This window comes from Pseudomonas kitaguniensis, assembly GCF_049199985.1.
Classification (GTDB): domain Bacteria; phylum Pseudomonadota; class Gammaproteobacteria; order Pseudomonadales; family Pseudomonadaceae; genus Aquipseudomonas; species Aquipseudomonas kitaguniensis.
On record NZ_JBLZPT010000001.1, the window covers coordinates 593,224 to 650,894 of the forward strand.

44 protein-coding genes and 1 pseudogene (1 of these 45 running past the window's edge) are annotated in these 57,671 nt (G+C 62.0%); 19 read left to right on the plus strand and 26 right to left on the minus strand.

Annotated elements, in window-relative coordinates; genetic code table 11:
• Positions 1-108: 108 nt before the first annotated feature.
• From ACOZK9_RS02865 to ACOZK9_RS02885, 5 genes are all read right to left on the minus strand, one after another.
• Positions 109-1,002 carry a GNAT family acetyltransferase gene (locus tag ACOZK9_RS02865; protein WP_152751740.1) on the minus strand — a complete coding sequence of 298 codons (894 nt, stop codon included), beginning with the start codon at positions 1,000-1,002 and terminating at the stop codon, positions 109-111.
• Positions 1,003-1,197: 195 nt separating this feature from the next.
• Positions 1,198-2,040, minus strand: coding sequence for a TIGR03915 family putative DNA repair protein (locus ACOZK9_RS02870; RefSeq protein ID WP_421555238.1), 843 nt, complete (start codon positions 2,038-2,040; stop codon positions 1,198-1,200).
• Complete coding sequence (locus tag ACOZK9_RS02875) at positions 2,037-3,257, minus strand: putative DNA modification/repair radical SAM protein (RefSeq protein WP_058412789.1); 1,221 nt, start codon at positions 3,255-3,257, stop codon at positions 2,037-2,039. Before ACOZK9_RS02875 ends, ACOZK9_RS02870 begins: the two co-directional genes overlap by 4 nt.
• 104 nt (positions 3,258-3,361) lie before the next feature.
• Entirely contained in the window at positions 3,362-4,699 is a 1,338-nt protein-coding gene (locus tag ACOZK9_RS02880) for a lysine N(6)-hydroxylase/L-ornithine N(5)-oxygenase family protein (RefSeq protein WP_122250315.1), read from the minus strand.
• A 119-nt stretch (positions 4,700-4,818) separates the two neighbouring features.
• The gene (locus tag ACOZK9_RS02885) at positions 4,819-5,301 is read right to left on the minus strand and encodes a sigma-70 family RNA polymerase sigma factor (RefSeq protein ID WP_421555239.1); all 483 of its coding nucleotides are present in this window, start codon (positions 5,299-5,301) and stop codon (positions 4,819-4,821) included.
• Between the two features lie 339 nt (positions 5,302-5,640).
• On the opposite strand from ACOZK9_RS02885, the gene ACOZK9_RS02890 reads away from it, so the two are divergent.
• From ACOZK9_RS02890 to ACOZK9_RS02910, 5 genes are all read left to right on the plus strand, one after another.
• Entirely contained in the window at positions 5,641-6,813 is a 1,173-nt protein-coding gene (locus tag ACOZK9_RS02890; RefSeq protein WP_421555240.1) for an efflux RND transporter periplasmic adaptor subunit, read from the plus strand.
• The gene (locus ACOZK9_RS02895) at positions 6,797-8,788 is read left to right on the plus strand and encodes a MacB family efflux pump subunit (protein WP_152751735.1); all 1,992 of its coding nucleotides are present in this window, start codon (positions 6,797-6,799) and stop codon (positions 8,786-8,788) included. The genes ACOZK9_RS02890 and ACOZK9_RS02895 overlap by 17 nt, the downstream gene beginning before the upstream one ends.
• Positions 8,781-10,196, plus strand: a complete 1,416-nt coding sequence (locus ACOZK9_RS02900; protein WP_421555241.1) for an efflux transporter outer membrane subunit — start codon at positions 8,781-8,783, stop codon at positions 10,194-10,196. The genes ACOZK9_RS02895 and ACOZK9_RS02900 overlap by 8 nt, the downstream gene beginning before the upstream one ends.
• 102 nt (positions 10,197-10,298) lie before the next feature.
• A complete protein-coding gene (locus ACOZK9_RS02905; RefSeq protein ID WP_421555242.1) occupies positions 10,299-11,060 on the plus strand; it encodes an alpha/beta hydrolase family protein in 762 nt (253 codons plus the stop codon).
• Between the two features lie 143 nt (positions 11,061-11,203).
• Complete coding sequence (locus tag ACOZK9_RS02910) at positions 11,204-12,067, plus strand: LysR family transcriptional regulator (protein WP_122250320.1); 864 nt, start codon at positions 11,204-11,206, stop codon at positions 12,065-12,067.
• A gap of 111 nt (positions 12,068-12,178) precedes the next feature.
• On the opposite strand, the gene ACOZK9_RS02915 is transcribed toward ACOZK9_RS02910, so the two are convergent.
• From ACOZK9_RS02915 to ACOZK9_RS02930, 4 genes are all read right to left on the minus strand, one after another.
• A complete protein-coding gene (locus ACOZK9_RS02915; RefSeq protein ID WP_152751733.1) occupies positions 12,179-13,621 on the minus strand; it encodes a hypothetical protein in 1,443 nt (480 codons plus the stop codon).
• Positions 13,622-13,745: 124 nt separating this feature from the next.
• Positions 13,746-14,810, minus strand: coding sequence for a lipocalin-like domain-containing protein (locus tag ACOZK9_RS02920; RefSeq protein ID WP_152751731.1), 1,065 nt, complete (start codon positions 14,808-14,810; stop codon positions 13,746-13,748).
• Positions 14,800-17,262 (minus strand): ABC transporter permease, encoded by a 2,463-nt coding sequence (locus ACOZK9_RS02925; protein WP_152751729.1) that lies wholly within the window; start codon positions 17,260-17,262, stop codon positions 14,800-14,802. The genes ACOZK9_RS02920 and ACOZK9_RS02925 overlap by 11 nt, the downstream gene beginning before the upstream one ends.
• A 1-nt stretch (position 17,263) precedes the next feature.
• Positions 17,264-17,932 (minus strand): ABC transporter ATP-binding protein, encoded by a 669-nt coding sequence (locus ACOZK9_RS02930; RefSeq protein WP_058412800.1) that lies wholly within the window; start codon positions 17,930-17,932, stop codon positions 17,264-17,266.
• Between the two features lie 273 nt (positions 17,933-18,205).
• Between ACOZK9_RS02930 and pmrG the strand changes: the two genes are divergently transcribed.
• The 3 genes from pmrG (at position 18,206) to ACOZK9_RS02945 (ending at position 22,269) form a co-directional block, all read left to right on the plus strand.
• Positions 18,206-18,880 carry a lipopolysaccharide core heptose(II)-phosphate phosphatase PmrG gene (gene pmrG / locus ACOZK9_RS02935; protein ID WP_152751727.1) on the plus strand — a complete coding sequence of 225 codons (675 nt, stop codon included), beginning with the start codon at positions 18,206-18,208 and terminating at the stop codon, positions 18,878-18,880.
• Positions 18,881-19,069: 189 nt separating this feature from the next.
• Complete coding sequence (gene arnT, locus ACOZK9_RS02940) at positions 19,070-20,725, plus strand: lipid IV(A) 4-amino-4-deoxy-L-arabinosyltransferase (protein WP_421555243.1); 1,656 nt, start codon at positions 19,070-19,072, stop codon at positions 20,723-20,725.
• A gap of 26 nt (positions 20,726-20,751) precedes the next feature.
• Positions 20,752-22,269 carry an ArnT family glycosyltransferase gene (locus ACOZK9_RS02945; protein ID WP_421555244.1) on the plus strand — a complete coding sequence of 506 codons (1,518 nt, stop codon included), beginning with the start codon at positions 20,752-20,754 and terminating at the stop codon, positions 22,267-22,269.
• 198 nt (positions 22,270-22,467) lie between these two features.
• On the opposite strand, the gene ACOZK9_RS02950 is transcribed toward ACOZK9_RS02945, so the two are convergent.
• Positions 22,468-28,737, minus strand: coding sequence for an amino acid adenylation domain-containing protein (locus ACOZK9_RS02950; protein WP_421555245.1), 6,270 nt, complete (start codon positions 28,735-28,737; stop codon positions 22,468-22,470).
• A gap of 485 nt (positions 28,738-29,222) precedes the next feature.
• Between ACOZK9_RS02950 and ACOZK9_RS02955 the strand changes: the two genes are divergently transcribed.
• A complete protein-coding gene (locus tag ACOZK9_RS02955) occupies positions 29,223-30,017 on the plus strand; it encodes a helix-turn-helix transcriptional regulator (protein WP_058412805.1) in 795 nt (264 codons plus the stop codon).
• 46 nt (positions 30,018-30,063) lie between these two features.
• Here ACOZK9_RS02955 and ACOZK9_RS02960 read toward each other — a convergent pair whose 3' ends face one another.
• Positions 30,064-30,855, minus strand: coding sequence for an ABC transporter permease (locus ACOZK9_RS02960; protein WP_058412806.1), 792 nt, complete (start codon positions 30,853-30,855; stop codon positions 30,064-30,066).
• Positions 30,852-31,529 (minus strand): ABC transporter ATP-binding protein, encoded by a 678-nt coding sequence (locus ACOZK9_RS02965; RefSeq protein ID WP_058412807.1) that lies wholly within the window; start codon positions 31,527-31,529, stop codon positions 30,852-30,854. Before ACOZK9_RS02965 ends, ACOZK9_RS02960 begins: the two co-directional genes overlap by 4 nt.
• Positions 31,530-31,661: 132 nt before the next feature.
• On the opposite strand from ACOZK9_RS02965, the gene ACOZK9_RS02970 reads away from it, so the two are divergent.
• Entirely contained in the window at positions 31,662-32,738 is a 1,077-nt protein-coding gene (locus ACOZK9_RS02970; protein ID WP_152747717.1) for an aldo/keto reductase, read from the plus strand.
• A 165-nt stretch (positions 32,739-32,903) separates the two neighbouring features.
• Here ACOZK9_RS02970 and ACOZK9_RS02975 read toward each other — a convergent pair whose 3' ends face one another.
• From ACOZK9_RS02975 to nac, 12 genes are all read right to left on the minus strand, one after another.
• Complete coding sequence (locus ACOZK9_RS02975) at positions 32,904-33,737, minus strand: ABC transporter substrate-binding protein (protein ID WP_421555246.1); 834 nt, start codon at positions 33,735-33,737, stop codon at positions 32,904-32,906.
• A 58-nt stretch (positions 33,738-33,795) separates the two neighbouring features.
• Positions 33,796-34,524 carry an amino acid ABC transporter ATP-binding protein gene (locus ACOZK9_RS02980; protein WP_183141085.1) on the minus strand — a complete coding sequence of 243 codons (729 nt, stop codon included), beginning with the start codon at positions 34,522-34,524 and terminating at the stop codon, positions 33,796-33,798.
• 23 nt (positions 34,525-34,547) lie between these two features.
• Positions 34,548-35,291 (minus strand): amino acid ABC transporter permease, encoded by a 744-nt coding sequence (locus tag ACOZK9_RS02985; RefSeq protein WP_421555247.1) that lies wholly within the window; start codon positions 35,289-35,291, stop codon positions 34,548-34,550.
• A gap of 6 nt (positions 35,292-35,297) precedes the next feature.
• Positions 35,298-35,999 (minus strand): amino acid ABC transporter permease, encoded by a 702-nt coding sequence (locus ACOZK9_RS02990; protein WP_058412812.1) that lies wholly within the window; start codon positions 35,997-35,999, stop codon positions 35,298-35,300.
• Between the two features lie 110 nt (positions 36,000-36,109).
• Positions 36,110-36,862 carry an SDR family oxidoreductase gene (locus ACOZK9_RS02995; RefSeq protein ID WP_058412813.1) on the minus strand — a complete coding sequence of 251 codons (753 nt, stop codon included), beginning with the start codon at positions 36,860-36,862 and terminating at the stop codon, positions 36,110-36,112.
• A gap of 93 nt (positions 36,863-36,955) precedes the next feature.
• Positions 36,956-37,729 (minus strand): LamB/YcsF family protein, encoded by a 774-nt coding sequence (locus ACOZK9_RS03000; protein WP_421555248.1) that lies wholly within the window; start codon positions 37,727-37,729, stop codon positions 36,956-36,958.
• A complete protein-coding gene (locus ACOZK9_RS03005) occupies positions 37,726-38,124 on the minus strand; it encodes a hypothetical protein (protein ID WP_421555249.1) in 399 nt (132 codons plus the stop codon). Before ACOZK9_RS03005 ends, ACOZK9_RS03000 begins: the two co-directional genes overlap by 4 nt.
• A complete protein-coding gene (locus tag ACOZK9_RS03010) occupies positions 38,121-39,095 on the minus strand; it encodes a 5-oxoprolinase subunit C family protein (RefSeq protein WP_421555250.1) in 975 nt (324 codons plus the stop codon). The genes ACOZK9_RS03005 and ACOZK9_RS03010 overlap by 4 nt, the downstream gene beginning before the upstream one ends.
• A complete protein-coding gene (gene pxpB / locus ACOZK9_RS03015) occupies positions 39,092-39,763 on the minus strand; it encodes a 5-oxoprolinase subunit PxpB (RefSeq protein WP_152747713.1) in 672 nt (223 codons plus the stop codon). Before pxpB ends, ACOZK9_RS03010 begins: the two co-directional genes overlap by 4 nt.
• A complete protein-coding gene (accC, locus tag ACOZK9_RS03020; protein WP_122250335.1) occupies positions 39,760-41,112 on the minus strand; it encodes an acetyl-CoA carboxylase biotin carboxylase subunit in 1,353 nt (450 codons plus the stop codon). Before accC ends, pxpB begins: the two co-directional genes overlap by 4 nt.
• Before the next feature lie 33 nt (positions 41,113-41,145).
• Positions 41,146-41,562, minus strand: a complete 417-nt coding sequence (locus ACOZK9_RS03025) for an acetyl-CoA carboxylase biotin carboxyl carrier protein (protein WP_421555251.1) — start codon at positions 41,560-41,562, stop codon at positions 41,146-41,148.
• Between the two features lie 114 nt (positions 41,563-41,676).
• The gene (gene nac, locus ACOZK9_RS03030; RefSeq protein ID WP_058412820.1) at positions 41,677-42,582 is read right to left on the minus strand and encodes a nitrogen assimilation transcriptional regulator NAC; all 906 of its coding nucleotides are present in this window, start codon (positions 42,580-42,582) and stop codon (positions 41,677-41,679) included.
• A gap of 493 nt (positions 42,583-43,075) precedes the next feature.
• Between nac and ACOZK9_RS03035 the strand changes: the two genes are divergently transcribed.
• From ACOZK9_RS03035 to ACOZK9_RS03050, 4 genes and pseudogenes are all read left to right on the plus strand, one after another.
• Positions 43,076-44,284, plus strand: coding sequence for an aspartate transaminase (locus ACOZK9_RS03035; RefSeq protein WP_099236753.1), 1,209 nt, complete (start codon positions 43,076-43,078; stop codon positions 44,282-44,284).
• A gap of 9 nt (positions 44,285-44,293) precedes the next feature.
• Positions 44,294-45,802 carry an MFS transporter gene (locus ACOZK9_RS03040; RefSeq protein WP_122250338.1) on the plus strand — a complete coding sequence of 503 codons (1,509 nt, stop codon included), beginning with the start codon at positions 44,294-44,296 and terminating at the stop codon, positions 45,800-45,802.
• Positions 45,803-45,874: 72 nt separating this feature from the next.
• Positions 45,875-47,206: an OprD family porin gene (locus tag ACOZK9_RS03045; RefSeq protein WP_058412824.1), complete on the plus strand. Its 1,332-nt coding sequence runs from the start codon at positions 45,875-45,877 to the stop codon at positions 47,204-47,206.
• A 227-nt stretch (positions 47,207-47,433) separates the two neighbouring features.
• Positions 47,434-48,638: pseudogene (locus tag ACOZK9_RS03050) on the plus strand (DUF1835 domain-containing protein).
• On the opposite strand, the gene ACOZK9_RS03055 reads toward ACOZK9_RS03050, so the two are convergent.
• Positions 48,624-49,754 carry a catalase family protein gene (locus tag ACOZK9_RS03055; RefSeq protein ID WP_058412826.1) on the minus strand — a complete coding sequence of 377 codons (1,131 nt, stop codon included), beginning with the start codon at positions 49,752-49,754 and terminating at the stop codon, positions 48,624-48,626. The pseudogene ACOZK9_RS03050 and the gene ACOZK9_RS03055 overlap by 15 nt on opposite strands.
• 253 nt (positions 49,755-50,007) lie before the next feature.
• Here ACOZK9_RS03055 and ACOZK9_RS03060 point away from each other — a divergent pair, with 253 nt between their 5' ends.
• Complete coding sequence (locus tag ACOZK9_RS03060; protein ID WP_421555252.1) at positions 50,008-52,320, plus strand: FdhF/YdeP family oxidoreductase; 2,313 nt, start codon at positions 50,008-50,010, stop codon at positions 52,318-52,320.
• Here the strand turns inward: ACOZK9_RS03060 and ACOZK9_RS03065 are convergent, their stop codons facing one another.
• A complete protein-coding gene (locus ACOZK9_RS03065; RefSeq protein ID WP_152749471.1) occupies positions 52,321-52,842 on the minus strand; it encodes a chemotaxis protein CheY in 522 nt (173 codons plus the stop codon).
• A gap of 199 nt (positions 52,843-53,041) precedes the next feature.
• Between ACOZK9_RS03065 and ACOZK9_RS03070 the strand changes: the two genes are divergently transcribed.
• The 4 genes in view from ACOZK9_RS03070 to pvrR are tightly spaced (at most 58 nt apart) and all read left to right on the plus strand, a layout consistent with a single transcriptional unit that may run on beyond the window.
• On the plus strand, positions 53,042-53,731 hold the full coding sequence (locus ACOZK9_RS03070) for a fimbrial biogenesis chaperone (protein WP_421555253.1): 690 nt from the start codon (positions 53,042-53,044) through the stop codon (positions 53,729-53,731).
• Between the two features lie 23 nt (positions 53,732-53,754).
• Positions 53,755-54,735: a fimbrial protein gene (locus ACOZK9_RS03075; protein WP_058412830.1), complete on the plus strand. Its 981-nt coding sequence runs from the start codon at positions 53,755-53,757 to the stop codon at positions 54,733-54,735.
• 58 nt (positions 54,736-54,793) lie between these two features.
• Positions 54,794-57,592: an ATP-binding protein gene (locus ACOZK9_RS03080; protein ID WP_421555254.1), complete on the plus strand. Its 2,799-nt coding sequence runs from the start codon at positions 54,794-54,796 to the stop codon at positions 57,590-57,592.
• On the plus strand, positions 57,579-57,671 hold the 5' end (the start) of the coding sequence (gene pvrR, locus ACOZK9_RS03085) for a response regulator cyclic di-GMP phosphodiesterase PvrR (RefSeq protein ID WP_058412832.1). The gene runs 1,101 nt beyond the window's last position; only the first 93 of its 1,194 coding nucleotides appear in the window; the start codon lies at positions 57,579-57,581; its stop codon lies off the right edge, out of view. Before ACOZK9_RS03080 ends, pvrR begins: the two co-directional genes overlap by 14 nt.

Consider the following 57,671-nt stretch of genomic DNA (forward strand, 5'->3'; position numbering starts at 1 on the left):
TTTGTGGGAGGGGGCTTGCTCCCGATAGCAGTTTTACAGTTGATACATGAGTTGACTGACCCACCGCCATCGGGAGCAAGCCCCCTCCCACATTTGCTTGCGACGTTTTCAGGATTGAGCGGGAATATTCTCGGCAATCTTCTTGCCCATGCTGATTCTCGGCTCCACCGCGTACCCCAATGCCTCGTAGAACCCCACCACCGCGTCATTACCGCCGGTGATCTGCAGGTTGATTTTCATGCAGCCCAGCGCCGTTAACGCCTGTTCGGCATGCCGAACCAACGAGGCACCCAAGCCGTGCCGCCGATAGTCCGCGTGCACCGCCACCGAATACAGCCAGCCGCGATGCCCGTCATAGCCTGCGAGGACGGTACCGATCACGGCTTTTTTATCCGTCGCCACGAAGAACAAGCCGTCGTTGACCGCCAGCTTTTTATCAATCGCCAGGCTCGGCAGGTTATGCGCCGTGTCATAGCCAAAAGCCTCCTGCCACAGAGCAACCACCTGCGCGCGGTGCTGACGGTCGCGATATGGCCCAATCGGGTGGCGCGATGACAGCACCTTCTCCATCACCAGCGTGCGCTCGTTACCGTGGTAAACATCGCGCACGGTGTGAAACCCCAGCTTGGTGTAGAACGGCTCGGCGGTCAGCGAAGACGGAACGTTCAATACCGTGACGCCGGCTTCACGGGCACGCACTTCGATGTCGAGCATCAATAGCCGGCCAATGCCCTGGCCTTGCAGGGCGGGGTTGACGAACACTGAGCGCACCACATTGCCATCAAGGGCCGCAGTCGCAACGATCACCTGATCCTGAACGGCCACCAGTACAACCCGACGCTCTAGCAGTGCAAGCACAGCGTCGGCGGTGAAGTTGCTCGCGACGCGGGCGATAACATCCGCCGGGTAATCCCGGGCATTGCTGCTGTGCAAGGCGGCCAGGATGACCTGGCTGATCTCGTCGGCATCGGTTGCCTGGGCGAGACGAATGGCGATAGACATGATTCCTCCTGGCTGACGGGGCAATGACGCGTACCACCCTACCAAGGTGGGGGTGTGGCTGGGCTTTTGAGTACGCCCTCACAGCGAATCAACTCGGTCAAATGTGGGAGCCGACCTGAGTGGTTAAAGCAGATCAAAAGCGAGTCTAGAGTACACATCAGGTCTGCTTTTTGTGGGAGCTTTTGACCTAACCACTCAGCGGTCTGCAACCACCGACGGCGCAATTTGCTTTCCCGGTTTGGCCCCAATCAGCTTCGCCTGCCCATCCTTCTGTTTACCCGTACGTGCCTCACTGATCAACCCCGGTATCAACTTGCCCTCCGGCAGGTTCTTCCAGAACCGGCTCGGAAAGTGCCCCTCCATTACCTTGGGGTTGAGACGCGCCGGGTTGAATATATGGCTGTAATAGGTCAGCCACATGGCGCTGTGCGGGTCTTCCACATTCTGCGCCAGTTGCTGCCACGCCTCGGGGCACGCTCGCTGATGAATCAACTGCTCACCGTCGTAATACACAGCGTCCAACGGCGTGGCGATCATCCAGCGGTGGCGGCCCATGCGCCCGATAAAATGCTCACTGGCGGATTTCAGAATGTCATGCGCCGGCTCATGCCAGGCCACGTACTCCGGCAACTCCGGCCCCGCCTCTGCGGGCAAGGCGATGAACCGCACAAAGGCATGCAGGTGATGGGCCTCGCGACTCACCTGCTTGATCCGCCGTTGCAACTCGCTGCCGAGCTTGTCGCCCGCCAACATCGCCGTGCGATCACCATGGCTGACGCGCCACAGCACCTCGTACAGCAAGCTCCAGCGCTGATCGCCGTGATAACACGCCGCCGACTCCAACAACGCTAACAGCGCCTTGGGGATTCGCGCTTGGAACGGGCCAAGGCCTTCGGGAATGGGCTGGTCGGTGGCAAACAAATCCGCCACTTCCGCCTTGCCCCAGCTCACCTGGCTGGGGTCGACTTGATGGCTGAGCAGCCAGCGCGCCTGCTCGCGCCAGATGCTGAACAGGTTGTCGCATTCCAGGCTGATCATCCCCACAAGCCCATTTGCTGTGGCTGCGGGCGGTCACGCAATTGCTCGCGCAGCAACACACTGGTGCTGTCCGCCTGTTGCGGATGGTAATCGCTGGTGATGAAAAACGGTTTGGCCTTGGCCAGTACGCAACGCATGCGCGCCAAATCTTCGAAACGGATCTTGCGTTCGCGCCGCAGGTCGACCAGGCGCTGCGTGGTGCGCAGGCCAATGCCGGGGATGCGCGCAATCAGGGTCGGTTCGGCGCGGTTCAGGTCCAGCGGGAACACCTCGCGGTGCTCCAACGCCCACGCCAGCTTGGGGTCGATGTCCAGCGCCAGATCGCCAGGGCCTTGAAACAGTTCGTTGGCGCTGAAACCGTAGCTGCGCAGCAGAAAGTCTGCCTGATACAAGCGGTGCTCACGCATCAGTGGCGGCGCGGCCAGGGGCACGCTTTTCGGGCTGTTGGGAATCGGGCTGAACGCCGAGTAATACACGCGGCGCAGCTTGTAACTGCCATACAACGCCTCGGCGCCGTGGAGGATGGTGCTGTCGTCGGTGTCATCGGCGCCGACGATCATTTGCGTACTCTGCCCGGCCGGGGCAAAACGCGGTGCGCGCGGCTCGTTGAGTACGGTCTGCTCCCCGGTGTAAATGGTCTGCATCGCTTGCTTGATCGAGACAATCTGCTTCTCCGGCGCCAGGGTTTGCAGGCTGGCATCGGTGGGCAGTTCGATATTCACGCTGAGTCGATCGGCATAGCGCCCCGCCTCGGCGATCAATGCCGGGTCTGCCTCGGGAATGGTCTTGAGGTGGATATAACCGCGAAAGTCATGTTCCTCGCGCAACAGTTTGGCGACCCGCACCAACTGCTCCATGGTGTAGTCGGCCGAACGGATGATGCCGGAACTGAGAAACAGCCCGCTGACGCAATTGCGCCGGTAGAAGTCGAGCGTCAGGGTGACCACCTCTTCCGGGCTGAAACGCGCGCGCGGCACGTCGCTGGAACGGCGGTTGACGCAGTATTGGCAGTCGTAGAGGCAGAAGTTGGTCAGCAACACCTTGAGCAGCGACACACAGCGCCCGTCCGGGGTGTAGCTGTGGCAAATGCCCATGCCGTCGGTGGAACCCAGCCCCGCCTTGCCCTCGGAGCTGCGCTTGGGCGCGCCACTGCTGGCGCACGACGCGTCATATTTGGCGGCGTCGGCGAGGATGCTGAGTTTTTCGATCAACTGCATGGCGGGTTACCGGTACTGGTTTTTTGTACAGTATCAGTAGCCCGCTTCGAGCTGCAAGGGGTTAGCTGCACGCTGGGTGCAACTTGCGGCTGAACGGTAGTTTGTCAGCTCGCATTGGCCAAGAGCAGATCCTGCGCCGAACGTGCCTTGCCACGATGACGATCATGCTCATACAACGAGGCGGCAATTTCATCCGCCCGAATCGGCAATACCGACAGCAAGGTATCGCTCAAGCCATGGCTGGCCTGGCTGAAACCCTGAATGTAAACCCCCGCCTTGCAGCGCTCGTCGGTGACGATGCGGTAGTCGCGGCTCACTTCAAAGTCGCTCATGTAGGTTTGCAGCGGCGCGAGCAGTTCGCGGTGCATCTGGCGCTCGTAACCGGTGGCGAGGATCACCGCATCGTAATGGCTGAGGCTGGTTTCGCCCGTGGCGTTGTTGCGCAGCGCCAGTTCGATGCCCAGCGGGCCGGCGCTGGCTTTCTCGACCACGGTCAGGGTGCGGAAGGCTTGGCGGGCAATGCCGGAGACTTTCTGACGGTAGAAAATGCCGTAGATACGCTCGATCAGGTCCAGGTCAACCACCGAATAGTTGGTGTTCTGGTACTCGGCGACCAGGCGCTCGCGCTCGGCGCCGACTTGCTGGAATACCAGGTCGGTAAAGGCCGGCGAGAACACTTCGTTGACGAACGGGCTGTCATCGGCCGGCTTGAGTGCCGAACCGCGCAGGATCATGTCGACCTGCACCGAAGGGAAGCTGTCGTTGAGATCAATAAACGCTTCGGCCGCGCTTTGCCCGCCGCCGATGATCGCAATGCGCATCGCCTTACCGTCAACGCACGGCTGCTGGGCCATGCGCGACAGGTATTGGGAATGGTGGAACACCCGGGCGTCGTCGCGCAGGGCCTTGAACGCTTGCGGCACACGCGGCGTGCCACCGGCGCTGACCACCACCGAACGGGTGGTGCGCACATGCTGTTCGCCCAGTGCATCACGCGAAATAACGCGCAATGCCTCAACGTGCTGCTGGTGCAGAATCGGCTCGATGGCCAGCACTTCCTCGCCATAGCGCGCCTGGGCCTGGAACTGCCCGGCGACCCAGCGCAGGTAGTCGTTGTACTCCATGCGGCATGGGTAAAAAGTGCCCAGGTTGATGAAGTCGACCAGGCGGTCGTGGGCCTTGAGGTAGTTGACGAACGAGTAGGGGCTGGTGGGGTTGCGCAGGGTCACGAGGTCTTTGAGGAATGAAATCTGCAATTCACTCTGGGTCACCAGGGTATTGCCATGCCAGCGGTAATCGGCCTGCTTGTCGAGAAACAGCGCGTCCAGTTTGCCCTGAGTCTTCTCGCGCTCCTGCAGGGCGATGGCCAGCGCCAGGTTCGAGGGGCCGAAACCGATACCGATCAGGTCGTGAACCGCGGGCGATGCAATTGCCTGTGTCATTCCAGTGTCCTCTGGATAAGCCCCTTGGCGATGGGGCGTGAATACCTTCAAGGCCTGAACAACAGGCCATCTGTTGATAGGAAACGAGGACAGTGAAATAAAATTTAACTGATCATTGATCAGTGCGCTTCCCACTCACGCATGCGCACCCGGCAGTGTTTCATTGCATTGACGATATGTTTCTCGACGAGGCTGCGGGAAATACACAAACGCTGCGCGATCTGCGGGTGCGACAGGCCCTCCAGTTTGCGCAGCAGGAAGCTGTCGCGACAGGCCTTCGGCAGTTCGGCGAGCGCGCGCTTGAGCATCTCCAGGCGTTGGCCCTGATCGTGGCTGGCGTGCGGTGAATTGGGCGCAAAACGCTCCTCGTTGTCGAGTACTTCGAGGGGTTCGACCAGGCGCAAGGCGTTGCGTCGATGGCCGTCGATCACCAGGTTCAGCGCCGTGCGGTACAAAAACGCACGCGGTTGCTCGATCGGCGTGGCGCTTGCGCGCTCAAGCACCCGCACGTAAGCGTCATGCACCACATCTTCGGCCACCTGACGGTTGCCCAGCTTGGCGTTAAGGAAACACACCAGCTCGCGATAGTAGTTTTCCAACATGACTCCCGACCGCCTCGCAATGGTATTTGGCCCTCTAGACGCGAGCGTGCGCGCACGGAACCTGAGCGTGACAGGTGCTGCCTGGAAGCACGCGTCATCGTGAACGTTTTTCGCGGATATTCGCGCCTGTACAAACCGGCCATGAATGATGGCAGTTTGAGCACGTGCAATTTATAGTAATTCTCATCTACTTTTAACCAAGTCTTGCGCCAACGCGCGAATTTTTTATTCGACAGAGCTGTTACCGCTTGTGTAAACGCCTAAATCTTCGGGCATTTTTCTCGTATAACAGTCAGCTCTCCGCAACTGCGGCCCACACTGCCTGGCTGGAACCAACGCATGAAACGCCCTCGCCCCGCCCGACGCGCCCTGCTTGCTGTTGCGTGCCTGATACCGCTAATTGCGGCCGCCGCCTGGTTGTTGCTGCCGCCGGGTCGTGACAGCTTGGCAACGGTCACCGTAACCCGCGCTAACATAGAAAACAGCGTGACTGCTCTCGGCACGCTGCAGCCGCGCCGCTATGTCGACGTGGGTGCTCAGGCGTCCGGGCAAATCCGCCAGATCCACGTCGAGGCTGGCGATCAGGTCACGCAAGGTCAGTTACTGGTAGAAATCGACCCCGCAACGCAACAAGCCAAGCTCGACGCCAGCCGCTACGCCATCGAAAACCTCAAGGCCCAGTTACAGGAACAGACAGCCCAGCACGCGCTGGCCCGGCAAAAATATCGCCGTCAGCAGCGCCTGGTCGCGGGCAATGCCACCCGCGAAGAAGACGTGCAAACCGCCAAGGCCGAACTGAGTGCCACCCAGGCCCGCGTCGAGATGTTCCAGGCACAGATTCGCCAGGCCCAGGCCAGCCTGCGCAGCGACGAAGCGGAACTGGGTTATACGCGTATCTACGCGCCCATGAGCGGCACGGTGGTGGCGGTGGACGCGCGCGTCGGCCAAACCCTTAACGCCCAGCAACAGACGCCGCTGATTTTGCGCATCGCCAAGTTGTCACCGATGACGGTATGGGCCGAAGTCTCGGAAGCCGACATCGGCCACGTCAAACCCGGCATGAGCGCCTACTTCACCACCCTCAGCGGCGGCAACCGGCACTGGACCAGCAGCGTGCGCCAGATCCTGCCGATCCCGCCCAAGCCGCTGAACGAGACCAGCCAGGGCAATGGCAGCCCCAGCAGCTCAAGCAAGACCGGCAGTGGCCGCGTGGTGCTGTACACCGTGCTGCTCGACGTCGACAACACCGACAATGCACTGATGGCCGAAATGACCACGCAGGTATTTTTCGTCGCCAGCCGCGTTCAGGATGCACTCACCGTGCCGGTCGCGGCCCTGCAGGGCAACCACGGCAGCGACACGCAGGTTGCACGGGTGGTGGCGAAAAACGGCGCCATCGAACCGCGCGAAGTGCGCCTGGGTATCAGCGACCGCCTGCGGGTTGAGGTGCTGGGCGGCCTCAACGAGGGCGACCACGTGCTGATCGGCCCAGCCGATGGCAACGGAGGTTGATGTGACCACGCCGCTGATCGAACTCAAGCACCTGCGCAAATCCTACGGCGGCGGCGACAGCCCGCAGGTCGACGTATTACGTGGCATCGACCTGGCGATCCATGCCGGCGAATTTGTGGCGATTGTCGGCGCGTCGGGCTCGGGCAAATCCACGCTGATGAATATCCTCGGCTGCCTCGACCGGCCTACCGAAGGCGACTATTTGTTCGCGGGCGAAAACGTCGCGCACCTGGGCAGCGACGAGTTGGCCTGGCTGCGCCGCGAAGCCTTTGGTTTTGTGTTCCAGGGCTACCACTTGATTGCGTCCGGTTCGGCGCAGGAAAACGTCGAGATGCCGGCGATCTACGCGGGCATCAGCGCCACCGAACGCCACGCCCGCGCCAAGGCGCTGCTGACCCGCCTGGGCCTGGCCGAGCGCACCGGCAACCGCCCGCACCAGCTTTCCGGCGGCCAGCAACAACGCGTTTCTATCGCACGCGCGCTGATGAACGGCGGCCATATCATCCTCGCCGATGAACCCACCGGTGCCCTCGACAGCCACAGCGGCGCCGAGGTGATGACGCTGCTCGACGAGCTGGCGAACCAGGGCCATGTGGTCATCCTGATTACCCACGACCGTGAAGTTGCGGCGCGCGCCAACCGCATCATCGAAATTCGCGACGGCCTGATCATCAGCGATTCGGCGCTGAGTGAAACCTGCGTGCCCGCCACGGCCAACAGCGGCGCGCTGCAAGCGGTTGACCTGCGCCAGCGGCTGGCCGACGGTGCCGAACACAACGGTGCCTGGAAAGCCGAACTGGTGGACGCAGTGCAGGCGGCCTGGCGGGTGATGTGGATCAACCGGTTCCGCACCGCGCTGACGTTGCTCGGCATCGTCATCGGCGTCGCGTCGGTGGTGGTGATGCTGGCGGTGGGCGAAGGCAGCAAACGCCAGGTCATGGCGCAGATGGGCGCGTTCGGCTCCAACATCATCTACTTAAGCGGCATCTCGCCCAACCCACGCACGCCGCCCGGGGTGGTGACTCTCAACGACGTTGCGGCCTTGGCCACACTGCCCCAGGTCAAGCACATCATGCCGGTGAATGGCAGTGACGCCGGCGTGCGCTTCGGCAACGTCGACTACCTCGCTTACGTGGGCGGAAACGACATCAACTTTCCACAGATTTTCAACTGGCCGGTGGTCGAAGGCAGCTACTTCACCGAGGCCGACGAGCGTGCCGGGGCCACCGTAGCGGTGATCGGCCATCGGATCCGCGAAAAACTCTTCAAGGGCGTAGACAGCCCAATCGGCCATTACATTCTGATCGAGAACGTGCCCTTCCAAGTGATCGGCGTACTCGCCGAAAAAGGCTCAAGTTCCGGCAATGAAGACAGCGACGACCGTGTCGCCATTCCTTACAACGCCGCGAGCGTGCGCCTGTTCGGCACCTATAATCCCGAATACGTGGTCATTGCCGCCGCCGATGCGCGCAACGTGCACGCCACCGAACGGGCGATTGATGAACTTATGCTAAAGCTGCATAACGGCAAGCGTGATTACCGTTTGACCAATAGCGCGGCGATGATCCAGGCCGAGGCGCGCACGGCCAACACGCTGTCATTGATGCTCGGTTCGATTGCGGCGATTTCGCTGCTGGTGGGCGGCATCGGCGTGATGAATATCATGCTGATGACCGTGCGCGAACGCACCCGCGAAATTGGCATCCGCATGGCCACCGGGGCACGCCAGCGCGACATTCTGCGCCAGTTTCTCACCGAGGCGGTGATGCTCTCGGTGGTCGGCGGCCTGTGCGGTATTGCCCTGGCGCTGCTGGTGGGCGGCGTGCTGGTGCTGGCCGAGGTGGCGGTGCAGTTTTCTCTGGTGGCCGTGCTTGGCGCGTTTGGCTGCGCGCTGGTCACCGGTGTTGTATTCGGCTTTATGCCGGCCCGTAAAGCTGCCCGGCTCGATCCGGTTAAGGCGTTAACCAGTGAATAAACCCTCCGTCACACCGCACTTGAGCCTGCTTGGCCTGTGCCTGTTGCTCAATGCCTGCAGCGCTAACCCAGCGGCCAACGACAGCGGCATCGCGCCGCCCGCCGCGTGGCAATACGCCGAGCGCAACGCCGCCGACGCGACCAACCAGCGCTGGTGGACGCATTTTGCCAGCCCGCAGCTCAATCGCCTGATCGACCAGGCGCGACGTGACAGCCATGACGTGGCCGCCGCCATGGCACGCGTTCGCCAGGCCCAAGCCAACGCGGTGATAGCCGGTGCGCCGTTGTTGCCCGAGGTCAAGTTCAACCTGACCGCCAGCCGTGAAAAGCTGCTGCGTGGCAGCGGCAATTCGGACCTCGACGCCACAGAGGGCAACAACACCGTCGACAGCTTCGGCGCCAACCTCACCGCCAGCTATGAGCTGGACTTCTGGGGTGGCCGCGCCGCCGCTCGCGACAGCGCCGTGCAAACCCTGCGCGCCAGCCAGTTCGACCAGGCGACGGTGGAGCTGACGCTGCTCGGCAACGTGGCCGATCGCTATGCGCAAACCCTCGCAGCGCGCCAGCGCAGGCAGATCGCCGAGCTGAACCTTGCGAATGCGCGCACTGTGCTCAACCTGGTGCAAACCCGCTACGGTGCAGGCGCAGCCACCGCCCTGGAACTGGCCCAACAGAAAAGTCTGGTGGCCAGCCAAGAGCGGCAACTGCCGCTGATACAGCAACTGGCTGAAGAATCACTGATCACCCTCGCCGCCCTCCTCGGCCAGCCCGTGCAGGCGCTGAACCTGGGCACCGAGCCGTTCCAGGCACTGACCTGGCCGAGCATCGGCCCCGGCGTGCCCAGCCAGTTGCTCAGCCGTCGCCCCGACCTGGCACAGGCCGAAGCGCAGCTTGCCGCGGCCAGTGCCGACGTCGCGGTGGCCCGCGCGGCGATGCTGCCCACCGTGACCTTGGGCGCGACCCTTGGTTCGGGTGCCTACAAGGCTGAAGAAATCCTGCGCAGCCCGTTCTACAGCCTGACCTCGGGCCTGGTGGCGCCGATCTTCAACAATGGCCGTTTAAGCGCCGAACGCGACAAGGCCCGCGCCCGTCAGGACGAACTGCTACAGACGTATCGCGGCGCAATCATTAATGGCTTTGCCGATGTCGAGAAGTCGCTCAGCAGCATCACGCGCCTCGACCAGCAGCGCGAATGGCAGGCCGAAGAGCTGCAACAGGCGCAAACCGCCTTCCAGATCGCCGAAAGCCGCTACCAGGCGGGCGCCGAAGACATGCTCACGGTGCTCGAAACCCAACGCACGCTCTACGCGGCGCAAGACTTGAACGTGCAACTGCGACTGTCGCGGTTGCAGGCCAGTATTGCCCTGTACAAGGCGTTGGGTGGCGGATGGGATGCGCGCGTCGAATAGCAAAACTCCAAGTTCCTACACAAAGCGTTTAATAAACCTACATTCTTCGACCCTGGGTCCTTGGTAAAAAGCCGCCTTCACACGGCTGCCCGGAACCTCTTGATGAAACCCTGCGTGATTGTAGGAAGCTTGGCGTGCCTCTGCCTGTGGCTGGTGGCTGGCCGCGCGCTGGCCGAACCGCTGATTGCGCCCACTGCCATTGACTGGCTCCTGGACTGCCCCTTCCCCGATTTCGAACGGCCGGACCCCGAGGTGCTTGACCGAACCCAGTGCGGCAGCGTTAACGTGCCTCGCGACCATGCCGCGCCCAAACGCGGTAATGTGCGCCTGGCCATGACCCGTGTTGGCGCGCGTGACCCCCTCAGCCGTGAAGGGGTGGTATTTATTCAGGCCGGCGAGCCGCAAAAAGGTCAAGGCGCAACCTTTGTCGTCCACTTGGTCAGCCGCTGGGAGTCCTACGCCACGCAGGCCTATCGCACATTGACTAACCGCTATGACGTTATCGAACTGAGCGCCCGTGACCTGAGCCGCGAGGGCGGCGTTGATCAGGCCGCGTTCGACATGGAGTTTGTGCGCAAGCAACTGGGTGAGGCACGGCTGAACTACCTCGGTAACGCTGACGCTACGCGCATTGGCAGCCGCTACGCCGCGCTGTTTTCCGAGCGTGTTGCACGCATGGTGTTGGTCAACGCCGGGCACGCCGAGCCGCCGGCCAGCGGCATCGAGCAATTGCTGCTCAAGGAGCCGACGCGGCCCGGTGCCGCAGCCGCCGGGTGTGTTAACCGATGGGTGGCTGATTTTCTGGTGAATGGCAAGCAGCCGCCAGCCGCCACGCGCTGCCTCGACCTCGGCAGTTGGGAATAACCGCCGGTTTACGCGCTCATGGCGCTGAAAACCTCAGGCCGCGTTGACGCTTCCACGCTATCGGCAGCCAGCGTCTCAGCGTTTTTTTGAGCCCCCTCAACACCCGGCCGCTACAATGTGCCGCATTCATTCCTGGGGGCTTCATGGACATCGAACTGGCACGCACTTTCCTCGAAATCACCCGCTGCGGCAGCCTGGCCGCGGCGGCCGAGAAACTGCACGTCACCCAGACCGCCATCACTGCGCGCGTTAAAAACCTCGAAAGTCAGCTGGGTAGCACGCTGTTTGTGCGCAACCGCGCCGGTGCACGGCTGACCGCCGATGGCGAGGCCTTCGTGGTGTACGCCAACCAGTTACTGCAAACCTGGGAGGCCGCGCGGCGTGACCTGCCGTTACCCGAAGGCTGCCGCAATGTGTTGCATATCGGCGGTGAGGTGAGCCTGTGCAACCCGTTGATGCTCGGCTGGGCTCAGGCACTGCGCGAACACATCCCGGGGCATGCGCTGCGCACCGAAGTGCGCGAAGGTGATTACCTGCTGCGCCAACTGGAATTGGGTGCGCTGGACGCCGCGCTGGTGTTTCAGCCGCACTACTGGCCGGGGTTGCAGGTCGAGCAAGTGCTCGAAGAAAAACTGATCCTGGTGCAATTGGTCAGCAAGCCGGCCCCGTACGTGTACATCGATTGGGGCCAGGGTTTTCGCCAACAGCACGATGCCGCCCTGCCCGAAAAAGCCCGCGCCGCCCTGAGTTTCAACCTCGGCCCACTGGCGTTGCAGTACATCCTGGAAAACGGCGGCGCCGGGTATTTCCGCACGCGGGTGGTGCAGAGCTACCTCGACAGCGGCGTGATGCAACGCGTACCAAAGGCACCGGAATTCAGTTTCCCGACCTACCTGGTGTACTCACGCGCACGCGATTCAGCCGTATTGCAACAAGCACTGGGGTTGCTGCGCGACGTGGTCAAAGCCGAAAGTGACTGGTCGCAACGCTGGGACCCGCTGATTTGAACCCACGCAACAGCGCCGTGCACAGCGCGGGAAGCATCCACAGGGATGCTCACCACAGCCACACAAAAAAAGGGGCAGCCTACACAGGCTGCCCCTTCTCACTTCATCCCATCAACGGATGATGCTCTGAGTGCAAATATGCCCCAGGCTGACGTACTCCACATTGTTGCCCCCCACGCCCACACCCGGGAACTCCGCCAGCTCGATACGCCAGCCACCCTGGTTATACGTGGTCGCCCACTTGTAAGGCACACCGGTGCTGCTATCGTCGATCACCGTACGGAAATCACCCACGCAGGTGCCGATATTCGCAGTGGCCGAAGACACACCCGCGCTGTTGGTGGTCGCCGTGTAGTCAACCCAACGGTAGTTGAGGTCGATGAAGTGGCTGTCAACACGCAGCAGCGGCGTGACGCCCAGCAACGGCGCGCCGGTCGAGTCCGACCATTGAGTCGACCAATTCAGCACGCGCCCGGTTTGTGTCGCCAGCGGCATTTCACTCACCGGCACACGCACGATGTTGTCACCCTTGACGCTGCTCGTATTCAAACGTGGCGTAGAGCCCAGGCTCAATTGGTAGTGCAAGGTTGGGTCTTGCTCCACCTCAGGGTTGGCACGCACACGCACCTTGACTGTGCTGCCGGGCGTTACGCTCGGGTAGGTCGAACTCGAACCGGCCGGCACGGTAATCCAGTTGGCGCCGTCGAAGCGGTCGAAGATCCACTGGTTGCGGCTGCCATTCGCGTCACCCGCCAGGTACATGCTCACGCTCTGGCCGCGCACCGCCTTGAAGTCGAAGTAATCAACGTCATCGGCGTTGTCGAGGTTGCCGGTGACTTTGTTCATCGAGTCCGGCAGCACGAACGCGGTTTGCGCAGTGTCGTTGGGTTCAAACGCATCGATGTTGGTGTCCACCGCCACGCCGAAACTGAACTGCGCGTTGTTCGCGGTCTTGGCCACCATATACCAGTAGTAATCCCCGGCAGGCAGGATGCCGCTCAGGTACTCATCGGCATTGCCGGCGTTGTCGGAGCTGGCAACCACTTCCAGGTTGCCCTGGCCATCATCACGGAACAGGGTCAGCGACATATCGGCGCCAGCGCTCTGATCGACCAATTGCACCAATACCCGAGCGTTTTGCGGCAGGTTGAAGTGGTACGGGAATTCCTGGCCCGTTTGCACTTCAGTGATGGTGTAGAGGGTGTTGATATCGAGGGTCGGGAACAGCGGTTCAAAGGCGGCGCTGGCCGCAGCGTGCAACTTCGCCTGGTCTGTTTTTTTCAGCTCGCCGACGGCGGTGTTGAAGGGCGCAGATTTAGCCGCCTTTGCAACGGCTTTAGCCTTGCCGTTTTTGGCGTCCAGGAGTTTTTGCCGAAACGCGTCCGAGACCTTTGCCGGCACAAGCGTGCCGCCCGGTTTAAGCGCGTCAAGCACAGCCTGATTGACCTTATCAGTACTGAGTTTAGGCAGCGGTGGCTCGGCCAGGGCAAAGGCCGATGTGAAGCTTGCGGCCATCATGGCCGCGCCCAGCAACAGGGCTTTTTTCGATTTCATTTTTTATCCATCCATAGTTAAAAAGTGAAGCTCAGGTGACATCCGGTCACCTGGGATAAACTCTAGAACATGACTGTATGGATGTACAGTATTTATTTAAATAAATGCCTGCCAAAAAAGCGCGCTAATACCCCGTCATCTCCAAATACCCCACACCGCCCTCAAACTGCACCGGCCCTTCCCAGTACGGAATACTCAGGTTCATCCACGCCTTTGAGTTGACCGCCTGGGGGGTGATATTCAATTGTTTGGCGGGAATTTTCAGCGACCAGCGCGTCGGAATTTCGCGCCCATCAATGCGGGTGGTGGCCAAGGGCGTGAGCTGGATGTCGGCATTGTGCAAGGTCTGTGTGTGCCCTTGCTGGTCGATCCAGGTGCCGGTCAGGTAACCCGCTCCGTCTTTTTGACGGACGCGAAACAGCATCAATTGCTCGCCATCGTCCAGATGCAGCGAGAACCAGTCCCAGCCGGTTTGGCTGGCCGCCAGGGGTTGGCTGCTCCATTCGCGGTCGAGCCACGCGGGGCCGCTGACCTGGTACGTTTTGCCGTCGATGCTGACGCTACCGGCCGCCGTAAAAGACGGCTGGCTGTAGTAGTACGACGCCTGGCCCTGGTCGGATTTGCGGCTGTAGCCGTGGTCGCCTTGCAGCACCAGCGGCCGGCTGGAGGTGAGGTGCAAATCGTAGGCGAATTGCGCGCCAGCCGCTTTGAGCTGCATATCCGCCAACGCGCTCGCGGCACCCGCGCGCGTGGCGAAATTCCAATCGTCGATCCACGCGTTAAAGGGCAGCGCTTGGGCACCCGCCTGGCCAACGCCACCTCGCGCGTAGCGTTCGGCGGCGTAATGCCGGGTGGCAGAGGTGACGGCCGCATGGCCCAGCCAAACGGTGGAGTCGTGCCAACCGGGTTGCGTCGGGCCGGCCTTCAAGGCATTGCGGAACAGTGTCCATTGCACGCCGAATACATTGCCTTGCGCGTCTTTGAGGTTGGCGGTGACGTACCACCATTCGATGCGAAAGCCGGCATGCGGGCCGTGGTCCTCGGGAAAGCTGAACACCTTGCCGGGCACTACCTGCGTAAAGTCCGCGGCATCGCTGCCCAGCCCGGCAAAACTTTCTTGCGGCGCCGGCACTTTGTCACACGCCGTGAGCAGCAATATTGCCGCCCACAACAGCGGTTTAATCTTCATTGGCAAAGGTCCTCAGCAAATCCGCCGGGCGACTGCGGTACAACTGCCACAGTGGCCACGCCGAAGCCAACAAGGTCGCCAGCAGCGCCAGCCCCAACAACTGCGCAAGCTGCCACGGGAACACCTGCAACGGCAGGCGCCAGCCGAACGCCTGCACATTGATCACCGCGTCCAGGCACCACGCCAGCAGCAGCCCCAGCGGCAACGCCAGTACCAGCGTCAACACCGCCAGCAGCCAGGTTTGGCCGAGGTTAAGCAGCATCAGTTGCCGCCGCGTCACACCCAGCGCCCACAACGGGGCGAGTTGACCGAGGCGGCTTTGGCTCTGCGTCAACAGGCTGATAAACAGCGCCACACCGGCGACGCCGAGGGTGAGGCTGTTCAAGGCGGCGGTGGCAGCGAAGGTGCGTTCAAACACTTGGCTCGACCAACCTTTGAGTTGCTGTTGATCGACGACGCGGCTGTCTTCCAGGGCAAACACACGCTGCACCTCACGCACCAGCGGCGCTACGTTTTGCGGCAGTACGCGCAGGTTGAAACGCGCCGGGGTCAGCGTCGGCCAGTGCGCCAACAGGTGTTGCGAATGCACCAGCAGATGGCCTTTGGGGTTGCCGTAGTCGGCGTAGATGCCCACCAGTTTGGGCGACCAGCTACCCTGCGGCGTGGGGATGTTGACCACATCACCCAATTGCACCTTCAAACGCCGCGCCAATTGCTCGCTGAGCATCACCGTGTCGCCTTGCAGCAACTGATCCCAGGGTGCGCTGGCGGCCTCAAGCAACGGCCAGTGTTGGCGATAGGTCGGGTCGTCGACCACGCCGAATACATCCGCCGGCCAACCTTGCAATTGCACCGCGACCTGCCAGGCAGGCAGCACCGCCTGCACCCGTGGTTGCTGCGCTAACCAGCTGCCGAGTTGCTCAGCCTGCAGCGGGTTTTGCGGGTTCAGGTACAGCTCGGCCGTCAGGCGTTGTTCCAGCCAATTGTTGAAGGTCTGGCGGAAACCCGAGGTCATCGAGCCCGCACCGATATTCGCCGCGAGGGCCAACAGCAATGCCATCAGCGCCAGGCTCAAGGCCGGCAACTGTTGGCGACAGTCCGCCAGAAACCACTGGCCCAGCACCGAACGGCTGCGCCCAAGCACTGCCGTCAATACGCCGTTGAGCACCACCGGCAGGCCCAGCGCCGCGCCCAGCAGCAAGCTCGCCATCAGCACAAAGCCTGCGGCCAGGCTGTCGCCGACGTACAGCGCCAGCACCGCAATCACCAGCGCAGTCAACGCCACCCAGCCTTGGCGCCGCAACCAGCGCCCGTGCGCCTCGTGCCACGCTTGCGCATTGGCCAGCGCCAGCAGCGGCAAGCGCGCCGCCCGCCATAGGCTACTGGCCCCGGCGAGCAGTGCGCCAAGCAGGCTCAACCCCAACCCGGCGCTCCACCACCACGGGCTGAGGCTCAATTGGCCCGGCACCTCGGCGCCATACAAGCCGCGCAGGCTGGCGGCGACATCCGGCAGTAAGAGGCTGGCCAGCAGGTAACCGCTGGCAACGCCGAGCACGCCGCCGAGCAACGACAAAACGCCGAGTTCGACGCCCAGGCTGAGGATCAACATGCGCGCGCTGACCCCGCAGGCACGCAGGGTGCGCAGCAGCCCACGGCGTTGCTCCAGCGCGAGGCCGATGGCCGCGTGGACGATAAACAGCCCCACCACAAACGACAAAAAACCCAGCGCATCAAGGTTCAGGTGAAAGCTTTCGGTGAGGCGTGAGAGGTTGTTGTCCTCGCCCTGCTTGAGCTGCAGTTCAGCCGATGGCGTGGGATGCGTGGCGGCAAACGCCTTGTCGAGCAGCAAGCGCGAGAGCAGCCCGGGCATCTGCAGCAACGGTTGCGCAAAGCCGATGTCGGTCAGCAACAGGCCGGGGGCCATGTCCGGCTGAACCTGTAACGGCGGCAGCGCCTGCCCGCTCGCGGTCAGCGGTTGGTCACCCGCGTGCAGCCCCAACGCCAGCAAGGTTTGCGGCGCTATCCAGGTGCGCCCCGGTGGCTCAAAAAACCCGAGCATCTGCGCCTGGCTCAACTGTTGCCCCGCCACCGCGCCGCTGCCGGGCAACGACAGCGGTTCAATGCCCATCAATTGCAGGCGTTGCTCTTCGTGCCCCTGCAGCACCAAACGCCCCTGCACCACTGGCGACACCGGCCACCCGGCACGGCGCAGGTCGGCAAACAGCGCTTGGGGGAAACTGGCACCGTCCGGCGCACTAAGGCTGGCTTGCGGTTCACCGCCGATCAGTTGGCTGGCGCGTGCGTAGCTGTCCCGCGCCTGGCTGTTGAGCGCCTGCACCCCGGTCAATAGCGCGGTGGCCAGCCACAGGCCCGTCAGCACGCTGAAAAACTGCACAGGGTGGCGCCGCCAATGGCTCAGCAGCGCACGTAACGTCCAATAAAATACCGCCATTTCAGCGCGCGTCCGCAGGCACAACACGGCCGCGGTGCAACACCACTTGCTGGTCGAGGCGCGCGGCGATACGCGGGCTGTGCGTGACCATCAACAGACTGGTGGGGCTGTCGCGCAACAGGTCCAGCAGCAGTTGCAGCACTTCATCGCTGGTGGCTTCGTCGAGGTTGCCGGTCGGTTCATCGGCCAGCAACAAGCCGGGCCGCGACGCCAACGCACGCCCCACGGCGACCCGCTGCTGTTGGCCACCTGACAGTTGCTCGGGATACCGCTTGAGCAAGTCACCCAGGCCCAGGCGTTCGACCAATTGCGCTTGCCACTGCGGATCAAAGCGCCCCGCCAGCCGTGCCTGGAACGCCAGGTTAGCGTCGACGCGCAAACTGCCGATCAGGTTGAACTGCTGAAACACCAGGCCGATTTCGGTGCGGCGCCAATGCGCCAGTTGCGCCTCGTTCAATTGGTCGAGGCGCTGCTCGCCGACCTGGATGCTGCCGCCGTCTACCCGATCGAGCCCGGCCACCAAGTGCAGCAACGTGCTCTTGCCGCTGCCCGACTCGCCCATCAGCGCCAGGCTGCTGCGCTCATTCAGGCACAAGTCGACGCCCGCCAGCACCGTCAACGGGCCCTGCGGGGTGGCGTAGCGTTTAAGCACATTGTGCACCTGCAACATAAGAACGCTCGTGTTAAGGACTCCACGTGAGAATAACGGCTGACCGTTGAGAGCACGCAAATTTTTCACATGGATTTCACTGCTTGCCCACCCGCGTCACTCTAAATTGCCCACCAAGCGTCGATAACCGGCAACCTGTTAGTTGCCACTGACGAAACTGTTTAACCGTCGCATGTTCAGCGAAAAGACAGCAGCCCTGTGACAGGCTTTTGCCCGATTATTGGCATCCCTCACGCGTTGCGCCTACTTAATAAAACACTGCCGACAGTGCCCATGGTGAATGATGTGGTTGACGTAACCTTGATTAAACCGCGCTCGCGCCGAAGCTATTTCAAGCGGCTGCGAACGTGGTGCGCAGGCCTCGTGGTGATTGCCCTGCTGCTCACCGGTTTTCTGCTATGGCCATCATCGCCGCGTGACCTGGGCATCGGCAATCGCTTGCTGACCTCGCAGGTGCTGCCCAGTTGGCGCGATGGTGATTTGATCGTGCTGGTGCGTCATGAAGAGCGCTGCGATCGCTCAAGCAACCCCTGCCTCGGCCCACTCGATGGCTTGACGGTGTCAGGCAGCCAACATGCCGAAGCGCTCGGCAAGGCATTCATCAAGCTCGGCATGGAGCACAGCGACGTGCTCGCCAGCCCCGTCCTGCGCACGGCACAGACCTCGCACTTCATGTTCGGCAAGGCCGAGTTCACGTCGAGCCAGCAGGCGATTTGCGGCGCGGCCATCGGCGAAGAACTGCTCAGCCACAAACAGCCGGGGCGCAACCTGGTATTTGTCACCCACAGCGGCTGCATTGCGGACTTCGAAAAGAGCTTGGGTTTCCCCCACGCCACGTTCCCCGATTACGGCAGTGCCTTGTTCGTACGGGTGCTGGCCAACGGTAAGTTCGAGACGCTCGGCATCATGAACAGCCAGGCGTGGGCTGCCGTCATGAAGACCTTGTAGTTACATTCTTTAACGTTTGCCCCCTCCCATGTTCAGCAAAACGACAGCCCTCTTCTGGCATGTTTAACTGCGCCCGTTACTTGAGCATGACATGAATACTTTCAGCCACTTAGTGAACGTTTTGATTCTTTGCGCTATTACTTTTACACACTCATTCTTACCCATTGAACGTCAAGGAGCGGCGTTTTCATGACCCGATTAAAACCGTTACCGCTATTGCTACTCGCCTTCGCCGTGTTTTATCTATTGCCTACGGGCCTGCACGGTTTGTGGATACCGGATGAAACCCGCTACGCCCAAGTCAGCCAGGAAATGCTGCTGAGCGGCAACTGGGTCGCACCGCACTTTATGGGCGTGCGCTACTTCGAAAAACCCGCCGCCGGCTATTGGTTGATCGCACTCGGCCAGGCGGTGTTCGGTGAAAACCTGTTCGGCGTGCGCATCGCCTCGGCCTTGACCACCGGCCTCAGCGTCGTGCTGGCTTACCTCATCGCGCGGCGGCTGTGGAACGACCCTCGCAAAAGTTTTGCCTGCGCCCTGCTCTACATGAGCTTTGGGCTGGTGGCCGGCCAAGCGGGTTATTCCAACCTCGACCCGCAGTTCACCTTCTGGGTCAACCTCAGCCTGGTTGCGCTGTGGTTTGCCCTCGACAGCCGCACGCCTCGGGCTCGTCTCGGCGCCTGGGCGGCGCTGGGCGTGGCCTGTGGCATGGGCTTTATGACCAAGGGGTTTCTGGCCTGGATGCTCCCCGTGCTGATCGCTGTGCCGTACATGCTCTGGCAGCGTCGGCTGGCTGAACTGCTGCGCTACGGCCCGCTGGCGATTGGACTGGCGCTGCTGATTTGCCTGCCGTGGGTGTGGGAGATTCATCTGCAGGAACCGGACTACTGGCGCTTCTTTTTCTGGCACGAACATATCCGCCGCTTCTCCGCGAGCAATGCACAACATGCACGCGCGTGGTGGTTCTTCCTGCCGATCATGGTGGTGGCGTGCTTGCCATGGGCCGGGCTGCTGCCAAGCACGCTGCTGAAAATATGGAAAGACAAAGGCCAACCGGCGATTGTCTTCCTCGCCCTGTGGTTGCTGCTGCCGCTGGGCTTTTTCAGCCTGAGTAACGGCAAGCTGCCCACCTACATCATGCCGTGCCTGCTGCCCTTGGCGCTGCTGATGGGGCACGCGTTGATGGACCTGATCAGCCGCGGCGAAACACGTTCGCTGCGCATCAACGGCCTGCTCAACTTCGTGATTGGCGCCGGCGCGATGGCGACATTGATCTACCTGCAAATCGACAAACCGCTGTACGGCAACAGCCATGCTGAAATGTTCAGCCTGTCGCTGAGCTTTATCGTGCTGCTCGGCTGGATACTCGTCAATTTGCTGCAAGCCGTGCGCCCGCTGACGTTGTGGGCCATGCCTGCGCTGGGTATCGGCTTGCTGGTGGCGCTGCTGCCGGCGGGCATGCCGCACGCGATCACCGCGACCGAAATGCCCGACCAGTTCGTGCTTGAACATCTGGATGAACTGCAACAAACCCATGCTTTGATCAGCAATGAGCTGGGCTCAGCCGCCGCATTGGCCTGGCGTCTGCGTCGGCCTGACGTTGCGTTTTATGACACCGAAGGCGAGCTGAGCTACGGCCTCAACTATGCAGACGCGGAGCATCGCAAGGTCAGCCTGGAAAGCGTACAGCCGTGGTTGGCCGAGGCTCGCCAACAGGGTTCGGTCGGGGTGTTGATGCGCGTCAAAAGCACCAGCGAGCATCGCGAAGAAGGGCAATTGCCAGCGGGCGGCACACGCTATCGCAAGGGCGCCCTGCTACTGATTATTTACCCCAAGCTTCCCTAACGTTACGCCTGCCATGAGAACCACCCATGAGCTTTTGGAAAACCGAACGCGGCGCCCTGGTGATGTTGCTGAGCGTCTCGGCAGTGCTGCTGTTGCTGGGGCTGGGCAGTCGCGACTTATGGGGGCCGGAAACCCGCTGGGCCAACATCGCCCTGCAGATGCTGCAAAGCGGTGACTATTTTGACCCGTTCCTCAAGGGCGCGCCCTACTACGATAAACCCCTGCCCTCCTATTGGCTGATCACCGCGTCAGCCGGCCTGATGGGCGGGCTTGGGCCGTGGTCGCTGCGCCTGTCATCGGTGCTTGCAGCCTGGCTGAGCATCTGGCTGGTCTACCTGCTCGGCGAACGTTTATACCGCAAAGGCACCGGGCTGATTGCCGGCTGGATGCTCGCCACCACCTTCTACTTTCTGTTCTGGGGCCGGGTTGCCACGGCGGACATACTCACCGTGTGTGGCGTGTTGGCGGCGGTGTGGTGGTACTGGCGCGGGCCGGATGACACCCGGCTCGGGCGCTACACGGTATTCTTTCTGCTGTTGGCGGCGACGTCGCTGTTCAAAGGCCTGATCGGCTTTGTGCTGCCGGGCCTGGTGCTGTTGCCGCACCTGCTCAGCGAGCAGCGCTACAAACGCCACCTCAACCTGCGCCTGTTGCTGGCCGTGCTGATTGCCGCAGCGTTTTATGCGATTCCCTTTGTGCTGTCGCACATCTATGGCGCGCCGACCTACGGCGAGAGCGGCCTTGAACTGGTGTTCAAGGAAAACGTCGTGCGCTTCTTCGACCCGTTCGACCACATGGGGCCGATCTACACCTACCTGATTTACCTGCCCGCCTACACCCTGCCATGGGCACCGTGCTGGCTGCTCGGCGTGGCGCTGGCGCTGCGCAACTGGAAGCATACGCCTGCCAATGTGCGCTGGCTGGTGTGGGGCCTGGGCCTGCTGTTTGTGTTCTTCACCGCCAGTGGCAGCCGCCGCAGCTACTACGTGCTGCCGTTGGTGCCATTTGCGCAATTGCTTGGCGCCTGGTGGCTGAGTGAACGCCTGCACAAAAAGCCCGCCAGCTGGCCGCGCTGGCAGAAGGCGTTTGGCATCACCGCAGGCTTGCTGTTACTGGTGCTTGGCGTGATCTACCCCTGGACCACCGGCAACGGCGGCGTGACCCGCTTTGCTGAGGATGTAAAAGCCGAAGCCGTCAAAAGCGCACCGTGGAACCACTGGCAGATGGTGCTGGTGGAGGTCGATAACAAGCTGCCGATGTACCTTCAAAATGGCGGCAAGCCGTTCTACTACGTCAGTGAAACCCAAGACTTCCCACGCCAGGGCGACAGCGCCGCGTTGATGGCCTGGCTGGAAAAAACCAGCGGCCAGGGCTTCGACCCTCGCCACACGATTATCGTCGCGCAGTACACCAAGGACGACCCGACGCCACTGGCTTACCTGGGCGCGGATCATCAGGTGATCACTACACAGCCGGACAATGGCGAGCGGCTGTTTCAAAAACGTGAGGGCGGCAGTGTGGCGTTTATTCCCACGCCGAGATGATCGGCTTCAGAGTACACAGCAAGTCTGCTTTCTGTGGGAGCGGGCTTGCTCGCGATGCAGGCACCTCGGACCATCAGGCACACCGAGTTGAGGCTATCGCGAGCAAGCCCGCTCCCACAGTTTGACCGCGTTCGGCTTGGGAGATGGGGTCGGCTTTCGATCTTGAAAAGCCCAGCGCCCAAAAGCCGCATTCCGGCCTCAAATTCTACGGCGGCGGTTGAGCTGGGGGATCGCGGTTTGTGGGGTTTCCACACGCTGCGTTGAGGTCAGCGTGGCGGCGGCCAGTTGCGCCAGCGTCGGCTGGCTGAACAGCGTGCGCGCATCAACTTCCAACCCGGCCTTGCGCAGCCGCGCCACCAGGTTTACCGCCAGTAACGAGTGCCCACCGAGTTCGAAGAAGTGGTCGTGGCGCCCTACCCGCTCAAGCTTCAAGACCTCGGCCCAGATACCGCACATCAAATTCTCCACCGGCCCAACCGGCGCCTCATAGGCGCGGCTGACGACCGACTCCAAACCCGGCGCCGGCAGTGCCTTGCGGTCGAGTTTGCCGGCGGGGTTGAGCGGCAATGCGTCGAGCTGCACAAAGGCCGCTGGCACCATGTATTCCGGCAGTTGCTCCAGCACATGCGCACGCAAGGCGTCGAGGCTCGGCACTGCGCCACGCTGGGTAAAGTAAGCAACCAAACGCTCGTCGCGAATCAGCACCGCGACTTCGCGCAACGCTGGATGCGCGGCCAGGCGTGACTCGATTTCGCCGAGTTCCAGGCGCACCCCGCGCAGCTTGACCTGGAAGTCATTGCGCCCCAGAAACACCAGGTTGCCATCCGGCAAGTACCGCACCAGATCGCCGGTGCGGTATAACCGGTCACCCTTCACGAAAGGGCTGTCGATAAAGCGCTCGGCGCTCATCTGCTCAAGCCCCAAATAGCCCCGCGCAACACCGACGCCGCCGATGTGCAGTTGGCCGCTGACGCCGATGGGCACCGGCCGGTCGTGTTCGTCCAGCACGTACAGGCGCGTGTTATTGATAGCCCGACCGATTGGCAATTGCAGCGGCGGCACCGGCGCGCCGGGTTCCAGGGTCCAGGCGCTGCTGTCCACCGTGGCCTCAGTGGGGCCGTAGACATTGTGCAAACGTACAGTGGGCAAGCGCGCCTGTACGCCACGCGCCAGGGTTTCGGTGAGTTCACCGCCGCCACAGAGTACGTCGGTGAGGCTGGTGCACAGCGCCGACTCGTCCAGCTCAAGAAACTGCTGCAACATTGCCGGCACAAACTTGATCACGCTGATCCGCTGTTCACGAATCACCTGCGCCAGGTAAGCCGGTTCGCGATGGCCATCGGGCCGCGCGAGCACCAGCCGCATGCCATTGGTCAACGGCCAGAACAGCTCCCACACCGAGCCGTCGAAGCTGAACGGCGCGCGTTGCAACAGCGCACCGCCTTCGGCGTCAGGGCACAGTTGAGAGCCCCAGTGCATCAGGTTGCCGAGGCCACGGTGTTCGATCATCACACCCTTGGGCGTGCCGGTGGAGCCCGAGGTGTACATCACGTAGGCCAGGTTGGCGACGCTCAAACCCGGCACCGTTGGGTTGCCGGTAGGCGCCTGGCGCCAAGCACAGTGGTCGAAGTCGAGCACCGGTATCGACACCTCGCCCGGCACATCGCGAGTGGCCGCGTGTACCAGCAACGCCACCGGTTGGCTGTCTTTAAGCATGTAGGCCAGTCGCTCGCGCGGGTAGCCAGGGTCGAGCGGCACATAGGCGCCGCCCGCTTTGAGAATACCCAGCAAGCCCACCACCAGATCCAGCCCGCGCTCGACGCACAGCGCCACCCGCGAATCCGGCTGCACCCCGCGCTCGCGCAAGTGGAAGGCCAACTGGTTGGCACGCTCGTTAAGCTCACAGTAGGTCAGTTGCTGCTCGCCGGCCTGCACCGCGACAGCATGCGGAATGTGCCGCGCGTGGGCCTCGAACAGCGCCTGTACGGTGAGGGTTTCGGGGTACTCGGTTGCGGTGGCGTTAAAGTCCAGCAACAGCGTTTTCAATTCGTGCGCGGGCAGCACCTGCACCTCGCGCAAGGGCCGTTGCGGCGCCTGTTCAAGTGCATGCACCAGGCCGTGCAAGGCCGTGTCGAGGTAGCTCAACAGCCGCTCGGCACCGACTTGGCGCGGCGCCTTGGCCTTGAGACGAAAGCCACTGGCAATATCATCAACCGTGAGCATCAGCGGGTAACTGAGGATGTCTTCGCTGCTGAGCAAGGCGATGCCCGGCACCAGGCTCACATCGGTTTCGGCAGCCGTGTGGCGGTAGTTGAGCAAGCTGTTGAACAGCGGTGAGGCGCCGCTGCAACGCTGGGCCAGCGCCAGCGAGGCTTGTTCATGCGCGAGCAACGCGCTCAGTTGGGCGTGGGTGTCATTGACCGCATCAAGCACGGTTTGCCCGGCCAGGCGCACGCGCAGCGGCAAGGTATTGATGAACATGCCCAGCGCCCGGTCGGCGCCCTCACCGGCTTGCAAACGCCCAAGCAACACGGTACCGAACACCACGTCATCGCGGCCCGCCACACGGCTGAGCACCTGCGCCCAGGCCAGGTGAAACAGGCTGGCGGCGCTGACGCCGAAGGCACGCGCCTGCGCCCGCAAGCGTTGGTTGAGGGCGTCACTCAGCGGCTGTTCGAATGCTTGAGTGTCCGCGCGATCGGCCTGACGCTCGTGTAAACCGAAGGCCAGGGTCGGCTCGTCAACGTCGGCCAAGCGCTCACGAAAGAACGCCTCGTGCGCGGCTTGGCGCACCGGGCAGCGGGCCTGCGCAACCACATTGCGATAAGGCACCGGCACCGGCAACTGCGCCTGTTGGCCGAGCAGGTGGGCGCGAATTTCGTCGAGCAGCAGCGTGGTCGACGTGGCGTCGTTGACCAAGTGATGGAAGCGTAACCTGGCGACCCAGCGCTGGTTGTGTGGCTCTTCGGCGTAATCCAGGGCCATCAGCGGCGCCTGGCGCAAGTCCAGCGGTGCAGCCTGTTCACACAGCGGTTCGACACGCAACAACGCTTGGCGCCAGACCACTTGCATCGGCTGCTCAAGGGCGTCCCAGACCAGGCTGGTGCGCAAAATATCGTGGCGGTTGATCACCTGTTGCAAGGCGTGGGCAAACGCATCCAATTGCTCACGGCGCGCAAAACTGAACAGCGCCTGTTGCTGGTACGGGTCGCGCTCGTCGGTGATGTGGTGGTAAAGCAAACCTTCCTGCAAAGGCGCCAGCGGGTAGATTTCCTGCACATTGGCCGCCCCGCCGGGGATGCCGGCGACGATGCGCGCAAGGCTCGGCGCGTCGAGTTCGGCCAACGCGAGCATGTCCGCGGTGATAGCGGTGCAACCAGGCGGAATTCGATTGGCCGCAACCTCGACGTCGCTGCCGGCACTCGCCGCGGCCAACGCGGCCAACGTCGGTTGGCCAAACAGCACCTGCACATCGGCTTGCAACCCGGCCTGACGCATGCGTTGCACCAGTTGCACCGCCAGCAGCGAATGCCCGCCGAGTTCGAAGAAATGATCGTGGCGGCCCACCTGTTGAACCTGCAGCAGCTCGGCCCAGATCTGCGCCAGGGTACTTTCCGCACCTTGCAGCGGCGCCTCAAACACGCGCGTCACAAACGCTTGATGGGTGGGTTCAGGCAAGGCCTTGCGGTCGAGTTTGCCGTTGGCGGTCAGCGGCAAAACCTGCAGTTTCACATAGGCCACCGGCAGCATGTAGTCCGGCAACGAAGCTTGCAGGTGGGCGCGTAATGCTTCGATATCGACGGGGTGCTTTTCGATAAACCAGGCCAGTAATTGCCCCTCGCGATACTGCACCACAGCTTCCGTGACCGCCGGATGCTGCGCCAGCGCGGCTTCGATTTCGCCGAGTTCGATGCGCATGCCACGAATTTTTACCTGGTCGTCGTTACGCCCCAGGTATTCGAGGTTGCCGTCGGGCAGCCAGCGCGCCAAATCGCCGGTGCGGTACAGGCGGCCAGTGCTGAAAGGGTCATCAATAAAGCGCTCGGCACTCAGTTCGGCGCGGTTCAGGTAACCGCGCGCCACACCCTTGCCGCCGACGTACAACTCGCCCGCCACACCAATCGGCACCAGGCGTTGTTGTTGATCCAGCAGGTACACCGTGGCATTGGCGATAGGCCCGCCGATATGCAGCGGCCGGCCCACCTCGACGCGCCCGGAGGTGGCGACCACCGTAGCCTCGGTTGGGCCATAGTTGTTGATCACCGCAAAGGTCTGCGCCCGGGCGTAAGTGCGCAGGCGGTCGCCGCCAATCAACAAGGTGCGCAGGGTCGGGTGTTGCAGGCGCTGGCTGAAGGCGTACTCGGCCACCGGGGTCGGCAAAAAGCACACATCCAGAGGCTGCGCTTGCCACCAGCTCAACAGCGCATCAATGTCTTGCGCGTCATCGTGCGCAGGCGGCAGGTGCAGCGTGGCGCCCACGCACAGGGCCGGCCAGACCTCCCAGGCCATCGCATCAAAACCAAAGCCGGCGACGCTGGCGGTGTGGCTGCCCGCGTGCAGGTTAAACGCCTGGCAATGCCAGTCGACCAGATTCGACACGGTGTGATGCTCGACCATCACGCCCTTGGGTAACCCGGTGGAACCGGAGGTGTAGATCACATAGGCGAGGTTGCCCGGCGTGGCTGCCACACGCGGGCTGCCACCGAGGTGAGCGCGCAGGTTGCCGAGCCGAATCACCGGCACATCCAATGCCGGCAATCGATGCAACAAGTCGGGTTGAGTCAGCACCACCACCGGTGAACTGTCGTGCAACAGGTAATGCAGGCGCTCGGCGGGATGCGCCGGGTCCACCGGCACATAGCAGGCGCCGGACTTGAGCACCGCGAGCAGCCCGACCAACGTGTCCAGGCCGCGTCGGGCCACAATCGCCACGCGGTCATCCGGCTGCACGCCTTGATCCAGCAGCGTATAGGCCAGGGCATTGGCCTGTTGATCCAGCGCGGCGTAGGTCAGTTGTTGGCCTTGGTACACGGCCGCCACGGCCTGCGGTGTGCGCGCGGCTTGCGCTTCAATTCGCGCGTGCAGGGTTTGCACGCTGGCAGTCGCTTGCGCGGTGGTATTCCAGCGCTGAAGTTGCGCCTGTTCGGCAGGTGTCACCAGGGAAAACTCAGCCACGGTCAACCCGGCATCTGCCAGCCCCTGTTCCAGCAACCACGTGAAGCGCTGCACCAACGCCTGCACCTCGTCGTGCTGAAAATACGCCTCGTTGTACACGCAATGCAGGCTCGCGGTGCCCTGGCACGGGTTGCTGCGCAGGTGGATGGCAATCGGCAGCGATTCATGGTGGTTGGACACCTTGATCGCCCGCGCCTGCACCTGGCCAAAACGCAGGTCATGCTCGTCCTGCTCAAAGGACACCGACAGGTCGAACAACTGGCTGCGAGCGCTTCGGCGCAGGCCCAGCTCACGGTTCATCTCGCTCAACGGGTAACGCTGGTGGCGGAAATCCTGCTTGAGCTGGTCGCGCACACCGCGCACCAGCTCGCCGAAGGTCAACTGTTCGCGGCACTGAAAACGCACCGCACTGACCTGAGTGAACAAGCCCACGGTGGCGCGAAACTGTGCGTTGGAACGGTTGAGAATTGGCAGCCCCACCACCCATTCATCACGCTGGCTGGTACGCGTGAAATACACCGACATCGCTGCCAGCAACACATGAAAAGCCGAGGCCTGATAACGGCCGGCCAATGCTTCCATGCGCTGAAGCAGCGCCACCGGGAACGCTTGCACCAGGCTGTTGCTCGACGCCTGCGCGTTGTGCCGCGGGGTTAACAACGGCTCGGGTAACACCTGGAATTTGTCTAGCCAGTAGGCACGGTCACTGGCGTAGCGTGCGGATTGCGAATAGCGCTGGTCGGCGTCGATAAAGTCGATATAGGACGGCGCCAGCGGCTGCGGTGGCAGGCCTTGTTCAAGCTCGGTGTAGAGGCATGCGAGCGACTGCAGCATCTGGCCAAAGCCCCAGCCATCGAGGATCAGGTGATGGGCCTGGGTGCCGAGGCGGTAGTGATCTTCGGCGAGCTTGACCAGAAAAAAGCGAAACAACGGCTCACCCGCCATCGCATAGGGCCGCGCCATGTGCGCGTGCATCAACGCGTGGGTGGCGGCTGACGGGTCTGGCAGCGTGGAAAAATCATGCACGGGGACCTGCGCCGCCAACGTGGTGGCGAAGCTTTGCCGCGGCAAACCATCGGCATCACTGTGCAGTTGAGTGCGCAGCGCATCGTGCTTTGCCACCAACCGCTCGACGGCGTGCTGGATCAGTTCCGGCACCACGGCGCCGGCGAAATCCACATAGCCGCCAATGTTGTACAGCGGCGAATCGCCCGCACGCAGTTGGTCAAGCCAGATGTCGTGTTGGGCGGCAGTGAGGGCGAAGCTGGCCGGCAGGCAGTCGGGATGCGTCATAAGATCCTTCTCATGGGTGTCAGGCACTGGCCGCGCAGGGTGGCCCATTACGACAAAATTGCCGGATTTGAGCATGCCGACCAGCACCTGTCTGTCACCCGAAACCCGGACAGGTGACCGGCACAAACGGGCTTGGCTGAAGGTTCACTGCTGAAACGATTAAATGAATGTAAGAGATTGGCTACATTTCGCCGATGTCGATGCCCAACACAATACTGCATAAACGTATAAATATTATAATTATCAGCACGTTAGCCAGTATCAGTGACCATCCACCCTCTACCGTCGAGGGAATAGCCTGTAAGAAACGTCGAATTAATGACGCGGTTTTTATGGCAGTTTGTGTCCCTTGATTCCGCTACATACGTAGGATAAATCGCTATGGCTAAATGATTTTCAAACGCCGCGTTGCGTTTAAGGCGCACGGATAGCCCCCTACAGACCCAGGGCGTCCATCGACTTTTTTCGAGATCAATGAGATGGCTATGAGTCTGACGCTTAATATTGGCAACACACAGAGCCCGCACTTTTATGCAGAGCTGGGCGAACTGATTTCAACCAGTGGTCACGAGAACTTCGCTGCCCACATGTTGCATCTGGTCGACAAGTGGGTGCCGATTCACGTGGTAGACCTCAGTGAATGGACCCTTGATGACCTGCGTGACAGCGTGCGGGATATTAAGCTGTTGGGCAGCGCAGGGCTGCAAAGCGACCTGTCTGCGCCGCAGACGCTGCACCCGCTGAAGGACCACCCGCTGCTGCACGAAATGCTGCACATGCAAGACCCGCTACTGATCCAGATGAAGGCCAAAGCCAACAGCGCACACCCGCTCGGCAGCTCGCACCAGTGCAACCTGGTGTCGCGCCAGGGCAATCGGCGCTGCGTGATTTCGCTCTACCGCCTACCCACCCAGCAAAGCTTCTCGCTGGTTGAGTTATCGTTTCTCAAAAGCTTGTCGGAGACGCTGTTACCGCTGATGGAGCGGCATGCGCAGATCCTGCGCCATTCGCCGCATACCGACACCGAGCCGGCGCTCAACGTGTTGGAGCAATCGCAGTTGCAGCGCGAGTTCTACAAACGTTTGTCGCTCAGCGAGATCACCCTGTCGGCGCGCGAGCAGGAAGTTTGTCTGGGCCTGTTAACCGGCGGCACCGTGCCGCAGATGGCGGAAAAACTCAGCGTCAAGAACAGCTCGATTGAAACCTACCTGAAACGCGCCGCGGCTAAATTGGGCGTGAGTGGGCGACATGGTTTGGCCAAATGGATGGTGGGCGTCTGATCAAAAACTGTGGCGAGCGGGCTCGCTCGCCACACCAACGCTCGTGTCAGCGCTCTTCCAGTCGGTCGCGCAAAAACCGGTGGCTCTTGGAAAACAGCCTCCGATACGTAAGCAACACCGCGCCCACGGTGCCGAGCGCCGACGACGCAGCGATCAGAAACATGATCACGATCTGATAGCGCACCGCGTCCACCGGGCTCTCCCCTGCCAGCACCTGGCCGGTCATCATGCCCGGCAAACTGACGATGCCCACCACCGTCATCTGGTTCAGCGTCGGAATCATCCCGGCGCGTACGGCCTGGCGGATCGCTTCCTGCGCCGCTTCCCAGCGAGAACCGCCGAGCGCCAGGATCATCTCGATGGTGTTGCGGCCCGAGGTCAGTTCCTGGGTCATGCGCTCAATGCCCAACGACACGCCGGTCAGGGTGTTGCCGAGGATCATCCCCAAAATCGGGATCGCGTACTGCGGCTCGTACCACGGATGAATGCGGATCACCGCAAACAACCCGACCGCCGTGACCAGCCACGAACTGCCCCACACCGATACAATACTGTCCACACGTTGCCCGTGATAAGTCCGGCGCCCGCGCCCTGCCGCCGAGAGGCCGGCAATCAAGGTCATCGCACACATCAGCGGCAGCACCACGTACCAATAGGCGAACTCGAACACCCAACCCAGCAAGTAACCGATGGCCAGCAGTTGCACCACGGTGCGCACGGCTGCCCACAATAATTGGCGCCCCAACCCAAGTCGCAACAGCAGCGACAGCGCGCCGTTGACCAGAATCAGTGAAGCGGCGATGCCCATGTCGAGCGCCGTGAGGTTTTGATAATTCATCGCGGGTCTGCCCCGCTCAACACACCGGCAGCCATCTGCAGGTGGATCGTACTCATTCGCTGAGCCTGATCCAGGTCATGCGAGACCCAGATAAAAGCACGCGCGGCATCGCCGGCAAACCACGCTTCGATCAGTGCCTCGACCTCGCGCGACGACGCCGGGTCCAGGGCTGCGGTGGGTTCGTCGAGCAACAGCACTTCGGGGTTTAGTTGCAACGTGCGAATCAGCGAAACCACCTGCGACTCGCCGCCCGACAGGTCACCCGCGTTTTTCGCCAAAAAGTCCGGGGTTTTACCGGCATGCCCGAGCAACGCGGTGACCGCCGGCAGATCGAAACTGCGCTGGCGCAAGGTCTTGAGGCTAAACGGGAAACGCAGATTATCTTGCACCGAGCCCTCAATCAGCGCGGGGCGCTGCGACAGGTAACTGATGTGGCTCCGATAGTGCGGAATCTGTGCATTCACGATTGGCTGGTTATTCCACAGAATCTGCCCGCCGCTTGGCGTATCCAGCAACGCCAGCGCACGCAGGAACACACTTTTGCCGGAGCCGGAGGAACCGGTGATCGACACGCGATCGGCGCGGTTCAAGGTGAAATCGGTGGGCTGCAGCAACGCCACCTGGCGACGCTCATCGCTGCGCGTGAGGGCGCGGGTTTCTATCAGTGCGCTCATGGACGCGATGTTCCTCTTGGTCATGTCGGGCGTAATGGTGCGGCAGGCGCGGCAAGATTTCATGAAAAAATTCAAACTATCGCCACCCACGTCGTTCACACCTTCACGTGTAACGTAAAAGTAGGAGACGACATGCAATACCGACAACTGGGCCATTCGGGCCTGCTGGTATCCGAAATTATCCTCGGCACCGTGCCCTTTGGTGGCCGCGCCGAGTTCGAAAAATGCGGTTCGGTGGACGTGCCTCAGGCCAAGCGCATGTTCGATATCGCGTTCGACGCCGGGGTGAATATGGTCGACACCGCCGACCTCTACTCCCACGGCCTGGCTGAAGAAGTGGTCGGCAAAGCCTTGGGCGACAAGCGCCACGACATCCTGTTGGCCACCAAGGGCCGCAGCCCGGTGGATAAAAACCCGAACAACTCAGGCTCGTCGCGCTACCACCTGATCCGTGCCTGCGAAGCCAGTTTGAAGCGCTTGGGCACCGACCACATCGACCTCTATCAATTGCATAACTGGGACGGCATGACGCCGATCGAGGAGACGCTCGAAGCCCTGCGGCTGTTGGTCGGCTCGGGGAAAATTCGCTACTTCGGCACCAGCAACTTTACTGCCTGGCAGATGATGAAAACCTTGGGTAAAGCCGAGCTGCACGGCATGCTCAAGCCGATCACCCAACAGATTTACTACACGCCGGAATCGCGTGAAGCCGAGTACGAGTTGCTGCCGCTGGCGCTGGACCAGTCGGTGGGTACGCTGGTGTGGGGGCCGATGGGCGAAGGTTTGTTGACCGGTTCGACACGTCGCGGGCGCAAGCCGCCGGCGAATACGCGCCAGGGTAGCGACTGGCCGGAACCCTATGTGCATGATCAGGAGCGCGCGCTGGATATTATCGAGACGCTGGCGGCGGTCGGTGATGAGCACGGTGTTTCGGTCGCGCGTACGTGCCTGGCGTGGCTTAAAGACCGCCCGGGGATTACCTCGTTGATCGTCGGTGCGCGCACTGAAGAACACTTGCGTGACAATTTGGCGGCGACTGAACTGAAACTCACCGAAGAGCAGTTTGCGCGTATCGAAGCGGTGACGCGCCGTGAGCCGCTGTATCCGTACTGGCATCGCTTTACCGCCGGGATCGACCGCTTTGATCCGGCGGAGCAGCCCTTCCTGGCGGAGCACCAGAAGACCATGGACGCGCGCAAGGACAAATAAGCCCTGAGTGCGAATCTGCCAAACACAGCGGCTCAACCTGTGGAAGCGGGCTTGCTCGCGATAGCGGTGTGTCAGTTAAAAATACGTATCTGACGTACCGCAATCGCGAACAAGCCGGCTCCCACTTAAGCTCACCTCCGGCAACCCCGGGCCGCGCTATTCGCGCTAAGGCAGCGGATCAAACTTCAGTGCGCTCAAGCTCTGCACCTTGTCCTCACGGACCATCTTGTACTCGGTATTCGGGCCAATCCAGCGGTCCCAGATCGCGTCGATTTCCCCGGCCTTCTCCATCGTCATCAACGCCTCGTTAACCTTGGCCAGAAACGCCGGCTCATCACGGCGCATACCGGCGCCAATCGGCTCCAGCGCCATCGGCTCTTTGGCCAATGCCAATTCCACACCGCCGGCCTTGGCCTGGTTGACCAATTTCAGCGCGGTCATGGTGTTGGTGACCAAGCCCACCACCTTGTTCTGTTGCAGGGCCATGTAAGCCGAGCCGGTGTCCTGGAACGTCACCGGGGTAGCACCGGCCATGCGAATCGACTGCTCGGAGGTGGAGCCTTTGGTCGAGCTGATGCGCTTGTCCTTGAAGAAGCTTTTCGGCTGATCAGCATTCGCCGCGCGCACCACCAGGGTTTCCTTGGCGATGTAATACGGGTCGCTGAACTGGATCTGTTCGGCGCGGGTTTTGGTGTAGGCCAGGTTGGCGAAAATCACGTCGACACGGCCCATTTTTACTTCGGGAATGCGCGCTTCAACCGACAACGGCTTGAGCTCCAGGGCCACGCCCAAGGTCTTCGCCAGCGCTTTGCACAGGTCGACGTCCATGCCCACCAGCTCGCGGGTTTTTGGGTCTGGCGCAGAAAACGGCGGCACGTCGGCGTACACGCCGCAGCTCAAGGATTGCTTGGCCATGATGTCGCTCAATTGGTCGGCTTGAGCCACCGCGATTGCCAGTGGGCCGAGTGCCAGCGCGGTCAACAGGTGCTTCATACGCATGGTAAATCTCCAGAAAGTTGAACCCGCAAAAGGGCAGAGGGAGCAACGCCGCTGCAGCTCAATGGGCCCGCAGGTCGGCGATAAAACGTTGCGCTCGCGGGTGCGAAGGCTGGCTGAAAAAAGCCTCGGGTGTGCTCTTTTCCAGAATCTGCCCCGCGTCCATAAACCAGATGGTGTCGGCCACTTCGCGGGCGAAGTTCATCTCGTGGGTCACGCACATCATGGTCATGCCGTCCTTGGCCAAGCCTTTCATCACGCTCAGCACTTCACCGACCATTTCCGGGTCGAGTGCGCTGGTTGGCTCGTCGAACAACATCACCGGCGGCTCCATCGCCAAGGCGCGGGCAATCGCCACGCGTTGTTGCTGGCCGCCGGAGAGCTGCGCCGGGTAGGCGCCTGCCTTGTGGGCCAGGCCGACGCGGTCGAGCAGTTCCATGGCCTTGGTTTTTGCCGCCGCGCCCTTGAGGTTGCGCAGTTTGTTGGGCGCCAGGGTGATGTTTTCCAGCACTGACAGGTGCGGGAACAGGTTGAAGCTCTGGAACACGAACCCCACACGGCTGCGCAGGCGGTTGATCTGCGCGTCGGTGCCGTGCACGTCCTGGCCGTCGAACAGAATCTGGCCCTTTTGAATGTCTTCCAGGCGGTTGACCGTGCGGATCAAGGTCGACTTGCCCGAGCCCGATGGGCCGCACAGCACCACCACTTCACCGGGCTGCACGTGCGCCGTGATGTCGGTGAGCGCCTGGTATTCGCCGTACCATTTATTGATGTTCGAAAACATGATCATTGGATGCATGAGCGCAACCCTCTTCAATTATCAGTGGTCAGCAACGGACGCCCTGGCACGGTTTGCCCGCCGTCACCCAGGCGCTTGCGCGCAATGCGCTGCTCCACCCAACCGGCCAGACGCGTCAGGCCGAAACACAGCAGGTAGTAGATGATCGCCAGGATAAAAAACACCTGAAACGGCTTGGTCAGCAGTTGGTTGTTGACTTGGTTGGCGGCAAAGGTCACTTCCTGCACGTTGATCACATAGCCCAGTGACGTTTCCTTGATGATCGAGATGAACTGGCTGATCAGGCTGGGCAGCGCGTTGTACAGCGCCTGCGGCAAAATCACCCACAGCGTGGTGCGCACGTAGCCCAGGCCCAAGGCGCGCGACGCTTCGTACTGGCCACTCGGCAAGGCCTGAATGCCGCCGCGAATGATTTCGCAAAGGTAGGCGCTTTGGTAAATCACCAGCGTGCAGAGCATGGTCATGAACCCGGTGATGTTATGACCGATCAGCAACGGCACCAGGAAGTAGGTCCAGAAGATCACCATCAGCAACGGGATGCCGCGCAAAATGTAGACCCACACCGTGGCGAACAGGTAGAGGCTTTTCCACGGCGAGACCCGCGCCAACGCCAACAGCAAACCGAACGGGAACGCCACCAACAACGCCAGCGCCGCCAAAATCAACGTACTCGCCAAGCCGCCCAACGGCCCGTGCGGGTATTGGCCGATCAGCAACAGCGTCCAGTTTTGCTGGACTATCGCAAACATATCGAACATGGCCGTCTACCTCGCCAGGGCTTTGCTGAAGTGCCGGGCAAGCAACGCGCCGGCGCCCATCAGCAGCAGTGAAAACACCAGGTAGAACAGCGTGGCCACCAGGTACGACTCAAAGGTGCGGAACGTGTAGTTCTCGACTTCGCGGGTGGCGTAGGTCAGTTCCATCACGCCGATGGCCATCGCCAGGCTGGTGTTCTTGAACAACAGCACGGTGTGGTTGATCAGCGACGGCAGGCAATTGCGCACGCCTTGCGGCAGGATCACGTAGCGCATCGAGCGCACGTAACCGAGGCCCAACGCCCTCGACGCTTCGGTCTGCCCGGCGGGAATCGCGCGCAGGCCGCTGCGAATGTCTTCACAGAAATACGCGCCCTGGCACAGCCCCAAGGCAATCACCGAGAACAGGTATTCAGTGTTGTGGTTGGCCAGCCACAACTGCGCAGACTCGCTGAGCAGGGTCGGCACGCCGAAGTACCACAGCATCAATTGCACCAGGGTCGGCACATTCCGGTGGTAAGACACGTACCCCGCCACCAGGCGGTCGGCGAGTTTATTGCCGGTCAGGCGCACCGTCACCAGTGTCAGCGCCAGCACCATCGCCAGCAGCCAAGCGAACAACGCCAGCTGCAAGGTCATTTCGATGCCCTTGACGATCAGCTCGGCATATTCGCCCTGCATGATCGCGGCCAAATCGAAGTCTTGCTTCATGGTCAATCCCTATCGGCATTGGGCTAGGGCAGAAAATAAAATCACCCGGCGTGGCCGTGGCGGGGGTGCAGCGCTGACGGATCAATCCGTTCTTTTAAAGCGGCGGGTAGTCAGCCCTGGTAGTCCTGTGGCCGTGCGGTGGAAAGCCCGCCCGGCACCTGCAAGGTCGGGGTGATTTCCATGTGGCCGATGTTGACGGCAATCGGTGCGGCAATCGCAAAGGCGATGGCGTTGGCGATGTCTTCGGCCTGCGGTAATTCAAACCCTTCAACGAAGCGCTTGTAGGTCTCTTCGGAATCGCCGTGCACATGCGCGAAAATATCCGTGGCGACACGCCCGGGGCAGATCTCGGTGACCCGCACGCGCTTGCCGAACGCATCAATGCGCAACTGGCGCGAGAGCATGCTCACCGCCGCCTTGGTCGCGTGATAGGTGGAGTTGCCGCCAAAGTTGTAGGCCGCTGCAATCGAGCTGATGTTGATGATGTGCCCACAGTCGCGCTCGACCATGCCCGGCAAGGCCAGGCGCGCCAGGTGCAGCACGGCGCGCAGGTTGACGTCGATCAGCAGGTCGATACCGGCGGCGTCGGCCTTGAGCAACGAGCCTGGCTTGTCGACACCGGCGTTGTTGACCAGGATGTCGAAGCGCTGTTCGGCAAACAGCCGGGTCAGGCCCGCCAGGTCGGTTACGTCAATCGCGTGGGCGATGCAGCCGGTTTTGGCCGCGAGTGCCTGCAACTTGTCGGCGCTGCGGGCCAGCGCATGCACCTGCACGCCTTCCTGGCACAGACGTTCGACGACGGCGGCGCCGATGCCGGAGGAGGCCCCGGTGACCAGCGCGGTTTTGTAGTCGGAAAATGGCATGGAGAAATCCTTGTGCTACGGGTGATGGTTCGACTGTATCCAGCCTTCAGGCGCTGGACCAAGACGCAATGGTTGTGTGGCGATAAGGCCTGCTTATGACGCGGCTAAGAGCTCGGAAATCGGCGTAATCTGCCCGCCCAGTTGCTCGATTTCCTGGCGAATGGTGCGCGCCAGTTCGACCGCGCCGGGGGTGTCGCCGTGCAGCAGAATCGACTGGGCCGGCACCTTCAGCAGCTTGCCGCTGAGGGCGGTCACGCTGCCCTCCTCCAGCAACTGCCGCACCCGGCGCAGCACCGCCGCGGGTTGCTTGATCACCGAGCCTTCGACCGAGCGCGGCACCAGCAAGCAGTCATCGTCATAGGCGCGGTCGGCGAGAAACGTGGTCGCCACGCGCAAGCCGCATTTATCCGCCGCGCCCTCGATGGCACGGCTGCTTGAAGAGCTGATGATCAGCTTGGGGTCAAACGCCGCCACCGCGCGCACCAACGGCTCGGCCAGCGCGGCATCGGCAGCGGCCATATTGCCCAGCGCGCCGTGGAAACTCATGTGGGTCATGCGATGGCCGTTGACCGCTGCGATGCCCGCCAGCGCACCCAGTTGGTAAATCACACAGGCGACCAATTCCTTGATCTCGATGTTCATCTGCCGACGGCCGAAGCCCACCAGGTCCGGGAAGCCGACATGCGCGCCCACATCAATGCCACAGGCTTTGGCCAGGCGCACCGTGTTGTGCATGATCAACGGGTCGCCGGCGTGGAAACCGCAGGCGACGTTGGCGGACGAAACCAGACTGATCAGCGCTTCGTCTTCGCCCATGCGCCACGGGCCAAAGCCCTCGCCGAGGTCGGCGTTCAAATCAATTTTCATGGCTGACGCTCCAGGCCCATAAAGGCTTCGCCATAACCCACGGTGCTGCCACACGGCACGCGTACATCCAGAACCCGCGCCGCGTAAGGGCTGCGCTGTGGCAACAGCAACTCGCCCACTTGCAACAGTGCGACCAGTTGACCAGCCTTGAGGTGGTCACCCACGGCCACCCACGGTTCGCTGAGTTGCGGATGAGTCAGCAGCAAACGGCCAAGGCCGGTGGTTCGCAGCACGTCGGGTTCAATCGCAACGGGCGCAGGCGCCGCCACCCCGCTGCTTTCGGCCGAAACACTGCGTTTGAGCGCCAGGTGCACGCCCGGTCGGCTCAGCTCGGCGCCGGCCAAATGGTGTTCCTTGAGCCACAGCGCCAGTTGGCGAATTTCGTCGATGTTCATGCGTTAACTCCCTCACGGTGCAGGCCCACCAGGCGGCTGACTTCGCGCAGGTAACGGCGATTGGTTTGCAGCGCCTCGACGGCTTCACCGTAGCTGCACTCGACAAAGCGCACGTTGCTGCCGATGGGCGCCTGGCCCAGCCGCCACAGGTCGGCCTCGATCACGCTGCCGAACTTGGGGTAACCGCCGCTGGGTTGGGCGTCGCGCATCTGGATAATCGGCTGGCCACCGTGCGGCACCTGGATAACGCCCGGCACGATGCCATGCGAACGAATTTCCATGGGCGTTACAGGCAGCAGCGGCTCGCCCTGCAGCCGGTAGCCGTAGCGATTGCTCTGGGTGGTGATCTTCCACTCACCGGCCCAAAAGGCTGCACGTGAGGCGGGCTGAAAACGCTCATATTCAGCGGCTGGCAGCACGCGCATGGCGGGCACTCCATCCACCTGCAAGGGCAGCGCCAGGCTGGGTGCCAACACCCCAAAGTCCAACGCCAATGGGCTGATGCCAGGGCGTAACGCCGCCAGCCGATCACCTTGTTGCAGCGCGCGGCCGTCAAGGCCACCAAACTCGCCGCGCAGTTGCGTGCTGCGCGAGCCGAGCACCATCGGCACATCCACGCCTCCGGCGAGGCACAGGTAAGCGCGGCTACCGGACGTGGGGTAACCGAGGCTCAACACCTGACCTTCGAGGCCCTGATACACCCAGTTCGGCAGCAGCGGCTGGCCGTCGAGGGTGGCGTCGCACGCGGCGCCGGTCACAGCGAACGCGCAGTCCTGCAGCAGCCCCACGTCGAACGGAAACAGCGGTATTTCAATTGCGGCGGCGTCTTCGGGGTTTGCCAATAACACATTGCCCAAGGCCAGCGCCAACGGGTCCATCGCACCCGAAGTACCCACGCCGTAACCCAGGCTGCCGAAGCGGCCGAAGTCCTGCACAGTGGCCAGGGCGGTGGCCGATAGAATCTCGATCATCGAATGATCCTCTCGATGCGCAAGCGCAGGAAATCGCCTGGCCGCAGGATGGCTGGCGGGGTTTGGGCGGGGTCAAAAAAAGCCATTTCGGTACGCCCGATGGTGTTCCAGCCACTCGGGCCTGCCGACGCAGACACGCCGGTTTGTACGCCGCCAATCGACACCGAACCGGCGCCGATATTCAGTACCGGCACTTGGCGGCGCGGCGTGGCCAGGCGTGGGTCCATGCCGCCGAGGTAGCAGTAACCGGGGTGGCTGCCGAGTGCGTAAACCGGGTACAACGGTTCGCAGTGCAGGTTGGCAATGGTCTCGATGTTCAGCCCGGTGTGGGCGACCACGTCGGCCATGTGCGGGCCGAACTCGCCGCCATACACCACCGGCAGCTCGACGATACGCCCTTGCAGCGGCAGCGGCTGGCTGTGTTCCCACGCCTGCAAGAGGCGGTCGCACAGTGCGTCCAGCTCGCGCGGCGGCGTGAGAAACGTCAGCATCAAGTTATTCATGCCGGGGACGGCTTCACGAATTTCCGGCCATTCGCCAGCCAGCAAAGCCAGGCTCCAGATGCGCTGTTGCGGGGCCAGGTCGAGTTCGCCCGGTGCTTCGAACAGCAAGGCGCTGGAGCCCAACAGGCTGATGGTCGGGCCAGCGTGCCGATCGGCAGTGCTCATGTTGGACTCCTTTGCTGTAACCAGCGCTCCAGGTGATGAATGTCGACACCGCCGGCGCAGAAGGCCGGGTCGTCAAGAATGTCGCGGTGCAGCGCGATATTGGTGCTGATGCCCTCCACACGCATTTCGCTCAGGGCCAGGCGCATGCGTGCCATGGCTTCTTCACGCGTGGCGCCATGCGTGATGACTTTGGCCACCATCGAGTCGTAATACGGCGGCACGCGATAGCCGGTGGTGACATGCGAATCAACGCGCACGCCAAAGCCGCCCGGCACTTCCCAGCGCTGGATTAGGCCCGGTGTCGGCATAAAGGTGCTCGGGTCTTCGGCGTTGATGCGGCACTCCAGCGAGTGCCCGTTAAGCTGCACATCCTGCTGGCGCAGGCTCAGCACCTCACCACGCGCCATGCGCAGTTGTTGCTGAACAATATCGATGCCGGTGGTCATCTCCGTGACCGGGTGTTCCACCTGCAGGCGCGTATTCATCTCGATAAAAAAGAACTCGCCGTTCTCAAACAGAAACTCAAAAGTGCCCACGCCGCGATAGCCGATCTGCCGACACGCTTGGGCGCAGCGTTCGCCGACCTTGGCGATCAGCGCCGGATCAATACCCGGTGCCGGGGCTTCTTCCAGCACTTTCTGGTGCCGGCGTTGCAGCGAGCAATCACGGCAACCCAGCCAGATCGCATGGCCATGGGCATCGCACAGCACCTGGATTTCCACGTGCCGTGGGTGGCCGAGGAATTTCTCGATATACAGCTGCGGGTTGCCAAACGCCAGGCGCGCTTCTTCACGCGTCAGGCCGATGGCGGCCAGCAAGTCGGCCGCTTCGTGCACCACGCGCATGCCGCGACCGCCACCGCCACCCGCCGCCTTGACGATCACCGGGTAGCCGATTTCAGCGGCAATCGCGAGGATGCTCGCATCGTCGCCCGGCATGCTTGAATCCGGCCCCGGCACGCACGGCACACCGGCTTCACGCATGGCGCGCTTGGCAGCGACTTTGTCGCCCATGGTGCGAATGCAGGCAGCGCTTGGGCCGATAAACGTCAGGCCCGCGGCTTCAATGCGCTCGGCAAACCCGGCGTTTTCCGAGAGAAACCCGTAACCCGGATGAATCGCCTGCGCGCCGCTGACCTTCGCGGCAAACAGCAACGCCGTCTGGTTCAGGTAGCTCAGGCCGGGTGCCGCGGGGCCGATGCACAGCGACTCGTCGGCGTTTTGCACATATTGCGCGTGGCGGTCGGCCTCGGAGTGCACGGCCACGGTCTTGATGCCCAGGCCATGGCAGGCACGCTGAATGCGCAGGGCGATTTCGCCACGGTTGGCGATCAGCACTTTATCGAACATTGTAGTCACCTGAATAACCAATACGCGTGGGGGTTAACCGAGTCGAAACAAGGCCTGGCCGGCTTCAACTTCAACCCCGGCCTGCGCCAGCACCGCGAGGACGTTGCCGGCGACCTTGGCCTTGACCGGGTGGAACATCTTCATCGCCTCGATCACCGCCACGGTCTGGCCCGCCTCGATGGCTTGCCCGACGCTCACGAAGGGCGCTTCGCCGACAGCGGGCGTCAGGTGCAGCACGCCGTAGAGGCTGGCCTTGATTTCCACAGCGCTGGGGGCGGCGGTTGCTACCGCGGGTGGCGGCGCTGCGCTCACGCTGGGCGCTGCGCTGATAACGCCCTGCCCCGGCTGCTTGAACAGCCGCAGCGTGGTGTCGCCTTCGGTGAGGCTCAGTTCCAGCAGATCGGATTCGGCGAGCAAATCCATCAACCCCTTGATACGTGCTGAATCCATGTACGGCCCCTGCCTGTCGAGCGTGTCTTGAGTGGATAGGCCCAATCTACCGAGCCCCTCGAAAAGCAGCCAAGACGCTTTGGCTTTGGGGTGATAAGCCGACCTTATGACCCCTCAGATCAAGCTGCCACGCATCTGCGCAACCAATTCCAGCAGGATCGCCTTGACCGCCTGCGCCGGCACCGACAACGGCAAGTGCCCGGACAAGCACAGCGCCAGCGGTGCTTCTACCTCGGGCTGGACAATGCGGCACATGTGCACCGAGGTGGCAGCCACCATCACCCGCGCCGACGACTCCGGCAGGATGGTCGAGCCGAAGTGGTCGGCCACAGCTGCCGTGAGCGTGGTCGACGACTCGATTTCGGCCACCACCCGCGCGCCCAGGCCGATGCGCAGAAAGGCCTCATCGACCAGGCGGCGCATGACGTTGTAGGGGCGCGGCAACAGCATGTCCATATCGGCCAGCTCGGCCAGCGGGATGTCATCACGCGTTGCAATCGCAGGGTCGGCACTCACCAGGTACAGCGGCTCGCGCAACAGCGAGACGAAACTCAAGCCATGCACTTCGCGCCCGCCGTAGAGCACGGCCATGTCCATGCGCCCGTTCATGATCAGCTCACTCAGCGTGGTGCCGAAGTTTTCATTGAGGTAGAGCAGGATGCCCGGGTGCCGCTCGCGCACCGTGCGCAACAGCGGCAGCGACAACGCCGACGCGGCGGTGCCCGGTGCGAGCCCGACCGAGACCTGCCCGGACAACGCCTGGCCGGTGGCGTTGATGTCGCTCTGGGCCTGTTCGCACTGGCGCAGGATGATTTGCGCATGCCCATACAACACCTTGCCCGCCTCGGTGGGCGTGACGCCGCGCTTGGTGCGAATCAGCAGTTGTTGTTGCAGCTCGGCTTCCAGGGTTGCCAGTTGCTGGCTTAACGCCGGTTGCGCCACATGCAGCACATCGGCGGCTTGGGTCATGCTGCCGATGTCGACCAACTTTACGAAATACTTCAATCGACGCAGGTTCAAGTGGGCGGTGCTCTTGTAAGGATGAGTGGGGGTTTGATGCCGCGCTGTTGCGCGTCATAGGGGTGTCTGCTGGATTGGGTACTTACCCGTTATTGGGTTTACCAACCCCCCAAGCCGAACTCGGTCAACACTGTGGGAGCGGGCTTGCTCGCGATTCGGTGTGTCAGTTGAAAAATACTTATCTGATACACCGCAATCGCGACCAAGCCCGCTCCCACAAAAGCGCTTTTGATCTGCTTTAACCACTCCATCAAAAATTCGGCAGGCGTGCCCAAGTGATTGCAAAACCCAGGCCACAGCCATAAGGCTTCGCTATGGCTGACGCACATCCACCCCTCAAGGCACCCGCCCGGAGCACGCGGGGCTGGGCGCACTTGTTTGGTGCGCAGCCAGCCATAAGCAGTTCCTATCAAACCAGAACGATCTCGTCTTATCGCCGCCTCCCCCGCGCCTCGTACTGTGGCCCCGTCAACGCCATCAACGAGGAACGCCCGTGACCGCCTCCCGCATCGCCGCCCGTGTGCAACGCATCAAACCATCGCCCAGCAGCGCCGCGTCCGACCGCGCCAACGAGCTGCGTCGCCAAGGCCAGTCCATCATTAACCTGGTGGTCGGCGAGCCGGACTTCGATACCCCACCGAATATTCGCCAGGCCGCCAACGCCGCTATCGAGCGCGGTGAAACCCGCTACACGCAGAACGCCGGCACACCGGAACTGCGCCAGGCGATTGTCGACAAACTGGCGCGCGAAAACGGCCTGACCTACAGCGCGCAGCATGTGCTGGTCACCAGCGGCGCCAAGAGCGCAATCTTCAATGCCTTCGCCGCCACCCTCGGCGCGGGCGATGAAGTACTGATACCGGCGCCGTACTGGGTGTCGTACCCGGACATGGTGCTGGCCTGCGAAGGCGAGCCGGTGACTCTCGCCTGCCCCGAGCACAACGGCTTCAAGCTGACGCCTGCGCAACTGCGCGCAGCAATCACCGAACGCACCCGCTGGCTGCTGCTTAATTCACCGAGCAACCCCACCGGCGCCAGCTATAGCCACAGCGAATTACGTGCCCTTGCCGACGTGTTGCTGGACTACCCGCAGGTGCTGTTGATGACCGATGACATCTACGAGCACATCCGTTTCGACGGCCTCGACAACCCGCATATTCTGGCCATCGAACCGGCCTTGAGCGCGCGCACGCTGTTGGTCAACGGCGTGTCCAAAACCTATGCCATGACCGGCTGGCGCATCGGTTACGCCGCCGGCCCCGCCGACCTGATCGGTGCCATGGCCACCCTGCAATCGCAGTCCACCAGCAATGCCTGCTCGATCAGCCAGGCCGCAGCGGTCGAGGCGCTCAACGGCGACCAGCACTTCGTCAAGCACAGCGTGGTGGTTTACCAGCAACGCCGCGACCGTTGCCTGGAGCTGCTTAACGCCATCGAGGGGCTGAGCTGCCGCAAGCCGGACGGCGCGTTTTACCTGTACGTAAATTGCGCCGGCCTGCTGGGTAAAACCACACCCGACGGCACCACGCTGCACAGCGACAGCGAGGTGGTCATGTACCTGCTGGAAAGCCAGGGCGTGGCGGTGGTCGCGGGCACCGCGTATGGCCTGGCACCGTTTTTTCGCATGTCGATTGCGACCGACATCAGCACCCTCGACCAAGGCTGCGCGCGCATCAAAGCTGCCGTTGCTGCGTTGCGCTGAGGACCGACGATGAGCGTGGCGGCCCACCCTCCCCTGAGTTTCAAGCAAGCCTTGTTGGCCATGCTCGGCATCTCGCTGGTGCTGATGCTCTCGGCGCTGGACCAGACCGTGATCGGCAACGCTTTGCCGAGCATTGTTGCCGAACTGCATGGCTTTGAACTCTATGCGTGGGTCGCCACCGGTTATCTGTTGGCGTCCATTGTGACCATTCCGATTTTCGGGCGGCTGGGCGATTACTACGGGCGCAAGCCCTTCGTGCTGGCCGCCACATTGATTTTTACCCTGGCCTCGCTGGCCTGCGCGATGGCCAACGACATGCTGGTATTGGTGCTCGGCCGCGCGCTGCAGGGCGTGGGGGGCGGCATGTTGATCGGCACCGCGTTCGCCTGCATCCCCGAACTGTTTCCCGATACCCGCCAACGCCTGCGCTGGCAAATGTTGTTGAGTGCGATGTTCAGTGTGGTGAATGCGATCGGCCCCGGGCTGGGCGGCTACCTCACCGGCGTTTACGGCTGGCGTTCGGTGTTTTACATCAACCTGCCGTTGGGTTGCCTGGCCTTGTTGATCGCCTGGCGTTACCTGCCCTGGTATCGCCCGCAACAGCGCAGCGGCATTCGCCTGGACTGGCCCGGCGCGCTGTTGATCGCGCTGGCGCTGGGCAGTCTGCAACTGTTTGTGGAATGGCTGGGGCATTCGAGCCTGGCCTTGAGCGCGAGTTTGGGGCTCGCCTGCATTGCCGCGATCATCGCCTTGTGGCACTGGGAACGGCGCTGCGCGCATGCGCTGCTGCCGGTTGCGCTATTCAGTTTGCCGAGCATGCGCTTGCTGTTTGTGCTGTCGATGGCCGCCGGCGCGATCATGTTTTCGCTGTTGTTCTACTTGCCGCTATTGCTGCAAGGCGCCTATGGCTACTCGCCGCAGGACGCCGGCTTGCTGATCACGCCGCTGGCATTGAGCATCACGCTCGGCGCCATCATTAACAGCCGCGTGGTCACACGGTTGCGCAACCCCAACCATTTGCCGCTGGCGGGTTTTGTCGCGCTGCTGCTGGCGTGCCTCGGCCTGGCGCTGGTCGGGCGTGGGGCCTCGTTCAACCTGTTGCTCGGTTTGATTTTGCTGGCGGGTCTGGGCCTGGGATTTATTCTGCTGAACCTCACGGTGTTCACGCAAACCCTGGCCGAGCGCCAGTTCCTCGGTATCGCCACGGCGCTGACCCAATCGCTGCGATTGGTCGGCGGCTTGCTCGGCACGGCCGGCATGGGTGTGCTGGTCAACCTGCTCTACAGCAGCAACTTGCAGCGGGTGTTTCTCGCGGCGGGCAACGCCGAAGGCCTGGCGCTGTATGCCGACCCGCAAGTGTTGCTGCACGCCACCCTGGAGCCTTCACCCTGGCTGAACCTGGCGCGTGATGCGCTGGCCCAGTCGGTGGGTGTCGGCCTGTTGCTGTGCGCCGCAATTGGCGTGCTGGCGCTGTTCATTCTGTACCGCTTGCCGCCGGTGCGACTGCCGGTCTCCTGAAAAAAACTAGAAACACCACTGCCGCTTTTGACTGCCCTCAAAAAACACTAATCACACATGGGGATCACTCCGATGGAGCTTTTCAATCGCGCACCCACCGTTTTGGCCGGCCTCTGCGGCCTGCTCATCGCCCAACAAGGCTATGCCGCAGGCCTGGTGGAAGACAGCAAGCTGAATGTGCTGGCCCGCAACTTCTTCAGCAATGCCGACAACCGCAGCGGCGCGGCAGACCCTAACTACACCCAGGAATGGGGCCAAGGCTTTATCGCCAACTTCGAGTCGGGTTACACCCAAGGCGCGGTAGGTTTCGGCGTCGACGCTATCGGCATGTTCGGTGTGCGCCTGGACTCCGGCAAAGGTCGCCACTACAACCCGCAACACACCGCGTTCAATGGCAACGTGTTCCCCACCGGCTCCGATGGCCGCGCGGTGGATGAGTTCGGCAGCCTGGGCATGACCGCCAAGGCCAGGTTCGCCAAAACCGAGCTGAAATACGGCACCCTGGTGCCGATGCTGCCGGTCGTGATGGCCACCGATCGCATGCTGCAACAGACGTTCAACGGGGGCCAGGTGCAGTCCAAAGACCTCGACCATTTCACCTTCACCCTCGGCCAGTTGGAACACGTAAAAGGTCGCGGCTCAAGCAACCAAATGGGCATGTCGATTCCGGGCGCCAACAATGCCGTCACCGGTGAATTCGTCAACAAGTTCTATTACGGCGGGGTCGACTACAAAGCGACAAAAGACCTGACCTTGCAGTACTACTACGGCAACCTTCAGGACTTCTACAAACAGCACTTCCTTGGCCTGAAATACGACTGGCAGATCGGCCCCGGCACCCTGCGCACCGACCTGCGGCACTTCGACAACCGTTCCGATGGCGCCAACAGCAACGACCCGGCCTTCTACACCTTTGGCTACTACGGCAACGGCGTGACCAAAGGCAAAGTCGACAGCCGCCTGAGCAGTGCCCAGTTCACGTATTTGATCAACGGCCATACACTGTCTGCCGGCCTGCAACAAGTCAGCGGCGACAGCGACGCGGTGTGGCTGAACCAGGGTGACGGTTCCACGGCGTACTTCATGACCGAGTCGATGATCGGCAAATTCCAGCGCGCCGGCGAAACCACTTGGCAGGTGCGTTACGGCTATGACTTTGCCACGGTCGGCGTACCCGGCCTGAGCTTCCTCGGCATGTACGAAAGCGGCTCGAACATACGCACGCCCACCGGCGATAAAAGCGAATGGGAACGCAACCTCACGGTCAGCTATGTGATCCAGCAAGGCCCGTTGAAGAACCTGAGCATTGCCTTGCGCCACGCCTCGTTGCGCACGGAAGTGACCACCCAACGCGACAGCGATGAACATCGCGTAATCATCAGCTACCCGTTAAGCATTTTGTAAACGCCAACACTCGGGCGACAGTGGGGCCGAGCCTTGCGCGAGGCTCGCCCCACACTGCTCGATGCGCGAAACCCCGTTGCAATCCGCCGCCGCAGTGCCTTATATTTACCGCCTGGCGCTCTCTACGCCACCTTCCGCGGAAAGGGCTGCGCCCAAGACAATCACGCTTCACCTCATTTCTACGACTCCCAACCTTTAAGCGGAAAAGGTCTGTGCAAGGAGATCGTATGTCGCAACATCCTTCAGCCTCCACTACCGATGGCCGCCTCAACCTGGAGCAGCAGCGCAAACGCGCCAAGGAACTCTTGCCGCGCCTGAAAAGCCAGGACCCCGCCGCCACCTTGTCGCAGGCCCAATGGCAGATCGCCAAACAACTCGGCTTCAGCAGTTGGCCCAAGCTTAAAGCGCACGTCGACGCCATCGACTTCGCCGCCCGCCACCCCGATTTCGCCGCCAGCGACGAAGCGCGCACCTGCCACTGGCGCTGTGGCAACGACATTGCCCACAGCCTTAAGTTGGCGGGTTCAAGGGGCAGTTTCAGATGCTCAGCGACCCACTGTGCATGGGCCCGGTTCGCGCCCTGCCCCGCGAGGAATTCCGCGCAGTGCGCAGCTCATTTATCAGCCAGGCCTTTGCCATCGACCACAGCGAGGTAGCGCATCGCGTTGACGATGAATACAACCGGCTGCAAACCCTCGCCAGCGCCGCTCACAGCGTGCTGTGGTGCGAAGCGGATGCTTATGACCAGTTATTCCTGATCCGCGCGTTGGCAGGTCTTGAACATGCACCGAACACGCTTGAGCTGATCGAGGTCGATCATGTTCCGGGTGTTGAACGTTTTATCGGCATCGGCCAATTGGCGCCCGACGTGCTGGCGTGGTTATGGCCGCAGCGACGCGTTATCGATGACCAAGCGGTAAATCTGGCCAAACAAGCGTGGGCGGCCTACTGCGACAGTTCGCCGGTGAAGCTTTCGCAGTTGGCCCACGGCACACACACGGCGCTGCCGTTGATGGCGCGGGCTTTGCGCCGACAGTTACAGGAATTGCCGGGCAGCCAGGATGGATTGTCGCTGACCGAACGCTTGGCCCTGAGCTACATCGCCGAGGTGGGCGCGGTGCCGTTCGGCCGGGTCTTTGCGGAGTTGATAGGCAAGCGGGAGCCGCTGCCGTTCCTCGGGGACATGATGTTTCACGCGTTGCTGCGGCCGTTGATCGATGGCGAGCAGCCGTTGCTCAGCGAAGCCGACACCGCGCAACCCTGGCCTCGGCGCGGGTTGGCACTGACCGCTTTGGGGCACTCAGTGCTCAAGGGAGATGCGTATTGGCTCGACCACGCCAGCCACGAGCGCTGGGTCGGCGGGGTCTGCCTCAAACCCCGCCAGCCGCACTGGACGCTGACTGACGAGAACCTGCCGTTATGGCGTGATTGACGGCCCGGCATCCTGCGCCAGTCGCGGTTCATGCATCGGGCAGCCGTTGTGCTCGGCGCGAAACCCCGACGACATCTCGTAGGAAGGCTTGCGCACGCGCATCACACCCCCCAATGGGCGATGCGCGGCCAGCCCGTGCCACGGGCTGAACGCCATGCCATCGTCAATTTTCTGCACGTTTTCAGGGCTCCAGGCCGCCTGCGGTTCAAGCTCGATACGCGCCACGGTGACATACGGGCTGAGGTCTTCAGGCCATTGCACCGAGGCATCCTCAATCGGCATTTTGTCGAGGTCGGTGGCCAACTGCACGCGCACCTCCCAGGTGCCGCCGCTCTGCGCAAAGTAGGCTTCGACTGCGGCGCGCAGGCCGTTCGGGTTGTCGCCGAAGTCCACGTGCAAATCAGTCAGCGCGGTCAGGTTCGAAGACACCGGCACCACCGCCACTTTGGCGTAGTACGGGCCGTAGAGCATCGGCACCACACTGGAAAAACTTTCGCCGAGGATATGCGTTTGCGGGTGGCCGCCGAGGCTCTTCAGGGTGCCGCTTTCGCCGCCCAGCGATTCAATCGTCGCTTCCACACCACGCAGCACCGCCGACAGGGCTTTTTTCATGCCGGGAGCCTTGTCGGTGGTCTTCGCCAACAGCTTCAGGGTTTTCAAAAACGCCTTGGGCGTTGCGGCAGTAAAGGCCTTGGCGTTTTGCATGACGAAATCCTGAGTCACTTCACCGTCACTGCCAGGTAGCCGTGGACCGTCTACGCCGACGATTTTCACCGCCAGCCCACGGGGCGTGGAAACCTTGTCGTCGAGCACGTCGCCAGGGTTGGTCGAAAAGCGCATAAACACCGGCAGCTTCACTGGTTTGGCGAACGCGCCTTGCGCCAGGGCGGCGGGCAGGTTGTCCAGCACCGTGATGTGCCCACGCAACAGACCATGGGCTTTCGCGTGCACGCTGCGTGTGGCATGCCCACTGTCTTCAAAAGTGGTTTGCATGATGCCGCGAAGCGTTTCGGCCAACTCCTTGCTGGTCTGCGCTTCATCCTCAGGGATCTGTTCGAATGACGGCTCAAAGGGCAAAGGCTGAATGGCTGGGCTAACTGCAGGTAGGTCGTTCATCAGGTGTATCTCCGCTCGGCATGCTATTCACGACAGGCTATTTTTTTATCGGCAGGCATTGATCAGAAAACTCAGGGATCAGAAAACTCAGCCGCCGTGATGGATATGGCCGGGGCGAATAAACGGACGTTCAACAAATCCACAGGCCCGCCGGACGAGCGGTCAGCCTGCCGCCCGGAACCTGGCTCGAACCTTTTGCCCACCGCACTCGTCGTAGCGTTATCCCCCACCGATAACGCTTTCAGGTGCAGCCATGCTCATCTATCCAAAAAAACACTTTCAGCCCTACACCCACGCGGCTGGCGGCTGGGGTTCCGCACAATCAGTGATGAGAATTCTGTGGCGTGAACAGGCCTTCGGCAAAGCGGCCAAAGCGCTATTCAAACAGAACAAACCGGACGGTTTTGCCTGTGTCAGCTGCGCGTGGGCCAAGCCTGGCAAGCCGCACGCGCTGGAGTTTTGCGAGAACGGCGCCAAGGCCACGGCGTGGGAGTTGACCGCGCTGAAGACCTCGCCAGCGTTCTTTGCCGAGCACACGCTGACGCAACTGCGCGGCTGGTCTGACTATGCGCTGGAACAGCACGGGCGGCTGACCCATCCGCTGCAGTACGACGCGGCCAGTGACCGCTACCGCGAGACGTCGTGGGAAGAGGCTTACCGCGAAATCGGTGCGCAATTGCGCAGCCTGCCACCCGACAGTGTGGTGTTTTACGCGTCGGGGCGCGCGTCGCTGGAAACCTCGTTCATGTACCAACTGTTCGCGCGGGCCTACGGCACCAACAACCTGCCCGACAGTTCGAACATGTGCCACGAAAGCACGTCGGTGGGGTTGCAGGAAAGCATCGGCATACCGGTCGGCACGGTGACGCTGGAGGATTTTGAACACACCGACTGCCTGTTTTTCTTCGGCCAGAACGTCGGCAGCAACGCCCCGCGCATGCTGCACCCGCTGCAAGAGGCGCGTAAACGTGATGTACCGATCATCACCTTCAACCCGCTGCGCGAGCGTGGGCTGGAACGCTTCGTCAACCCGCAATCGCCGGTCGAAATGCTCACCCCGCAATCAACCGTGATCAGCACCCAGTATCACCAGGTCGCTATCGGCGGCGACAGCGCCGCCCTGCTCGGCATGGCCAAGGTGCTGCTGGAGATGGACGACCAGGCGCAACGCGAGGGGCGCGCCGCAGTGCTTGATCATGCGTTTATTGCGCAACATACCGAAGGTTTTGAGCCGTTCGCGGCGCTGGCGCGCGCCTGCGAGTGGCCGCGCATCGAGCGCCAATCCGGACTCAGCCGCAGTGCCCTCGAAGCGGCGGCGCAGGTGTATGCGCGCAGCCACCGGGTGATGATGGTCTATGGCATGGGCCTGACCCAACATCGGCATGGCGTGCAGAACGTGCAGATGCTGGTGAACCTGTTGTTGATGCGCGGCAATTTCGGCAAGCCCGGCGCGGGCATCTGCCCGGTGCGCGGCCATTCGAATGTGCAGGGCCAGCGCACCGTCGGGATCACCGAAGACCCGAAAAAAGTCCCGGTGCAATTGATCGAGCAGCACTTCGGTTTCAAGGTCCCGGAGCAAACGGGGCTGTGCACGGTAGACGCCTGCGAAGGCATTTTGGCGGGGCGGGTGCAAGGTTTCATCGGCTTGGGCGGCAACTTCCTGCGGGCGATTCCCGACACTTCGCGCATGGAACCGGCCTGGCAGGCGCTGCAACTTAACGTGCAGATCGCGACCAAACTCAATCGCACGCACTTGCTGGCGACCCAAAACCAATGGCTGTTGCCATGCCTTGGGCACATCGAGATCGACCGTCAGAACGGCGTCGAACAAACCTGGGCCACCGAAGACAGCACCGGTTGCATCCACGGTTGGCACGGCAGTGCGGAACCGGCCAGCCCGCACTTGCGCGCAGAAACCAGCATTGTCGCCGGCTTGGCTCAAGCCACGCTCGGCGCGGGCTGCACGATTGACTGGCAAGGCTGGAGCGAGGACTACTCGCGGGTACGCACGGCCATCGCGACGATTTACCCGAAGATCTTCCACGACATGGAAACGCGCATGGCCGAGCCCGGAGGTTTCCACCGCCCGATTGCCGTGGCCCAGCGCGAATGGCTGACCGACAGCGGCAAGGCGCAGTTTGTGCTGCCAAGCACGCTGAATGAAGACGATGACGTGAATGTCGAGGCGAAAGCAAAAACAGCGCCGCGCGACGTGCTGCAACTGATGACGCTGCGCAGCAACGACCAATTCAACACCACGATTTATGGCTACGAGGACCGTTTTCGCGGCATCAGCGGCACCCGCGAAGTGATCTTCATGCACTGCAATGACATCGCGCGGCTGGGTTTTGCGAACGGCCAAGGGGTGATGCTGACCACCGCGATAGAGCCTGCGGTGAAGCGTCAGGTCGGGCCACTGGAAATTGTCGCTTACGACATTCCCGAAGGCTGCGCGGCGGCGTATTACCCTGAATGCAACCCGCTGGTGCCGCTGTGGCACCACGCCGAGCGCAGCAAGGTGCCGGCGGCCAAGTCGGTGCCGGTACGCCTCAGCCTGCCGGTTTGATCAGCGTTTGGGCGACAAGCCGACCGCGCAGGCCACCACCGCCGGGTCGCCGTGGTAGTTCGCACGCGGCGTCGCCGAACGTGGCTGAACGCGTGTGTCGACAGCGCGCAAGGTCGGCCGCTCGACCACCGGTGCACTGTGCGTCGGGTCGACGATTTCCATGCAACGGCGCAGCGAATTGAGGTCCGGCGATTGCGCCAACGACAGGTGCAAGGTTTGGCTGACCAACACCGACGCCCGTGAACGCTGCGCACAGCGCCCGTCATAGATCAGCGTGTGGCGAATCAACGGGTTGTCATGGCAAAACTTCAACAGGTTGACCTGCCGCGCGGGCACCAGCGCGGTGTTGATGATCAACAGGTCGAACGCCACGCTTCCCGCCTTCGTCAACGCCTGCAATTGGTCGAACGCACTCAACGGGGCGATCCGGTAATAGCCCAGCTGGTTGAGCATTTTTTCGATGTTGACCCGCTGCAGCAGGTCTGCATCGGCAATCAGAAGGCGTAACGCTTTATTGGACATAGGGTAAACCTGACAGTTGGCAGCCACGTCGATCAATCAACGCCGAGCACGTTACCGTCAGCGCCGAAGCCTGCCTTTAAGGCAATTCTGAAACGCTGCCCCGGCACCCCGGCTGATTTTTAAGAATCGCCTGAAAGCCCTCGCGCATCCCGCGCCCTACCATGGCCTGCGTCCCCACACGCTCCCATGGAGTTTTGCTGTGCACCTGTTTCTACTCAGAATGCTGTTACTCACCAGCGCGATATTGGCCCTTACGCCGCCCGCCAGCGCGGCGCTGAAGATCGAAGGCACGCGCCTGATCTACTTCGGCGAGGACAAGGCAGCCAGCATCAACGTGGTCAACCAGGCCTCACGCGAGGTGGTGGTGCAAACCTGGATCACCGGCGAGGAACCGGCCACCGACCGCAATGTACCGTTTGCCGCCACCGAGCCGCTGGTGCAGTTGGCCGCCGGGGAGCATCACGCATTGCGCATCCTGTATGCCGGTGAAGGCTTGCCCAGCGATCGCGAATCGCTGTTCTGGCTGAACATCATGGAGATACCGCTCAAGCCCGAAGACCCCAACAGCGTGCAGTTTGCGATACGCCAACGGCTCAAGCTGTTCTATCGGCCGCCCGCGCTCAAGGGCGGCTCGGCCGAGGCGGTGCAGCAATTGCAGTGGCGCAGCGACGCCGGGCGCAGTGTCACGGTCAGCAACCCCAGCGCGTTCCACGTATCGCTGGTGAACTTGCAAACTGACAACGTGGCGCTCAGCGATTACCTGCTGCTCAAACCCTACGAGCACAAAACCCTGAGCGCGCCGAACCCGTTGCCAACCGGCACCACCCTTCACTTCACCGAAATCAACGATATTGGCTTGCAGGCCCGCCGCAGCGCGGTACTCAAGTAATCAATCGCGGGGTACTTGCACCTATGTCACTCACCCAACGTTTTTTGCCGATGCTGCTGTGGGCCTGCGCCGTCTTGCCGGCCACCAGCCATGCGCTGGCCTGCCGTGAAGACGGCACCGATTCGATCATCACCCAAGAGGCGCTGGGCACCGCGTTGGCGGTCGCCGCCGATGCGCCCAACGGCAGCATCATCTGGGAATCCGGCCCACGTTCGACCAATGTGATCTGCCGGGACGACTACAACTACGGCAACGAGCTGGTGTATTTCTACGTCAACCCGGCCAACGTCAGCATCGGCAAGGGCATTCGCGTGGGTATCCGTTACAACAACCAGCCGATTACGCAAAGCACCGGTAAAGTCAGTACCGGGTTCTATTCGCACCGTGGCTGCACCGCCAACTGCACGGGCTGGCAGTACGCACGCTTCACCCTTAACTTCAGCGTATTCATCGAGAAGTACGACCCTACCCCGCCCAGCGGCCAAGCCAGTACATTGAACGCGTACCGCGTGTTCCAGCTCGACGGCGTGCTTGGGCTCAACGCACGGCCCAACAGCAACTTCAACTACGTGGTCACCGGCATGAACGGCATTCGCTTCGTGCCGTGCACGCCCGAGTTGACCATCAGCCCCAGCACGGTCAGCTTTCCCACGCCGTCGCGCAAAGCCTCGATCGGTGAAGTGGCCAGCAGCGCAAACTTCAGTTTGGGCCTGAACAAAGGCTGCGACACGCCTTACACCGTCAGCGCGCGCTTCGCCACCACGCCGGGCGGCGGCAGCGTAAGCAATGGTTTGTTGGTGCCGGATAACAACAGCTCGGTGGGCATCTCGTTGTCGCGCGTCGAGAGCCAACAGCAACTCCCCTTCAACACCTGGTTCACGTTGCAGGAGTTGATGGGACGGGGCACAAGCCAGGATGAATTTCGCGCCGACGTGAAATGGCGCACCTTGCCGCTACCCGGCGCGTTCGACGCCGCCGTGGTGGTGGACATGTATTACAAATAGCCGGCCTTTTAAGGATCGTCTTATGCCACGCGCATTGGCCGACACTTAAAGTGCGCCAATGCGATTGAAAAGTTATCTGCTGCAGATCAACCCTGTCCTCTCCCGACCCGAAGCCGCCAGAAGGCTGCTGCGTATTTTTGCGACCGTGCTGCTCATCGGCATCCTCAGTGGGGTTTACACTTTCCTGCTGTCGACCTTCAACAACGACATTTCCCAACGTCGTGGCTACATGAGCAGCGCGATCGCCGAAGCGCATACGTTTTTCACCAACCGCGAGGCGCTGCTCGAAAGCCTCAGCCTCTCCGCGGTGCCCAAGCAATCCACGATTTACCCGCCCTCCCCCGAAGAACTGCACGTGCAGTTGGGCGATACGCCCGGCAGCCAGTGGAGCATCTGGCTGACCACGCGCATGCGCGACTACCTCAAGAACAAGCAGCTCAACCTGCTCTATGTGAACGCCGACCCCACGCCACAGGTGACGCGCCTGTACAACGCGACGGCGCAAGTGCTGCCGATTTCCAAGTGCATGCTCAACCGTCTCAAGGCCTTGCAACACAGCGACCCGAACACGCTGAACGAGGTGTGGCTGAGCGACACGACCGAGCAACACTCGCACCTGTACATTTTCATCCGTCTTGATGAGCGCGACCACGACTCCGGCTGGCTGGGCCTGGAAATGCAAAGCCGCGAGGTGTCACAAACCCTCGGCGACCACAGCGCCGGCGAGTTCATGATGCTTAACTCGCAGGGCGCGCTGGTGTTCACCAACAGCGACGACGCACAGTTGAAGCAGCAACGCCTCAAGCCCAGGGAAGAGAACTTTTTCGGCTTTGTCGGTAACGGCTTGCTGCCCGACCACTTGGTGATTCGCAAGCACCTTAAATCCTCGGACTGGCAACTGATGTATTCCATCGACCTGCGCGCGGTGGTCAACGGGTTGTGGAAGCAACTGCTCGGTTCGCTGTTGTTCTGCTTGTTCAGCCTCGCGCTGATCTGGCTGGTGATGCGCCGCGTCGACCAACGTTTTATCGTGCCCTCGATCCATCGCATCCAGGCGTTGATCGAAAGCGAAGCGTTCGGCCGCGACGTGATCCAAACCGCGCCAGTCGCCCTGTGTGTACTGCGCCGCACCGACGGCCAAGTGGTGCTGGAAAACACCCTGGCCCAGCAGTGGCTGGGCAACGGCCCGGAGCGCGAGGCGTTGCGCGCGGGCTGGATAGAGCAAGCCTTCGCCGGTGAGCCGCATGAACGCAGCGACTACTTTGAAACGATTGACGGCCGCCACCTCTACTTGAGCAGCGCACCGACCCGCTACAAAGGCGAGGACGTGCTGTTTTGCGCGTTCAGCGACATCAGCGCGCGTAAACAGGTAGAAGCGGCGCTGGAGGAAGCGCGGCACTCGGCGGACGCGGCCAACGCCGCCAAAACCTTGTTCCTCGCGACCATGAGCCATGAAATTCGTACGCCACTGTACGGCGTGCTCGGCACCCTGGAGTTGCTCGCGCGCACGCAACTGGACACGCAGCAAAAAGACTACCTGCACGCCATCGAAGGCTCGTCATCGACCTTGCTGCAACTGATCTGCGACGTGTTGGATGTGTCGAAAATCGAAGCCGGGCAACTGGCGCTGGAATTGAGCGAGTTCTCACCGCTGGACCTGGTTCACGAAGTCGTCCAGGGCTATGCCGCCGCCGCGCAGGGCAAGGGCTTGCAACTGTATGCCTGCTTCGACCCCAAGCTGCCGGAACGGTTGATTGGCGACGTGACGCGCATCCGCCAGATTCTGAATAACCTGCTCAACAACGCGGTCAAGTTCACCGACTACGGGCGCGTGGTGCTGCGGGTCAAAGTACTCGGCCGCGACGGTGAGCGCTCCAGCCTGCTATGGCAAGTCTCGGACACCGGCAAAGGCATCGCGCAGGAAGACCAGCCGATGATTTTCGAGCCGTTTTACCAGAGCGAAGGCAACACCAATGTGGTCGCCGGTACTGGCCTTGGCCTGCCGATCTGCCAGCGCCTCACAGAGTTGATGAATGGCAATATTCGTATGGTCAGCGAACTCGGCCTGGGCAGTAGTTTCAGCCTGATTTTGCCGCTGGAAGAAGCGCCCACGCCGCCGCTGACTGCCTTGTTGGCCGAGACCATTTATGTGGTGTCACCGATCCCGGAATTGGCGCATTCGATCAGCGGCTGGTTGCGCCGCTGGGGCGCCAGGGCGCAGACCGGGCTGCCGACATTGCCGGACAGCCATCTGCTGCTGCAAGTGCACCCCGGCAGCGTCGACCCATTGCTGGTGCCCGAATGGCCAGGCCCGGTGATTCACATCAGCAGCCAGGCCTGCAACGGCATCGAGGTGCAAGACGCTGCGTGGCACGTCAACCTCAACCATCTCGGTGCGATTCATCAGGCGCTCAGCCAGGCGCAGGGGCTGTGGGTGGCCCGCGCCGATGAGCAAACGCGCCAGCGTGATCTGAACACACTGAACCTGCACTTGCTGGTGGCCGAAGACAACATCATCAATCAGTTGATATTGCGCGACCAACTCGAAGAACTCGGCTGCACCGTGGAGGTGGCGGCCGATGGTCAGGAAGCGTTGCAGTTGTATAACGCCGGCCATTTCGACGTGGTCCTGACGGACGTGAACATGCCCCACATCAACGGTTATGAACTGGCGCGCGAACTGCGCCGCCAAGGCTGCCCGCTGCCGATTATCGGGGCCACCGCCAACGCCATGCGCGGCGAGGCCGACCTGTGCCTGGCCGCGGGCATGAACCATTGCCTGGTCAAACCCTTTGCGTTGCGGGCTCTATTCAACTCCCTGGCGCCTTATGCACGGATCACCCATGAAGCCCCTTAGTATTTTGATTGTTGAGGACCATCCCCTGCAGCACATCTACCTGCAGCACCTGCTCAGTGAGTTGGGGGATTTCAGGCTC

Excerpts from the sequence above, each read along its gene's own strand:
- ACOZK9_RS02950 (WP_421555245.1), bottom strand. The coding sequence starts at position 28,737 with ATGACGCATCCCGACTGCCTGCCGGCCAGCTTCGCCCTCACTGCCGCC.
- ACOZK9_RS02905 (WP_421555242.1), top strand. The coding sequence starts at position 10,299 with ATGAAACCCTGCGTGATTGTAGGAAGCTTGGCGTGCCTCTGCCTGTGG.
- ACOZK9_RS03060 (WP_421555252.1), top strand. The coding sequence starts at position 50,008 with ATGCTCATCTATCCAAAAAAACACTTTCAGCCCTACACCCACGCGGCT.
- ACOZK9_RS02970 (WP_152747717.1), top strand. The coding sequence starts at position 31,662 with ATGCAATACCGACAACTGGGCCATTCGGGCCTGCTGGTATCCGAAATT.
- ACOZK9_RS02915 (WP_152751733.1), bottom strand. The coding sequence starts at position 13,621 with ATGAAATCGAAAAAAGCCCTGTTGCTGGGCGCGGCCATGATGGCCGCA.
- ACOZK9_RS03025 (WP_421555251.1), bottom strand. The coding sequence starts at position 41,562 with ATGGATTCAGCACGTATCAAGGGGTTGATGGATTTGCTCGCCGAATCC.
- ACOZK9_RS02930 (WP_058412800.1), bottom strand. The coding sequence starts at position 17,932 with ATGTTGCAGGTGCACAATGTGCTTAAACGCTACGCCACCCCGCAGGGC.
- ACOZK9_RS03045 (WP_058412824.1), top strand. The coding sequence starts at position 45,875 with ATGGAGCTTTTCAATCGCGCACCCACCGTTTTGGCCGGCCTCTGCGGC.
- ACOZK9_RS03075 (WP_058412830.1), top strand. The coding sequence starts at position 53,755 with ATGTCACTCACCCAACGTTTTTTGCCGATGCTGCTGTGGGCCTGCGCC.
- ACOZK9_RS02895 (WP_152751735.1), top strand. The coding sequence starts at position 6,797 with ATGGCAACGGAGGTTGATGTGACCACGCCGCTGATCGAACTCAAGCAC.
- ACOZK9_RS02910 (WP_122250320.1), top strand. The coding sequence starts at position 11,204 with ATGGACATCGAACTGGCACGCACTTTCCTCGAAATCACCCGCTGCGGC.
- ACOZK9_RS02955 (WP_058412805.1), top strand. The coding sequence starts at position 29,223 with ATGAGTCTGACGCTTAATATTGGCAACACACAGAGCCCGCACTTTTAT.
- ACOZK9_RS03055 (WP_058412826.1), bottom strand. The coding sequence starts at position 49,754 with ATGAACGACCTACCTGCAGTTAGCCCAGCCATTCAGCCTTTGCCCTTT.
- accC (WP_122250335.1), bottom strand. The coding sequence starts at position 41,112 with ATGTTCGATAAAGTGCTGATCGCCAACCGTGGCGAAATCGCCCTGCGC.
- ACOZK9_RS02875 (WP_058412789.1), bottom strand. The coding sequence starts at position 3,257 with ATGCAGTTGATCGAAAAACTCAGCATCCTCGCCGACGCCGCCAAATAT.
- ACOZK9_RS02865 (WP_152751740.1), bottom strand. The coding sequence starts at position 1,002 with ATGTCTATCGCCATTCGTCTCGCCCAGGCAACCGATGCCGACGAGATC.
- ACOZK9_RS02885 (WP_421555239.1), bottom strand. The coding sequence starts at position 5,301 with ATGTTGGAAAACTACTATCGCGAGCTGGTGTGTTTCCTTAACGCCAAG.
- ACOZK9_RS02975 (WP_421555246.1), bottom strand. The coding sequence starts at position 33,737 with ATGCGTATGAAGCACCTGTTGACCGCGCTGGCACTCGGCCCACTGGCA.
- ACOZK9_RS02985 (WP_421555247.1), bottom strand. The coding sequence starts at position 35,291 with ATGTTCGATATGTTTGCGATAGTCCAGCAAAACTGGACGCTGTTGCTG.
- ACOZK9_RS02890 (WP_421555240.1), top strand. The coding sequence starts at position 5,641 with ATGAAACGCCCTCGCCCCGCCCGACGCGCCCTGCTTGCTGTTGCGTGC.
- ACOZK9_RS03065 (WP_152749471.1), bottom strand. The coding sequence starts at position 52,842 with ATGTCCAATAAAGCGTTACGCCTTCTGATTGCCGATGCAGACCTGCTG.
- ACOZK9_RS02870 (WP_421555238.1), bottom strand. The coding sequence starts at position 2,040 with ATGATCAGCCTGGAATGCGACAACCTGTTCAGCATCTGGCGCGAGCAG.
- ACOZK9_RS03040 (WP_122250338.1), top strand. The coding sequence starts at position 44,294 with ATGAGCGTGGCGGCCCACCCTCCCCTGAGTTTCAAGCAAGCCTTGTTG.
- pmrG (WP_152751727.1), top strand. The coding sequence starts at position 18,206 with ATGGTGAATGATGTGGTTGACGTAACCTTGATTAAACCGCGCTCGCGC.
- ACOZK9_RS02995 (WP_058412813.1), bottom strand. The coding sequence starts at position 36,862 with ATGCCATTTTCCGACTACAAAACCGCGCTGGTCACCGGGGCCTCCTCC.
- ACOZK9_RS03005 (WP_421555249.1), bottom strand. The coding sequence starts at position 38,124 with ATGAACATCGACGAAATTCGCCAACTGGCGCTGTGGCTCAAGGAACAC.
- pxpB (WP_152747713.1), bottom strand. The coding sequence starts at position 39,763 with ATGAGCACTGCCGATCGGCACGCTGGCCCGACCATCAGCCTGTTGGGC.
- ACOZK9_RS02880 (WP_122250315.1), bottom strand. The coding sequence starts at position 4,699 with ATGACACAGGCAATTGCATCGCCCGCGGTTCACGACCTGATCGGTATC.
- ACOZK9_RS02920 (WP_152751731.1), bottom strand. The coding sequence starts at position 14,810 with ATGAAGATTAAACCGCTGTTGTGGGCGGCAATATTGCTGCTCACGGCG.
- ACOZK9_RS02990 (WP_058412812.1), bottom strand. The coding sequence starts at position 35,999 with ATGAAGCAAGACTTCGATTTGGCCGCGATCATGCAGGGCGAATATGCC.
- arnT (WP_421555243.1), top strand. The coding sequence starts at position 19,070 with ATGACCCGATTAAAACCGTTACCGCTATTGCTACTCGCCTTCGCCGTG.
- ACOZK9_RS03080 (WP_421555254.1), top strand. The coding sequence starts at position 54,794 with ATGCGATTGAAAAGTTATCTGCTGCAGATCAACCCTGTCCTCTCCCGA.
- ACOZK9_RS03010 (WP_421555250.1), bottom strand. The coding sequence starts at position 39,095 with ATGATCGAGATTCTATCGGCCACCGCCCTGGCCACTGTGCAGGACTTC.
- ACOZK9_RS02965 (WP_058412807.1), bottom strand. The coding sequence starts at position 31,529 with ATGAGCGCACTGATAGAAACCCGCGCCCTCACGCGCAGCGATGAGCGT.
- ACOZK9_RS02925 (WP_152751729.1), bottom strand. The coding sequence starts at position 17,262 with ATGGCGGTATTTTATTGGACGTTACGTGCGCTGCTGAGCCATTGGCGG.
- ACOZK9_RS02980 (WP_183141085.1), bottom strand. The coding sequence starts at position 34,524 with ATGATCATGTTTTCGAACATCAATAAATGGTACGGCGAATACCAGGCG.
- ACOZK9_RS03000 (WP_421555248.1), bottom strand. The coding sequence starts at position 37,729 with ATGAAAATTGATTTGAACGCCGACCTCGGCGAGGGCTTTGGCCCGTGG.
- ACOZK9_RS02945 (WP_421555244.1), top strand. The coding sequence starts at position 20,752 with ATGAGCTTTTGGAAAACCGAACGCGGCGCCCTGGTGATGTTGCTGAGC.
- ACOZK9_RS02960 (WP_058412806.1), bottom strand. The coding sequence starts at position 30,855 with ATGAATTATCAAAACCTCACGGCGCTCGACATGGGCATCGCCGCTTCA.